The sequence below is a fragment of the Streptomyces sp. NPDC002206 genome, from assembly GCF_053593595.1.
Genome location: NZ_JBSFCW010000026.1, coordinates 1 through 55,213 on the forward strand (window position 1 = coordinate 1; position 55,213 = coordinate 55,213).

The following is a 55,213-nucleotide window of genomic DNA, read 5'->3' on the forward strand; positions in this document are numbered from 1 at the left end:
ACCCGGAAGCTAAGCCTTTCAGCGCCGATGGTACTGCAGGGGGGACCCTGTGGGAGAGTAGGACGCCGCCGAACAATTATTCCGGGAAAGCCCCGTGCCCTTGTGGCACGGGGCTTTTCTGCGTTCTGAGCGTCTAGGCTCGAACCATGCGCTACGAACTGGTCATCTTCGACAACGATGGTGTGCTCGTCGACAGTGAGCCGATCTCCAACACCATCCTCTCCGGCTACCTGACCGAGCTCGGTCACCCCACCTCGTACGAGGAATCGCTCCGTGACTACATGGGGTCTGCCGTGCACCGGATCCACGACCTCGTCGAGGAGAGGACCGGGGAGAAGCTGCCCGCGGACTTCGACGAGACGCTCCACTCCCGGATCTTCGCCGCGTTCCAGCAACAGCTGGAACCGGTCGAAGGGGTCGCCGACGTGCTGGGAAAGCTCGTCGCCGACGGGGTTCCGTACTGCGTAGCCTCGTCCGGGAACCACGAGCGGATCCGGGTCGGGCACCGAAAGACCGGGCTCGACCAGTGGTTCGAGGAGGAGTGGATCTTCAGCGCGGAGGACGTGGGACAGGGCAAGCCGGCGCCCGACCTGTTCCTCCATGCCGCTGAGCGGATGGGCGTTCCGCCCGAGAGGTGTGTCGTCATCGAGGACAGCCCGCTCGGTGTGGAGGCGGCCCGGGCCGCGGGGATGGATGTGTACGGGTTCACGTCGATGATGCCCGCCGACCGGCTCGCCGGGGTGACCGGGCACTTCTCCGACATGGCTCAACTGCGGGAATTGCTCGCCTGATCCATCTACCCACGGGTAGGCCAGGGCCCTACGCTGCGGCCATGAAGGATGCGCGGTTGCGGCACGGTAGGGCCTCCTTGGCGTTGAGCTTCTTCGTGCAGGGGGTCACCTTTGCCCTGCTCGTGACGCGTATTCCTGCCATTCAGGACCGGTACGGGATATCCGACGGCCTGCTGCCCGTGTTCCTCGCCGCCGTGCCCATCCTGGCCGGTGTGGGCAGCGTGGTCACCGAGAAGGTGGTCGCGCGGGCACGGCCCCGGGTCGTGCTCAGGTGGGCGCAGCCCGTCGTACTGCTGGCGCTGGTCGGTGTCGGGGCCGGTAGCGAGCTGTGGGAAGTGGCCGTGGCGCTCGGTGTGTTCGGGCTGTCCGTCGGGGCGCTCGACGCTTCCATGAACATGATGGGGGTCAGCCTCCAGCGGGCCTACGGGCGCAGCATCATGCTCGGGTTCCATGCCGCGTACAGCCTGGGTGGGATCGCCGGGGCGTCGATGGCGTGGGCCGGGGCGCACTGGGATCTGACGCTGCTGATCTCGTATCTGCCGGCGGTCGTCGTGCTGCTGCCGGCCGCGTTCATCGGGAGCCGGTGGTACGTCGAGGGTGCCGAGGGGAAGGCGGAGGGCGACGGGCCGCGGAAAGAGGTCTCCTCGGGGGTCTCGGTCTCGTTCAAGCTGCTGATGCCGCTCTGTCTGGTGATGAGCTTCGCGTACATCGGGGACTCGACGGTCTCCAACTGGAGCGCGAAGTATCTGCAGGACGTGCTGGGGAGCTCGGAGCAGCTGTCGACCGTTCCGTACAACGTCTACATGGTGACGACGCTGCTGGGGCGGGCCGTGGGGGACTTCGGGGTGCGGCGGTTCGGGGCCGTGGCTGTCGTGCGGTTCGGGAGTGTGCTGGCCGCGGCCGGGTTCGGGGTGGTGGCGGTTGCTTCCGGTGCGTGGATCGGGATGCTCGGATTCACCATGCTGGGGCTGGGGCTCTGTGTGATCGTGCCTCAGACGTTCGCGGCGGCGGGGCGGATGTTCCCCGGTGCGAGCGATACGGCGATCGCGCGGCTGAACGTCTTCAACTATGTGGGGTTCCTGGTGGGGTCGCCGTTGGTCGGGGCGCTGGGGGACGCGTGGAGCTACCGGGGCGCGATGCTCGTCCCGATGGTGCTGGTGCTCGCGACGCTCGTGTACGCCAAGTCGTTCGGTCCGGAGCCTGCCCGATACGGTGGCGGGCATGAGCGGCCGCGCACAGTTGATGTGGGATGACGCAGTAACGGGATACGACTTCGGGAACAGTCATCCGATGGACCCCGTCAGGCTGGCCCTGACGATGGGTCTGGTGCGGGCGTACGGGCTCGACAGTGCCGTGGATGTGGTGGCTGCCAAGCCGGCCGGGGACTCCACGCTGCGGCTCGTGCACCGCGAGGACTATGTGGCGGCCGTGCGCGCGGCCTCGGCGGACCCCAAGGCAGCCGATCAGAACTACGGGCTCGGGACGATGGACGATCCGGCGTTCGCGGGGATGCACGAAGTGTCGGCGCTGATCGCCGGGCAGTCGGTGGCGGCGGCCGAGGCGGTGTGGCGCGGGTCCACGGCGCATGCGGTGAACTTCGCGGGCGGGCTGCACCATGCGATGCCGGGTGGTGCGTCGGGGTTCTGTATCTACAACGACCCGGCGCTGGCCATTGCCCGGCTGCTGGAGCTGGGTGTGGAGCGGGTCGCGTACATCGATGTGGATGTGCACCACGGTGACGGGGTGCAGGCTGCGTTCTGGGAGGACCCGCGGGTTCTGACGGTGTCGCTGCACGAGCATCCGCGGACGCTCTTTCCGCAGACCGGCTGGCCGGAGGAGACCGGTGCCGGTGCGGGGGAGGGTGCCGCGGTGAATGTGGCGCTGCCTGCCGGTACGGGGGACGCGGGATGGCTGCGGGCGTTCCATGCGGTGGTGCCGGAGCTGCTGGCGGACTTCCGGCCGCAGGTGCTGGTGACCCAGCACGGTGCCGATACGCACTTCGAGGACCCGCTCGCGCATCTGGCGGTGTCGCTGGACGCGCAGCGGTCGGTGATGGAGTCGTGTCACGAGCTCGCCCATGAGTACGTGGAGGGCGGGCGGTGGGTGGCGCTCGGCGGCGGGGGGTATGCGGTCGTCGACGTGGTGCCGCGGTCCTGGACGCATCTGGTGGGAATCGCCGCGCATACGCCGGTGGACCCGGAATCGGTGATTCCTGCTTCGTGGCGGGACGAGGTCTACGCCCGGACGCGGCAGTTGGGGCCGGGTCGGATGACGGACGGGCGTACGCCGTCGTGGCAGCCGTGGGAGAGCGGGTACGACCCGGCGGACCGGCTCGACCAGGCGGTGCTCGCGACCAGGCGGGCGGCGTTCCCGTTGCGGGGGCTGCTGGCCTGAAACGGGCGGGGACGGTCCCGGTGCGACCGATTCCGTGCTGATGTGAGGAGTGGTTGCGCCAACTGAGGAATGGTTACGCCAACTGTGGGGCGTAGTCGGGCTTCTGTCCCCCCGTCCGGGTGGTTGGAGGAGCATCGGCAGGGTGTTGAGCACCGGAGCGCTGCGTGCGCATCTGCTGGCGGCCCGGCTGGCCGGGGCCGTGGCCACCTCGCGGGAGGTGAGCCTGCGGAGCTATCGGCTGTTCGCGGCGAGGGATCCGCGGGTGCTGCTCGGGCTCAACCCCGAATGGGGGTGGGAGGAGTGCGATCTGCTTCGGTTGATGGCCGACAAGTGCGGAGTCTCGGACGATCCTGCTCATGTTTCGGGTCCTGATGTGATCGATCCGGAGCGCACCTTGGCTGGTCTGGACGCGTTTGCCGAGCGGTTGTCGAATGTGGCGGCCCGGCGGGCACCGGTGCTGCTCGGGACCGGCCATCCGCACCGGCTGCTCGGCTTCTACGCCGCGTTGGCAGACGCTTTGTCGGCGGCCGGCTGCGCTGTACTCACCCCGGCGCAGGGGCGATGTATCGACATAACGACCCGGTTCGGCCTACGCACCTACAACCTTGATTACGTACGGGGAGTCGCCCTGGTGCGCGAACCCGGCGTGCGGGACCGCGGTAGTGAGCCGGGCGCACATACCCACTCGCCGCTGCCGGTTCGGGTGGCGCTGGAGGCCGCGGTGGCTGACCATGGGCGGCTGCCCGAGCTGGTCGTCGGGGACCACGGATGGGTCTGCGGGGCAGGTCAGCTGGGCATTGAGGCGATCGGCCTGGCGGACACGGACGATCCTGCGCTGTTCGTCGGCGAGGCCGAGGGGCAGGTGTCGGTCGCCGTTCCGCTTGATGACGCCGTTCGGTCCGCTTACTACCGGCCACTCACTCGCTATGTACTCAATCGGGCGTGTCTGTCACAGTAGGCGGCCGATGGTCCCTCCTCTTCCCCACTCGCATCACCCGCCCCTAATCTGGGGAGTGAGCGCACAACGACGAAGAGTCACCGGAGGGGAAGCCGGTGCGCGTCTCGTGCGGAAGGTACAGGTGGGTCATGGCTGCTGGCAGCGAGAGGCCTCTCAACGAGGTCAAGTTTCTGACCGTGGCGGAAGTCGCCTCGGTCATGCGGGTGTCGAAGATGACCGTGTACCGCTTGGTGCACAGTGGTCATCTGCCGGCGATCCGGGTGGGCAGGTCCTTCCGGGTCCCGGAGCAAGCGGTTCACGAGTATCTCCGCGAGTCCTTTGTGGGGGTGGAGTCGGCCTGAGGTTGGCCTCGGATTACGTCCCTCACCCGGTGGCGGGTAGGCTAGGCCGACGTAGGTCGTGTGGGCCCAGACGCCCCGCACCAGTGAAGAGAAGTGAGCGAGGGTAGTCGTGGGCTCTGTTATCAAGAAGCGGCGCAAGCGGATGGCCAAGAAGAAGCACCGCAAGCTGCTCAAGCGCACGCGCGTTCAGCGCCGCAACAAGAAGTAGGCGAACGCAGTTCGTGAATCCGCAGCCCTCCCACCGACATGGTGGGAGGGCTGCGGTGCGTTGTGCGGGCGGCTGTGCACATATTTGGGCCAAAGACTCGGCAGAACGCCGCCGCGCAGTCATCACAGGGCAACATCCACCCGCTACGGTGACGGCCAGGGGAAACCTCTTCGACGGAAGGCGCTGATCTTGGGGAAGGTCGTGCTCGTCACGGGAGCGGCCCGGCAGCTGGGCGGCCGATTCGTGCGGCGCATCCAGCGTGACCCGGAGGTGGACCGGGTGATCGCCGTCGACGCGATCGCGCCGGGGCACCAATTGGGTGATGCCGACTTCGTCCGCGCGGACATCCGCCGGCCCGCGATCGCCAGAGTCCTCGCCGAGCACACCGTCGACACGGTCGTGCATCTGGACGTCAGCGGCAAGGCGCTCGGGGCCGGTGGCCGCACCACGGTCAAGGAAACCAATGTCATCGGCACCATGCAGCTGCTCGGTGCCTGTCAGAAGTCGCCGACGGTGCGGCGGCTGGTGATCAAGTCGAGTACGGGTGTGTACGGCTCCGCACCGCGCGATCCGGCGGTCTTCACCGAGACCACCCCGCCCAAGTCCCTGCCGAGCGGGGGCTTCGCGAAGGACGCGGTGGAGGTCGAGGGGTACGTACGGGGCTTCGCGCGCCGCAGGCCGGACGTCGCCGTGTGCGTGCTGAGGTTCGCGAACATCCTGGGGCCGGACGCGGACTCGCCGCTCGCCGACTATCTGTCGCTGCCCGTCCTGCCGACCGTATTCGGGTACGACCCCCGGCTCCAGTTCGTCCATGAGGACGACGTCATCGACGTACTGAGGATCGCCTCGCATGAACCGCGGCGCGGGACGCTGAACAGTGGCACGTTCAATATCGCGGGCGACGGGGTGCTGCTGCTGTCGCAGTGTTCGCGGCGGCTCGGGCGGCCGACGATGCCGGTGCCCCTGCCCGCCGTCACCTGGGTGGGCCAAGCGCTCCGCACTGTTGGCATGACGGACTTCTCACCGGAGCAGATCCGGCTGTTGACGCACGGCAGGGTGGTCTCCACCGTGCAGATGCGCGAGACGCTGGGCTTCCATCCGGGATTCACCACCGCGGAGACCTTCGCGGACTTCGCGCGGAACCAGGCACCCGGACTGCTGCCGCCCGAGATGGTCGGCAGGGCCGTCGACCGGCTGGCGGCGATGCCGTTCGCCGGTGGGACCGGCGAGGTCCCGGGAATCACCGGGACCGACGACACACAACCGACCCACAGCGCGAGATAGAGGAGCGCACCGACGATGGCGGATGCCAAGGTCATTCCGTTCGACGACGACCGTTCGCGGTCGGGTGGCGTGCCGCGGTCGGCGCGGCGGCGGTCCGGGGCGGGTCCCGCGGTGGGCACTGCGGCCCTGAGCGCCCTGCCCGGGCAGTTGGACGCCGCGCCGGTCCATGAGGCGGTGCAGGGGGGCGGGGAGCCCGTGGAGGGCGTGCAGGACGAGGTGCGGCGCGGCAACTGGGACCGGCGGATCGCGGGTGGGCTCGCGTTTCTTCGTCGGCGGGTCACCGGCGAGTACGAGGTCGACGAGTTCGGGTACGACAAGGAACTCACCGATCAGGTTCTGATGTCGATGCTGCGGCCGATGTACGAGAAGTACTTCCGGGTCGAGGTGCGGGGCATCGAGAACATCCCGTCGGACGGCGGCGCGCTGATCGTGGCCAACCACTCGGGGACGTTGCCGCTGGACGGGCTGATGCTCCAGGTTGCCGTGCACGACAACCATCCGGCGGGCCGGCATCTGCGGCTGCTCGCCGCGGATCTGGTCTTCGTGCTGCCGGTGGTGAACGAGCTGGCCAGGAAGGCCGGGCACACACTGGCCTGCGCGGAGGACGCGGAGCGGCTGCTCAGACAGGGCGAGGTCGTCGGTGTGATGCCGGAGGGCTTCAAGGGCATCGGGAAGCCGTTCGGCGAGCGGTACAAGCTGCAGCGGTTCGGGCGGGGCGGCTTCGTGTCGACGGCGTTGCGGGCCGGAGTGCCGATTGTGCCGTGCTCGATCGTGGGTGCGGAGGAGATCTATCCGATGATCGGCAACGCGAAAACTCTGGCGCGGGTGCTGGGGGTTCCGTACTTCCCGATCACACCCACGTTTCCTTGGCTGGGGCCGTTGGGGGCGGTGCCGTTGCCGACGAAGTGGACGATTCAATTCGGGGAGCCGATTCCCACGGACGGGTATCCGGTGGAGGCGGCGGAGGATCCGATGCTGATGTTCAACCTGACGGATCAGGTGCGGGAGCAGATTCAGCACACGCTGTACAAGCTGTTGGTGCAGCGGAGGTCGGTGTTCTTCTGACGGCGAGTGTCCTCAACCGCCGGAAGGGGTGAGCGACCGGCGGACGGGCTTGGGGGAATCCGTCCGCCGGACAGTCACTTGTTTTCGTCCTCGCTGTTGAATCCCAGGCCCGGGAGCAGGCCGGGGAGAAGGGGCGGCAGCGTCACGTCCGGGGCGGGCGGGGTGCTGTCCCTGCCCGTTGTGGGCAGGATGGCGCCCGGGGACGGTGTGTCCAGGAAGCCGTCCGTGCCGCCTGCGATCAGGTTGTCCTCCGGGGTGGAGGCGGAGCCGGACGGGTCCGGGGTACCGCCGCTGCCCGTCTGGCCCTGTGAGACCTCGGGGGAGGAGGGGGCCGGGTCGTCCGTGCCGGGTGACCCGTCGGTCTGCTGCGAGGAGCCGGACTCCTGGGAGTCGGTGCTCCGGTCCGGGTTGCGGGGGAGCAGGGACTGCAGCGGCGCGACCTCTTCGTCTATGGCCTCGAAGACCGAGCTCACCTCGTCCCCGACGTCCGTCAGCTGGACCGGCAGACGGTCGCGCAGGGTGCTCCAACTGCCGCGGTGGGAGCGGGAGAAGGAGTCCAGGGTCTGGATGGGTCCGAGTGCTCCGTCACGCTGGTACGCGGCGTGGAGCAGGCGGTGGCCCTCGGTGGCGTCGTGCGTCATGCCGTTGAGGGTGCGTCTGATCTCGCCGAGTGATTCGTGGTCCAGATCGCCCGCGCGGTCACGCTCCATCAGTCTGCGGGCCTCGCTCAGCCTGGTCGACGCCTGGTCGAGGTAGACCTCGCCGCGGTCGGCGTCGCCGTCGGCCATGCCGAGGTGGATGTCCTCCATGCCGCGCTTCAGCCCGTACAGCGAATCACCCGGCAGGGCGTCGGAACTGGCCGCGGCCACTCCGCCGAAGGCTCCCGCGGCCACACCGACGGTGAGCCCGCCGGCCGCGATGCCCTTCGTCCAGCGGGAGCGGGGGCGCAACTTCCTGAGCGGGGAGGCCCGGTGGGCCCCCCTGCTCCGTTGTTCGGGCACCGTAGGGCCTGTGGACGCGCCGCCCTCGGCAAACAGGGCCTCCATGGCGGCGACGAGCTGGGCTCGTTGCACCATTTTGACCTCGGGATCCAAATTCGGCCTCGGCAGCTCACCGAGGCCGTTCGCCAGGGCCAACAGCGTTCCGTGGTCGGCCGGTTCGGCCGGGTCCTCGGGCTGTACGGCCGCCGCACCCTGGAGCTCCTGCTCCTCCAGGGCCTGGGCGAAGGCGTTCGCCCGCCGGTGTGCCGAAACGTTTGCGATCACTGGCGGCACCTCCTCTCGTCATGACGGTCGACCCCCCTGGGGGTCCGGAAGGTTGCACACCTTGAGCGCTTCCACACGAAAGAGTGAGTGTCGGCGGACATGGAGTGACGACAGGGGGCCTGCAACCGGCATAACGAGTGGCGCGGCACATGGGTTACGCACGAAAGATGATCGGACCAGTGCGTGAGGGATGTGTTGCAGAGCGTGTTCAGCGGGCATCGTCCGGCAGGAGCCGGGCCAGTGTGCGGACGGCGCGGTACTGCAAGGTTTTGATCGCGCCTTCGTTCTTTCCCATCACGCGGGCCGTCTCGGCGACCGAGAGGCCCTGCAGGAAGCGCAGCGTCACGCACTCCTGCTGCTGGGGGTTGAGTCGGCGCACGGCTTGCAGCAGTGCGGCGTTGGAGAGGGACTCCAGGACGGAGTCCTCCGGGCTGCGCTCGACCTCGTTGGCGTCGAGCATTTCGCCGGTGGTCACTTCCAGTCGGAAACGACTGGACTTGAAGTGGTCGGCGACCAGGTTGCGGGCGATCGTGACCAGCCAGGCGCCGAAGTCGCGGCCCTGCCAGGTGAACGTGGAGATGCGGCGCAGGGCGCGCAGGAAGGTCTCACTGGTGAGGTCCTCCGCCGTCGCCTTGCCGCCCACGCGGTAGTAGATGTACCGGTACACGGTGTCGCTGTACTGGTCGTAGAGACGGCCGAAGGCGTCAGCCTCACCGGCCTGTGCGCGCTCGACGAGATCCATCATGCGCGCGCTGTCGCTGTCGGCGGTCGGCCGACGAACGGTGGACGTGGTCGTTGCGCCGCGGTTGCTGCGTCTTCCGACCGCTGCACCGCGTTCGGCCAGGGCATAGCAAGGGCCGACAGGTGCAGGGGCGGCAAAAGCGGGTACGGCGTACGCGGTGGGGACGAAGCCGCGCAAGCGGTCGGCGACCGTTGCGCGCAGCGTAGCCAGGCCCGAGGCGTCAACCCCGACGTGTGGGTACACGGGACTCCCAGAGGCAGAGCTTCCATCACGTGCAGTGCGAAACCGTCACTCGTCGTAGTGAGTGGTGGGTTCCGGAATGCGTCTGAGGAGAATAACGCTTCGTACAGGCAGTGCTACACCCAGTTGCTCAAATCATCGGTTCCGTCGCTTCTGTAGCGACTATGAGGCGCATCAAGTAGCACATCGTGACCGGTTATTGATCGGATTACTTCGTGATCTGCCTGCGGCCGCAACGGGTTGTGGTCGGGTGCACGCAATCCGACTGGCGGGAGCGGTCAGCGGGCAGGGGGTCCCGATTGGCGGCAGGGAGCCGGGCGTGGCTCGGCCCCCTGCGCGGGGGAGCCTCCGCGTGCGGTCAGCGGCGGCGGCGGTGCAGGGCGACGGCGGCCGCGGTGCCGCCCGCGAGGGCGCCGACACCGGCCGCGGCCGGAATGCCGACCTTGGCCGCCTTGCGACCCGTGCGGTAGTCGCGCAGCCGCCAGTCGAGGGCCCGGGCGTGCTTGCGGAGCTTTGTGTCCGGGTTGATCGCGTAGGGGTGGCCGACCAGGGACAGCATCGGGATGTCGTTGTGCGAATCGCTGTACGCCGCGCAGCGGGCGAGGTCGAGGCCCTCGGCGGCGGCCAGGGCGCGGACCGCCTCGGCCTTCGCGGGCCCGTGCAGCGGCTCGCCGACCAGGCGGCCTGTGTAGACGCCGTCGACGGACTCGGCGACCGTGCCGAGCGCGCCGGTCAGCCCGAGGCGGCGGGCGATGATCGTGGCGGTCTCCACCGGGGCGGCGGTGACCAGCCAGACCTTCTGCCCGGCGTCGAGGTGGGCCTGGGCGAGGGCGCGGGTGCCCGGCCAGATGCGGTCGGCCATGTACTCGTCGTAGATCTCCTCGCCGATGGACATCAGCTCGGAGACGCGGTGGCCCTTGACGATGGACAGGGCGCTGTCGCGGGCGTCCTGCATGTGTTCCGGGTCCTCCACGCCGGCCAGCCTGAACCAGGCCTGCTGCCAGGCGAACCGGGTCAGTTCGCGGCGCTGGAAGAACTTCCGTTTGTACAGCCCGCGGCCGAAGTGGAAGATCGCCGCGCCCTGCATGACGGTGTTGTCCAGGTCGAAGAAGGCGGCAGCCCGGTCGTCGCCGACGACCGGGAAGGCCGGTTCCGGCTCCGCGGTCGTGGCGGGGGTCTCGTCGGTGGATCGTTCGGCGGGCTGTTCGGCGTGGAGTGACGACTTCCGCGCTGCCTCGGCTGCTGCCTCGCCTGCCAGCACGCTCCGTGCTGTCGCGGAACGCCTACGTGGTGTGAGCCATCCAAGAGCGGCCATGTCGTGAGCATAGCCAGTCCGTTGACCCCTTCCCGACCTGCCGGGATGCGGTGACGTGAACTCTCGGCGGCCGAATTGTTAAACGGGCGATTCGGGGCGTACCGGATCAGTGGCGGATGAATTCCGGAAAGGGCGGGCGGTCGGCGCAGAATGAAGGCATGAGTGCCTTGCTGCGTCGTGTGAAGAAGAAGCCCGCGGACCGGGTGGTGACCCTGGTCGGGAAGCCGGGGTGTCACCTCTGTGACGACGCGAGGCTGGTGGTGCGGGAGGTCTGTGAGGAGACCGGCGCGTCCTGGGAGGAGAAGGACATCACTCAGGACGAGGCGCTGCACCGGGAGTACTGGGAGCAGATTCCGGTCGTCCTCATTGATAACGAACAGCACACGTTCTGGCGGGTGGACCCGGCGAGGCTGCGCAGCGCGCTGCTTTCCTGAGTGAAACCCGGTTACCATCGTGGGCGTTTTGAGTGATCTCGGGGGCGTGGTCGTGAGGAGTGTGTACTGCTTTGCCCCCTTCGAGCCTGCAACGGGCTGATGCGATCCAAGGTTCCGGGATCGCGCGACGGATGTGCGTGACCCCGGTCACTTTGACCGGACAAAACGGACACCATCTTTGTGCACGCGTTCACAAAGACATAGCCTGCATTCGACGGGGCGGTCTTGGAACGTATGGCCGCCTGCAGCCCCGCTCATCCCGCAGGAGCACCGTGGCAACTGGCCGAACTCACCGACCGGCGACCCGTAGCCGAGGAATTCCCGAGGCCACCGTCGCCCGGCTTCCGCTGTATCTCCGCGCACTGACCGCGCTCTCCGAGCGCTCGGTCCCCACGGTTTCGTCCGAGGAACTCGCCGCGGCGGCGGGAGTCAACTCTGCCAAGCTGCGCAAGGACTTCAGCTACCTCGGCTCCTACGGGACGCGTGGTGTCGGGTACGACGTCGAGTACCTCGTCTACCAGATCTCCCGCGAGCTCGGGCTCACCCAGGACTGGCCTGTCGTCATCGTCGGTATCGGTAATCTCGGTGCCGCGCTCGCCAACTACGGCGGCTTCGCCTCCCGCGGTTTCCGGGTCGCCGCGCTGATCGACGCGGACCCCGCGATGACCGGTACGCCCGTCGCCGGGATCCCCGTCCAGCACGCCGACGAGCTGGAGAAGATCGTCAGCGACAACGGCGTGTCGATCGGTGTCATCTCCACCCCGGCCGGTGCCGCCCAGCAGGTCTGCGACCGCCTCGTCGCCGCGGGCGTCACCTCCATCCTGAACTTCGCGCCGACGGTGCTCTCCGTGCCCGACGGCGTCGACGTCCGCAAGGTCGACCTCTCGATCGAACTCCAGATCCTCGCCTTCCACGAACAGCGCAAGGCCGGCGAGGAAGCCGCTGCCGGGGGCGACGTCGACCAGGCCGCGCCGCCCGTGCGCGCCGCCGCGAGCAGCAGCCGGAAGGGACCCGACGGGGACATGCCCGCCGTGATGCCGGCATGAGTCTTCTTGTCGTAGGGCTGAGCCACCGCAGCGCACCGGTCTCCGTACTGGAGCGGGCGTCGCTGGCTGCCGAGACGCAGGCCAAGCTGCTGCAGGACACCCTGGCAGCGGAGCCCGCGGCCGAGGCCACCGTCCTGGCCACCTGTAACCGCATCGAGCTGTACGCCGACGTGGACAAGTTCCACGCGGGCGTCGCCGAGCTGTCCACGCTCCTCGCGCAGCACAGCGGGGTCGGGCTGGACGAGCTCACTCCGTATCTCTATGTGCACTACGAGGACCGGGCCGTCCACCACCTCTTCTCGGTGGCGTGCGGGCTGGACTCGATGGTCGTCGGCGAGGGCCAGATCCTGGGCCAGATCAAGGACGCGCTGGCGCTGGGGCAGGAGAGCCACACCGCGGGCCGGCTGCTGAACGACCTCTTCCAGCAGTCCCTGCGGGTCGGCAAGCGCGCGCACAGCGAGACCGGGATCGACCGGGCCGGGCAGTCGCTCGTCACTTTCGGCCTGCAGCAGCTCGCGGGCGGCGCCGACACCGCCGACTGGGCCAGCGGCAAGCGTGCTCTGGTGATCGGCGCCGGTTCGATGTCGTCGCTGGCCGCCGCCACACTGGCCCGTACCGGTGTCGCCGAGATCGTCGTCGCCAACCGGACCCGGGCCCGCGCCGACCGGCTCGTCGAGATCCTGGGCCAGGCCGGTGGCACGGGAGTGACCGCCCGGGCCGTCGAGATGGCCGCGGTCTCCGACGAACTGACACGTGCCGATGTCGTCGTGTCCTGCACCGGTGCGACGGGACTCGTCCTGACCGGTGAGACCGTCGCCGGTGCGCTCGGCCTGCCGTTCGACGCGGCCGCCACCGCCGTGGAGGCGCCCGCCGTGCTCGCCGCCGACCTGGACCAGCACGCCGCGTGGGTGGAGAAGGGTTCCGCCGCCACGACCGCGCAGGCACAGGCCGTGCGCCAGGCCACCGTGCCCGCGCAGTCCACCGGCCCCGTCCGGCTCGCCCTGCTCGACCTCGCCATGCCGCGCGACATCGACGGCGCGGCGGCCCGCCTCGCCGGTGTGCGCCTCGTCGACATCGAGTCGCTCGCCGAGGCGTCCGCGGACGCTCCGATGGCTGCCGATGTGGACCAGGTGCGCACCATCGTCGCCGACGAGGTCGCCGCGTTCGGCGCCGCCCAGCGCGCCGCCCACATCACCCCGACCGTGGTCGCCCTGCGCACCATGGCCGCCGATGTGGTGGCCGGCGAGATCGCGCGGCTCGACGGACGCCTCCCCGACCTGGACGAGAAGCAGCGCGCCGAGATCACGCAGACCGTGCGCCGCGTCGTCGACAAGCTCCTGCACGCGCCCACCGTGCGGGTCAAGCAGCTCGCCAGTGAGCCCGGCGGCGCCGGGTACGCCGACGCGCTGCGGGAACTCTTCGACCTCGACCCGCAGACGGTCGCCGCCGTCTCCCGGGCAGACCTGAACGACCCGAATCGAGGGCGGTCATGACCGACAACTCACCCCGCGCGCAGACCGGCGCGCCGCTCCGGCTGGGCACCCGGCGCAGCAAGCTCGCCATGGCGCAGTCCGGCCTTGTCGCCGACGCGGTCAGCGAGGTGACCGGGCGCGCCGTCGAGCTCGTCGAGGTCACCACGTACGGAGACATCTCCAAGGAGCATCTCGCGCAGATCGGCGGCACCGGCGTGTTCGTCGCGGCGCTGCGTGAGGCGCTGCTGCGGGGCGAGGTGGACTTCGCCGTCCACTCGCTCAAGGACCTGCCGACCGCACAGCCCGAGGGTCTCGTGCTCGCTGCCGTTCCGCGGCGCGAGGACCCGCGCGACGTGCTGGTGGCGCGGGACGGGCTGACCTTCGAGCAGCTGCCGTCCGGCGCCCGCATAGGCACCGGCTCGCTGCGCCGTATGGCGCAGCTCAACGCGTACGCCCGCAGCCACGGCCTCGACATCGAGACCGTGCCGATCCGTGGCAACGTCGATACGCGTATCGGATTTGTACGAAGCGGTGAACTGGACGCGGTGGTTCTCGCCGCGGCCGGGCTCAGCCGCCTCGGCCGGACCGGTGAGGTGACCGACTTCCTGCCGGTCGACACCGTTCTGCCCGCTCCCGGTCAGGGAGCACTGGCGATCGAATGCGCTGCAACCAGCGCGGACCTCGCCGCCGCGCTCGCCGAGCTCGACGACCCGTACACCCGGGTCGCCGTGACCGCCGAGCGGTCCCTGCTCGCCGCCCTGGAGGCCGGCTGCTCCGCACCTGTGGGTGCGCTGGCCGACCTCCTGGTCGACGGACAGGCTGTCAACGAACTGCGCCTGCGCGGTGTCGTCGGTTCCACCGACGGCGCCTCGCTGGTACAGATGTCCATCACCGGTCCCGTCCCCACGTCGCACGACGACGCGGCGGCCCTCGGTCGCGAGCTCGCGACCGAGATGCTTGCCAAGGGTGCGGCCGGTCTTATGGGGGAGCGAGCACTTTGAGCCCCACCGGCCCCGCCGTATCCGACTTTCCGGTCCTGTCCGCAGGGCACGTCACCTTCCTCGGCGCCGGTCCCGGCGATCCGGGACTGCTGACTCTGCGCGCTGTCGAGGCGCTCGCGAGCGCGGACGTTCTTGTCGCCGAGCCGGACGTGCTCTGCGTTGTTCGCGGCCATGCGCGGGCAGGCGTAAGCACGCCTGAGCTGGCGGTTGTTGACGTGTCGTCAACAGCCGCCGGTGTGCCCGTTCTCAGGGACGCGGCCAATCTTGTCATGGAGGCCGCGAAGGGCGGCAGGCGGGTCGTCCGTGCTGTCTCCGGCGACCCCGGCCTGGACGGCTCCGCGGGCGCGGAGATGCTCGCCTGCGCCGCCGCCGGTATTCCCTTCGAGGTCGTTCCGGGTGTCGCGAACGCCGTGGGCGTGCCCGCGTACGCCGGTGTGCCGCTGCGTGACGCGCAGGGCGCCGACGTCCGCTTCGTCGACGCCCGCACCGCCTCGGACCGCTGCTGGACCGAGATCGGCGCGAGCGACGCCACGGCTGTCGTCTCGACGACGCTGGACTCGGTCGCGGCCACCGCGGGCGAGCTGGTCTCGGCGGGCCGCAAGCCCGACACCCCGCTCACCGTCACGGTCGCGGGTACGACGACCCGGCAGCGCACCTGGACGGCGACCCTCGGGACGATCGCCCAGGTTCTCAAGCAGGCGAAGGTGCTGCCGTCGCCGGACGGGCACCAGCCGGTCATAGCCGTGGTCGGTGAGCGCAGCTCCGCCGCCCAGCGCGACCAGCTCTCGTGGTTCGAGTCCAAGCCGCTCTTCGGCTGGAAGGTGCTCGTGCCGCGTACGAAGGAGCAGGCGGCGTCGCTCTCCGACCAGCTGCGTTCGTACGGCGCCGTGCCGCACGAGGTCCCGACGATCGCCGTCGAGCCGCCGCGTACGCCCCAGCAGATGGAGCGCGCGGTCAAGGGCCTCGTCACGGGCCGCTACGAGTGGATCGCCTTCACCAGCGTCAATGCGGTCAAGGCCGTCCGGGAGAAGTTCGAGGAGTACGGGCTCGACGCCCGTGCCTTCGCCGGGATCAAGGTCGCGGCGGTCGGCGAGCAGACCGCCGCCGCGCTGATCGACTTCGGTGTGAAGCCGGACCTGGTGCCGTCCGGTGAGCAGTCCGCCGCCGGTCTGCTGGAGGACTGGCCGCCCTACGACCCGGTCTTCGACCCGATCGACCGTGTCTTCCTGCCGCGCGCCGACATCGCCACGGAGACACTGGTCGCCGGGCTCATCGAGTTGGGCTGGGAGGTCGACGACGTCACCGCCTACCGCACGGTCCGCGCCTCGCCGCCGCCGTCCGACACCCGTGAGGCCATCAAGGGCGGCGGTTTCGACGCGGTGCTCTTCACCTCGTCGTCGACCGTCCGGAACCTGGTCGGCATCGCGGGCAAGCCGCACAACGTGACTGTCATCGCGTGTATCGGCCCCGCCACGGCGAAGACCGCCGAGGAGCACGGTCTGCGGGTGGACGTGCTGTCGCCGGAGCCGTCGGTGCACAAGCTGGCCGCGGCGCTCGCCGAGTTCGGCGCGCAGCGCCGGGACGCGGCGAAGGAGGCCGGTGACCCGGTGACGCGGCCGAGCGAGCGGCGTCCTGGGGCGCGGAGGCGTCGTACGACGACCTGACCGGCCCGTTCGGGGGTGTTCCGGAGCCTCAGGGGCCCGGCTGTTTCGGCAGCCGGGCCCCTGCCCGTTCTCCCGTTCGTTTTTCCGGCGCAGGTGTCGGTAAGACGGTGGTGTGTACGGGTCTATCGTCGAAGGATGACTGTGTACGGAAACTTCCCCGGCTCCCGCCCCCGGCGGCTGCGGACGACCCCGACGATGCGGCGGATGGTCGCCGAGACACGGCTCGACCCGGCGAACCTGATCCTGCCCGCGTTCGTACGCGAGGGCATCACGGCGCCCGTCGCCATCTCGGCCATGCCCGGTGTCCAGCAGCACACCCTGGACACCCTCCGGAAGGCCGCCGTCGACGCGGTCTCGGCCGGGGTCTCCGGGATCATGCTCTTCGGCGTCCCGGCGGACGAGAAGAAGGACGCCCGGGGAACCGCGGGCACCGATCCGGACGGCATCCTCCAGGTCGGTCTGCGCGCGGTGCGCGAAGAGGTCGGTGACGATCTCGTCGTCATGTCGGACCTGTGCCTCGACGAGTACACGGACCACGGTCATTGCGGTGTGCTGACCGCCGACGGCCGCGTCGACAACGACGCCACCCTCGAGCGGTACGCCGAGATGGCCCAGGTCCAGGCGGATGCGGGTGCCCATGTGGTCGGCCCCAGCGGCATGATGGACGGTCAGGTCGGCGTGATCCGCGACGCGCTCGACCGGACCGGGCACGAGGACGTGTCGATCCTCGCCTACACGGTGAAGTACTCGTCGGCGTTCTACGGACCGTTCCGTGAGGCGGTCGGCTCCTCGCTGAAGGGCGACCGCAAGACGTATCAGCAGGACCCGGCGAACAGCCGCGAGTCCCTGCGCGAGCTGGCGCTCGACCTCGACGAGGGCGCCGACATGGTCATGGTCAAGCCGGCCGGACCGTACCTGGACATCCTGGCGAAGGTCGCCGACTCGGTGGACGTGCCGGTCGCCGCGTACCAGATCAGCGGCGAGTACGCGATGATCGAGGCCGCCGCCGAGAAGGGCTGGATCGACCGCGACGCGGCGATCATGGAAAGCCTGACCGGGATCCGGCGCGCGGGTGCGCAGATGATTCTGACGTACTGGGCGACGGAGGTCGGCGAGCGGCTGCGCCGCTCGTAGCGGCCGGCACCTGGAGCCCGCGTCGCCTCAGGCCGCGGGTTCCCGGCCCCAGGACGAGAGGATGCGGACCGCTTCATGGCCGAGCGTGGCGTCCGCGGACAGCTGGTGCAGCAGCTCGATCCGCTTGTCGCTGGGGCCCGCCTCGTCGAGCGCCGCCAGGGCGTTGTCCCGTACGAGCCGGTCGAAGTCGTCCATGATGGCGGCGGCCAGGACTTCGTGGACCTCCGGGTCGTCGGCGTAGGGTCCGAGCGCCATGGCCGCGTACTGGCGGACCAGATCGTCGTCGGGGCCACGCACCACGGCCAGCAGCGCCCGGCCCGCGTGGAGCCGTGACTCGGCCTCGGCCGGCGGCCGCAGGCGCAGGACCGTGGTGGCTTCGACCCGTGCGAGGTCGTACTCCTCCTGGTCGGCGGTCACCGAGGTGAGGAAGGGCCAGGCGGCCGGATGGTCCGGGCGGTCGGCGAGTGCGTCGCCCATTGCGGCGATGAGTTGGCGCTTTTCATCGCTTTCGGCGGGCAGTGCACGGAACTGCTCGATGAGGCTGTCTGTCCGGTCCATGAAGTGTGCGCTGCCCGGTGCGCGGTGAAGTATTCCTTCGGCGGACGTGTCCGGCCCCGGCGGGAGCCGGCCGGGGAACGGACGAGGTGCGTCCTCAGTCCCACCAGAACGACCAGGAATCCTCGCCCAGCACGTACTGGTCCGCGTAGGCGCGGAGGGTGTCCGGGGTGTTGTGGGCGATGTTGTCCGGGCAGAACGCGAAGTGCTCGGCGGCGACCGCTACCGCTTCGTCGACCGTGGTCGGCGGGGTGGCCACCGAGACGATCAGATGGTCGAAGCCGAGCGCCACGACGCGTATGCCGAAGCGGTCCTCCCAGGACCGGAGCACCGCGCAGAGCCGTGCCACGTCGTTCTCGTAATTGAGCGGTCCCGTCCAGCCGATCGCCGCCGGTATGTCCGCGCTGCGCCGCGCGGGGACCAGCGCCGCCCGGGCTCCCGGCGTGCGGCCGTCCGCGTCGGTTAGCCGAGCGGCGATCTCGGCGGCCCGTTCCTCCGCGTCGGCGGGGTCGCTCACGGACGGGGTGGGCGCCAGGCCCGGCCACTCCGGGCCGAACGGCTCGATCGCCGCCCCTTCCAGCTCGTCCTCCGCGTACTCCTCCCAGAGCTCGCCCAGTACGTCCTCCGCGTGGTGGTCACCCGGGTACGACGTCCTGCCGGGGCTGAGCTCCCACTTCTCGGGCCACTCGCCGCGTGTCCCGCCGTCGAGGAGGACAGGGAGGAGCCCGACCGACCTGCCTTCGTCGAGCAGCCGGGGCCAGGTGTCCGGGGTCGCGGATCCGTCCGCGTACCAGAGCAGGGGTTCGTGCCACGGTCCGTCGTGCGTCGCGTCGACCAGCGTGCCGGGCGGGAGCTGGAGCCCGGAAGTGGCCAGTGTCGGAAGGGGGTTCGGGAGTGTCGCCATGCCGGTGACCTTAGAGGCCGCCACTGACAATCGACGGTCGGGCCCCCGGCGTCGGCGCGCTCGACGTGACCGGTGAAAGCGGCCCGGGCGGCGGGGCGACGGTGAAGGTGCGGGCGTCGGGGTCGTGTGGTGCGCGTTCGGTCAGGGCGGCTCGGGTGCGGTGAACTCGACCGGCCTCCCGGAACATCGGATGCGGGCGGCATTCGCCGTGGGTGTCAGGTGCACGAACATCGCCATGCGGCCGATGCCAGTGCTGTGGCCGCACGGCTCGACCGGGTCCGTCCGGTTGCCGTTGTGTCCTCAATCGCCGGACGGGCTCGAAATTCAAGGCCGTCCGGCGGATCGAGGACACGGCGTGGCCGCAGGTCCTTACGAGGCTGCCTGTACCGCCTGCCGGGCAGGGTCCCGCGTCAGCTCGCCGGCCGGCGGTGTGCCGAGTCGGCGCAGGCGTGCCGTGCAGACGATGCCGATCGCCGAGATCACCATCAGCATGACGGCCGGTGGCCAGTAGTGGCCGCCCGCGGCTGCCGCGAGGGAGACCGCGGCGAGCGGTGCGAGGCCGCCGAAGACCATGTTGCAGAGCTGGTAGGAGAGGGAGATGCCGGTGTAGCGGACGTGCGTGGCGAAGCCTTCGACGAGGATCGACGCGATGGGTCCGTACAGCGCGGACATCACCAGGCGCATGGCCAGCATCATCAGCCAGATGAGGAAGACGCTGCCGGTGCCCAGCACCATGAACTGCGGCAGGGCGAGGACGATGACGCCCACGAGGCCGGCGATCACGACCTTGTGCGGTCCGACCCGGTCGGCGAGCCAGGACAGCCAGGGCGTGACGAGGAGTTCCAGGAAGGCTGCCAGGGTGAGGCCGTTGAGCAGCATGGACTCCGACAGGTGGAGGTCCCCGGTGCCGTAGGAGAGCAGGAAGCTGGTGACGACGTAGTAGCCGCCGGTCGCGGTGGCCAGCGCGAAGACGCCGATGAGGACCGTTCGCCAGGCCTTCTGGAAGACCTCCACGACAGGCAGCTTGGCCGCCTCTTCCGCCTTCGCCCCCTGTTCCTTGCGCACCTCCTCCATGACCGGGGACTCCTCCAGCTTGACCCGGACGATCAGCCCCACGATCACCAGCACGGCGGAGGCCAGGAAGGGCACGCGCCAGCCCCAGCTCATGAACGCGTCGTCGCCGAAGAGGTTCATCAGACTGAAGGCGCCGGTCGACAGCAACGCGCCGACCGAGGAGCCGAGTTGGGCGAACGATCCGAAGAAGGCGGCCCTGCCGCGCGGGGCGTTCTCCACGGCGATGAGTACCGCGCCGCCCCATTCCCCGCCGATCGCGATGCCCTGGACCAGGCGCAGCACGATGAGCAGGATCGGGGCGAGCGCGCCGACCTGGGCGTACGTGGGCAGCAGGCCGATGGCGAAGGACGCGACGCCCATCATCACCAGCGTGATGACCAGGGTCTTCTTGCGTCCGACGCGGTCACCGATGTGTCCGAAGACGATGCCGCCGAGCGGGCGCAGCAGGAAGCCGATGGCGAAGGTCGCGAAGGCGGACAGGGTCCTGAGATACGGCGACATGTCCGGCGGGAAGAACACGTCGTTGAAGACGATCGCCGCTGCGGTGGCGAACGCGTAGAAGTCGTACCACTCGATGGAGGTCCCGGCCAGCGCCGCGAAGGCGGCTCTGTACGGGCTCTTTCTGGTGCTGGACTGCGGGGACATGGGGCCTCCGGGGGCGGGAGGGGTGGCGGGGAAGGGGATGGTGCGAGCGGGAGGGAGTGGGTCAGCGGCCGGGGGCGGACCAGGCGCGGGTGCCCCCGATCCAGGTCTCGCGTACGCCGATGGAGGTGAGTCCGGCCGGGTCCGCGGTGAGCGGGTCGCTTTCCAGGACGACGAAGTCGGCGAGCATGCCCGGGGCCAGCGCGCCCACGGCGTGTTCGCGGTGCAGGGCGCGGGCGGCCGACTCGGTGTGCGCGCGCAGACCGTCCGCCACGGGCATCCGCAGCGAGGCGTCGCCGAGGACGGTGCCGAGGACGGTGCGCCGGGTCGCGGCGGCGGAGACGGCCTCCAGCGGGGCGGGCGGGGCGACGGGGGCGTCCGAGCTGATGGCGACGGGGACACCCGCGGTGAGGCAGGCGCCTGCCGGGTTGTAGCGGTGGCCGAGGTCGCCGACTGCGGTCAGTGTGCCGTCGCCGGTGCGCAGGTGGTGCTGGGGCTGCATCACCGGGATGACGCCCAGCCGGCCCATGCGGGCGATCTGTTCGTCGGTGGGCAGGCCCGCGTGCTCGATCCGGTGGCGCATGTCGGGGCGCTCCCGGTCGGTCTGTGCTTTCTCGACGGCGTCGAGGACCATACCGATGGCGTACGGGGACTGGGCGTGCGTGGCGGTCTGGAGCCCGGCGCGGTGGGCGCGGGTGACGAGCTCGGCGTACTCCTCCGCCGAGTGGTACAGCTGCCCGTGGTGGCAGCAGTCGGCGGCGTACCCGTCGGGGAAGTAGGCGGTCCAGCCGCCGAGCGTCCCGTCGGCGTAGAACTTGACGCCCTGGATGCGGAACAGGTCGTCTCCGAAGCCGTTCACCACGCCCAGGTCGAGCGCGGTGTCGAGGAGCGCGGAGGTGAGGTACGCGGAGACCCGCATGCGCAGGGAGCCGTCGGCGCGGGCGCGCAGATACGTCTCCATCTCGCGGCGGGACGCCTGGGCGTCGCCGACGGTGGTGACTCCGGCGGCGAGGAAGACCTCCTGGGCGCGCTGGAGGTGGTCGGCCATGATGGCGTCCGGCTCGGAGAGGTGGAAGTTCGGACCGTGGTTGCCGATCTTCACTCCGCCGGGGCCGGTGAGCAGGTCGCAGGCGGCGTCCCAGAGTTGGCCGTCGGGCTCGCCGGAGGTGAAGCGGCCGATGCTGCCACCCTCGGGGTCGGGGGTGCCTGCGGTGACGCCGCAGGTGCGCAGGGTGTGGGAGTTGACGACACCGCCATGACCGGAGGCGTTCATCACGTACACCTCGCGGTCGGTGGCGACGCGGTCGAGGTCGTGACAGGTGGGGTGGCGTTGTTCGGCGAGCCTGCGGTGCTCGTAGCCGAAGCCGCGCACCGGGACTCCGGCGGGCAGTTCGCGGGCGGCGTCGGTGAGAACGGTGACGAGCGTCTCGATGTCGGGTACGCGTTCGGGCCGGCAGTCGACCCAGGCGAGCGCCTGCCCGTACATCACCGGGTGGCAGTGGGCATCGACGAATCCGGGATGGACGAGGCCTCCGTCCAGGTCGAGGGCCTCGTCGGGCCGGCCGCCGAGCGCGGCGCGGGCGTCTTCGGCGGTGCCGACGTGGACGACCCGGCCGCCACGGACGGCCAGGGCCTCGGCGCGTACGGAGGTGCCGGGTGCGGCGACGACCGCGCCGGTCACCAGGAGCGTGCGGTCGGTGTCGTCGAGGGGGTGGTGCATGAGGGGGCCTGCTTTCGACCGGGGGACGTCCATGAGAAGCCGTACGCGCCGAGAGGTCGCGACGGCTGATTCGTTCGCATGGACGATATTCAGCAGACGATGCCTTGCCTAGACCCCTTGCTCACAAAGTTTTCGGAATGTGATGGCGTTTTTGACTTACGTATCGTCCGGCATGGCCGCAGTGGGGTGAAGCTTCTCGTCAGGGCGTGTGGTTGGTCAGGTCGTAGCGCTCCTTGATCAGTTCCAGATGGATCCAGCTCTCCACTGCGCGCACACCCGCGCAGGCCCGCATCTCCTCCAGCGTGTCGCGCACCGCCGTGAGGGACTCCGCGCTGATCGTTCCGACGAGCTCCGCGCGCCCCATGCAGGCGGAGAGGAACGAGACCCGGTCCCAGGCGGCCATGCGTCGCGCAACCGCATCCCGGTCGCCGTCCAGCCGTACGGCGAAACCGCACAGAAGGCCCAGCCCCAGCAGCTCCGGCCGCACCAGTGCGAGCACCTTGGCGACACCGCCGTCGAGGAGGCGCAGCGTGCGGGCGCGGGCGGCGCCGGGGGAGAGGCCCACGCGTTCGGCGAGTTCCGCGAAGGGCAGCCGCCCGTCGCGTTCCAGCTCGTCCAGGATCAGCCGGTCCGTCTCGTCCAGCTCCGGCACCTCGGGCCGGCCTGCCAGCAGATACGGGTCCTTGAGGTGCTCCAGGGAGATCAGTGGATCCACCACGTCCACGCCCTTCAGGGAGCGGATGGACTCCACGGCCCGGTCCAGCTCGGCCAGTCCCTTGGTGCGCAGCTCCGCCATCACCGCGCGGCTGCCCGCGGTGAGCGTGACGAACGGCGCCTGTGGCATGGCGGCGATCGCACGGGCCACCGGCTCGGCCGGGCCGCTCACGCCGATCGACAGGTGGGCCGATGCGGTCAGCTCCCGTACGGCCGGATGCACGACGGCGACCACGCGCACGCCGCCGCCCGCGAGCAGCCGCTGCACCCGGGCGCGGGTGGCGGGCCGGGAGAGGCCGACGCGCTGCGCCAGCGTCTCGTACGTCAGGCGGCCGTCCGTCTGCAGTTCGCGGACGACGGCCAGATCGGTGTGGTCCAGATCCACCTGGGCGCTTCCCCTCGGCTCGACTGCCCGGGCGGGAGCGCCCGGGGTGGGGTCCATTGTCGACCACGGGGGTGCGGGGGGCCGGACCTGGATGGTGTGCGTCAACAACGATCGCATCACCATCCCTGGACAATTTCGCCGGATGAAACGTAGGTTCTGCGCGAGTGTTGCGAACGAATCATCATTACGCGGTGCTCTGAGGAACTTGAGGAGGATGGGATGAGCCGGCCCCTGGTGGTGTTCACGGACCCCGAGGAACTCGACGTCGGTCCGGGCGCACGGCTGCTGGCCGACGCGGGATTCGACACGCGCGTCGTCGGCAGTCGCGACCCGGACGCGATTGCCGCCGTCGCGCGTGACGCCGTCGCGCTGATCGTCGGCTACGCACCCGTGGAGGCCGGGCTGCTCGACCGCCTCCCCGGTGTGGGGATGCTGGCCACCATGTCCGCCGGGTACGACATGATCGACACGGCGCAGGCGCGGCGACGCGGACTGTGGGTGAGCAACCTTCCGCATGCCGCGACCGAGGACGTCGCCGTGCATGCGCTCGCCGGCGCGCTCAGCCTGGTGCGCGCGCTGCCCCAGGCCGACGCCACCGTGCGCGGCGGCGGATGGAACACCGAATTCGCCGAAGTCCCGCGCAGGGCCGGTGAGCTGACGCTCGGACTGCTGGGCTTCGGGCGTATCGCGAGGGCCCTGGCCCGGATCGCGGCCCCCGTCTTCGGCCGCGTCGCCGCGTACGACCCGCACGCCGACGACGCAGGGTGGCCCGACGGTGTCGAACGGCTCGGCCTGGACGAGCTGGTCGCCGCCTCCGACGTGCTCTCCCTGCACACACCGCTGACTCCGCAGACCCGCGGCATGGTCGACGCGGCGCTGCTCGCCCGGATGCGACCCGGCGCCTTCCTCGTGAACGTCGCCCGCGGCGAACTCGTCGACACCGCGGCCCTGCTGGCCGCCCTGGACGGCGGTCGGCTCGGGGCGGCGGCACTGGACGTGTTCCCGGTCGAACCCCCACCACTCGACGACCCGGTGCGCAGCCACCCGCGCATCCAGCTGTCGCCGCACAGCGCCTATCTCTCCGACGCATCGCAGCGGGCTTACGTGTGCGCACCCGCCGAGAACGTCATCGCCTGGCACCGCACCGGACGGCCCCTCACCCCGGTGGTCGACCCGACCCTCGAAGGAGCCCCCTCATGACCGACGTGCAGACCGCTGACGCAACTGTCGACGAGGAGACGCGACTGCGGCGCGAACTCGCCGCCGTGTACCGGCTCGTGGCGCACTTCCGGATGACCGACCTGATCTTCACGCACATCTCGCTGAGGATTCCGGGGCCCGATCACCACTTCCTCATCAACCCCTACGGCCTCCTCTTCGAGGAGATCACCGCCTCCAACCTGGTCAAGATCGATCTGACGGGCAACCCGGTCGAGCCCACCCCGTATCCGGTCAACCCCGCGGGCTTCGTCATCCACAGCGCGATCCACGCCGCGCGCGAGGACGCCCACTGCGTGCTGCACACCCACACCAGGGCCGGCTGCGCCGTCGCGGCGCAGAGCGACGGACTGCTGCCGCTGAATCAGATGTCGATGGAGTTCTACAACCGCGTCGGCTACCACGACTACGAGGGAGTCGCCCTCAACCTCGACGAGCAGAAGCGCTTGGTGGACGACATCGGCAACCACCCGGCGCTGATCCTGCGCAACCACGGTCTGCTGACGGTCGGTGAGAGCGCGGCCCAGGCCTTCCTGCGCATGTACTACCTGGAGAAGGCCTGCGAGATCCAGGTCACCGCGCAGGCGGGCGGCGGACGGCTGACCGTCCCCTCCCCCGAGACCTGCGAGTACACCGCCCGTCAGCTCGCGGGCGAGGCGGACGCGGACTTCCAGGACGACGGGGCCTACGAGTTGGCGTGGGCGGCCATGCTGCGCCTGCTGGACCGGATGGCTCCGGACTACCGGGACTGAGCGGCGTCCGGGGGGTGGCTCGGATGCGACGGCCGTGATGGCGGAGAGACACAGCCGTCACACAGCTCCGGGCGAGGGGACTGCCAGGTTGACGTCCTACGGTCGGGAACCATGACAGCGAAACACGCGGACAAGACGGTGACCAGGCGCAAGGCGCTCGCCATCGGTGGTGGAGCGGTAGCCGGAGTGGGAGTGGTCACCGCGGTCGGCGTCAACGCCTTCGGCTCGGACGCCACCGCGGCGACGGCGACCACCGCCGGCTCCTCGTCCGCCTCCAGCGGTCAGTGCGTGCTGATGTCCGGCATCACCGAGGGGCCGTACTACCTGGACGGTGCGCTCGTACGGAAGGACATCACCGAGGGCAAGGACGGGGTCCCGCTCCACCTGGACATCACCGTTCAGGACACCACCGACTCCTGCAACCCGGTCAAGGGTGCCGCTGTCGAGATCTGGCACTGCGACGCCTGGGGCTACTACTCCGGCTACACCACGGCCAACCCCGGCGGCAGCGCGCCCGCGGAGAGCGAGGACGGCTCCTCCGCGAACGACCAGACGTATCTGCGTGGCTACCGGATAGCCAACGGGAACGGTGTCGTGAAGTTCGAGACGATCATGCCCGGCTGGTACACCCCGCGCACCTGCCACATCCACGTCAAGGTGCACACCGGTGGCGAGAAGGAGGACGGCACCTACGAGGGCGGCAAGGTGAACTACACCGGCCAGCTCTTCTTCGACGACGAGACCGCCAAGTCCGTCTTCGCCCTGGAGCCTTACTCCCAGCACTCCGGTTCGTACACCGCCCTGGACGACGACATGGTGTACGAGGGCAGCGGCGCCGCCGGCGGGCTGCTGACCCTGGAGCCGATCAACAAGAACAAGATCGAGAAGGGCTTCACCGGCACCGTCGTCCTCGGTATCGACCCGGATGCCGAGAATGACGGCGCGGGCGGCGCCGATGGCGGTACGCCCCTGAGCGGCGCGCCCACCGGTACGCCCCCGAGCGGCGCCCCGAGCGGTTCGTCCGAGCCGACCGCGTCCTCGTAACCGATGGGTCGCGAGGAGGAGAGACTTGCACGGACGGCGGTGGACGCACTGTTGGCCGAGGCCGAGCTGACCCCTGAGCCCGGCCTCCCGGACGCCCGCGATTCGGACATCAGCGCCCTGCGCTGGTCGGCCCGCTCGCTGGCGCCCGGCCTAGCGGCGATGGCCGCCGCCGCCCGCCGCACCGGTGAGCCCACCCGTACGCTGCGCGAGGAACTCGGCGCGATCGGCCGGTGCACGGAACGGTCCATGACCGTGGCGAACGGCGGCACCCCCCTTCACCATGGGGTCGTCTGGCCGCTCGGCCTGCTCGTCGCCTCCGCCGCCCTGGTCCGCGGAACGGGCGTGAACGACATCACCGCCATGGCCCGGCAGCTCGCCATGTTCCCCGACCGCCGAGCGCCGCGCCGCCCGACGACCGGATCGGCGGTCGCCACCCGTAACGGCGCGGCGGGCGCCCGGGGCGAAGCACGAGCCGGCTTTCCGCACGTCCGCAGGGCAACGGCTGCCCTGGGCAAGGCCCGCGGTGCCGGGCTGCGCGAGCCGCAGGCGCGGCTCGACGCGCTGCTCACCGTGATGAGCACCCTTCAGGACACCGGACTCCTCCACACCGGGGGCCCGCACGGCCTGCGCGAGGTGCAGAACGGTGCCCGTGCCGTCCTGGACGCGGGCGGTACGGGCACCGAGGCGGGGCGGCAGGCCCTGCAGGACTTCGACCGGCACCTGCGTACCCGGAACCTGAGCCCCCGAGGCAGCGCCCAGCTCCTGGCGGCCGCCCTCTTCGTCGACTTCCTCACGTGACCGATGCGCCCGATTGCCGGGGTCGGAGTCTTGGCCTCGGCCTTGGACACGGCCCGGAGTGGGCGGACGCCGGCCACTGACCGGCCGAGGAGTACAAGGAGGAGGCCCGGCACGCATGCGCGCCGGGCCTCCTCCTTCGTCGTCCGGCTGTGCTCAGAGACGCTCGGGGGTGCGGATGCCGAGCAGCGCCATGCCCCGGTGCAGGGTGCGGGCGGTCAGGTCGCAGAGGAAGAGCCGGTTCTCGACCACCTCGGCGGGGTTGTCGTCGCTCAGCACGTGGCACTGGTCGTAGAACGTCGTGTAGTGCGAGGCCAGCTGGTAGAGGTACGCGGCCAGCTTGTGCGGCTCGTACGTGGACGCCACCTCGGCGAGGTTCTCGCCGAACTGGTCCAGGTGCAGGCCCAGCGCCCGCTCGGCCGGGGCCAGCTCCAGCTCCGGGTGCGCGACCGGCCGGATCTCGCCCGCCTTGCGCAGGATGGACTTGATACGGGCGTACGCGTACTGGAGGTACACGGACGTGTCGCCGTTCAGCGACACCATCTGGTCCAGGTCGAACTTGTAGTCCCGCACGGCGGACGTGGAGAGGTCGGCGTACTTCACCGCGCCGATACCGACGTACTCGCCGTTCTCGACGATCTCCTGCTCGGTCAGGCCGACCTTCTCGGCCTTCTCGCGCACGACGGCCGTCGCCCGCTCGATCGCCTCGTCCAGCAGGTCGACCAGCCGGACCGTCTCGCCCTCACGGGTCTTGAACGGCTTGCCGTCCTTGCCGAGCACCGTGCCGAACGCCAGCTGGTGTGCCTTCACGTCCTCGTTCAGCCAGCCTGCCCGGCGGGCCGTCTCGAAGACCATCTTGAAGTGGAGCGACTGCCGCGCGTCCACGACGTACAGCAGGGTGCTCGCCTTGAGGTTCTGGACCCGGTCGCGGATCGCGGAGAGGTCGGTCGCCGCGTAGCCGTACCCGCCGTTCGTCTTCTTGACGATCAGCGGGACCGGGTTGCCGTCCGGGCCCTTCACGTCGTCGAAGAACACGCACAGCGCGCCCTCGGAGCGGACGGCGACGCCTGTCTCCTCCAGGATCCGGCAGGTCTCCTCGAGCATGTCGTTGTAACCGGACTCGCCGACGATGTCGGGGTCGCGGATCTCCATGTCGAGCTTGTTGAAGACCGAGTAGAAGTAGATCTTCGACTCGTCGACGAACCGCTGCCAGAGCGCGACCGTCTCCTCGTCGCCGGCCTGGAGCGCGACGACCCGGTCCCGGGAGCGGGCCTTGAACTCCTCGTCGGAGTCGAAGAGCGCCCGCGACGCCTTGTAGAGCCGGTTCAGCGAGGACATGGCGGCCTCGCCGTCCTGCTCCTCGCCGCCCCGGTGGTCGAGCTCCTGCGGGTGCTCGATCAGGTACTGGATGAGCATGCCGAACTGGGTGCCCCAGTCGCCGATGTGGTGGCGCCGGACCACGGTCTCGCCGGTGAACTCCAGGACCTCCACCATGGCGGCACCGATCACCGCGGACCGGAGGTGGCCGACGTGCATTTCCTTGGCCACGTTCGGCTGCGCGTAGTCGACGACCGTCGTGCCCGCGTTCTGCCCGTACGGCACACCGAGCCGGCCCTGGTCGTCCGCGGCGCGCGCAGCCAGGGTCTCGATGATCGCCTTGTCGCTGAGCGTGATGTTCAGGAAGCCGGGGCCGGAGACCTCGATCTCCTTGATCAGGTCGCCTGCCGGGATCGCGGCCGTGACCTGGGACGCGAGCTCGCGCGGGTTGCCCTTCAGCTTCTTGGCGAGGGCCAGGATCCCGTTGGCCTGGAAGTCGGCCCGGTCGCTTCGGCGCAGCAGCGGGTCCGCGGTGCCGGCATCCGGCAGAGCTGCCGTCAGGGCGTCCGCCAGCTGCTGCTGGAGCGTGGAAGCGAGGGAATTGACCGAGGCCATGGGGCGGCTGCCGTTTCCGTAGGGGTACAAGGGATCACGCCCAGTATCCCACGCACTGTAAAGCCGTTTTCGCGCTGCCGGTGGGACCTGGGAGAATGGACGGTGCCCCTACGAGCCCTACCAGAGAGAAGGACGTGCCGACCGTGGCTCAGAGTCAGAGCAGCACCGAGGCCGACTGGGTCTCCCGCTTCGCGGACGAGGTCATCGCCGAATCGGAGCGTCGTGCGCCTGGCAAACCGGTCGTCGTCGCGTCCGGTCTTTCGCCGTCGGGCCCGATCCACCTGGGCAACCTCCGTGAGGTCATGACCCCGCACCTGGTCGCGGACGAGATCCGCCGCCGGGGGCACCAGGTCCGGCACCTCATCTCGTGGGACGACTACGACCGCTACCGGAAGGTCCCGGCAGGCGTCCCCGGTGTCGACGAGTCGTGGGCCGAACACATCGGCAAGCCGCTGACGTCCGTGCCCGCCCCGGCCGGGTCCGCGTACCCGAACTGGGCGGAGCACTTCAAGGCCGCCATGACGGCTGCGCTGGACGAACTGGGTGTCGAGTACGACGGCATCAGCCAGACGGAGCAGTACACGGCGGGGGCCTATCGCGAGCAGATCCTGCACGCGATGAGGCATCGCGCCGACATCGACGCCGTCCTCGACCGGTACCGCACGAAGAAGGACCCGGCGGCCGCGGGCAAGGGCAACAAGCCGCAGCAGCAGAAGAAGGTCGACGACGCCGAGCTCGAGGCCGAGGCGGGCTCCGGCGCGGCGAGCGAGGACGACGGCAGCGGTGGCTCCGCCGGCTACTTCCCGTACAAGCCCTACTGCGGCAACTGCGAGAAGGACCTCACGACCGTCACGTCGTACGACGACGAGACGACCGAGCTGAACTACACGTGCGTCGCCTGCGGCTTCGCCGAGACTGTCCGGCTCAGTGAGTTCAACCGCGGCAAGCTGGTCTGGAAGGTCGACTGGCCGATGCGCTGGGCGTACGAGGGCGTGATCTTCGAGCCCAGCGGTGTGGACCACTCGTCGCCCGGCTCGTCGTTCGTCGTCGGCGGCCAGATCGTCCGCGAGGTCTTCGACGGTGTGCAGCCGATCGGCCCGATGTATGCCTTCGTCGGTATCTCCGGCATGGCGAAGATGTCCTCCAGCAAGGGCGGCGTGCCGACCCCGGCCGACGCGCTGAAGATCATGGAGGCGCCGCTGCTGCGCTGGCTGTACGCGCGCCGCAAGCCCAACCAGTCCTTCAAGATCGCCTTCGATCAGGAGATCCAGCGGCTGTACGACGAGTGGGACTCGCTGGCCCGCAAGGTCGCCGAGGGCTCCGTGCTGCCCGCCGACGCCGCTGCGTACGCCCGGGCCATCGGCACGGCCGCCGGTGAGCTGCCGCGTACGCCGCGCCCGCTGCCGTACCGCACGCTCGCGTCCGTCGTCGACATCACGGCCGGGCACGATGAGCAGACGCTGCGCATCCTGAGCGACCTGGACCCGGGGAACCCGCTGACATCGCTCGACGAGGCGCGGCCGCGGCTCGACCGCGCGGAGAACTGGATCACCAGCCAGGTTCCGGCCGAGGCCCGCACCGTCGTCCGCGACGAGCCGGACAAGGAGCTGCTCGGCTCGCTGGACGAGCAGGGGCGCCGGTCGCTGCAGCTGCTCCTGGACGGGCTGGAGTCGCACTGGTCGCTGGACGGGCTGACGACGCTCGTCTACGGCGTGCCGAAGATCCTGGCGGGGCTGGAGCCGGACGCCAAGCCGACGCCCGAGCTGAAGACCGCGCAGCGGTCGTTCTTCGCCCTGCTGTACCGGCTGCTCGTCAGCCGGGACACCGGGCCGCGGCTGCCCACGCTGCTGCTGGCCGTGGGTGCGGAGCGGGTTCGGAAGCTGCTGGGCGCGTAGCCGCCTGCTGCTGTTGCACGGAGGGCCGTCACCCGGTGATGCGGGTGACGGCCCTCCGTGCTGCGCGTTCCGTCCTGGGCGTTCCGTCCTCGAGCGCCGGGCGGTCCGGGTGGTGCCGGTCTAAGCGATGTGATCCGCTTCCAGCTCCGAGTGGTACCGGTTCTTGAACTCCGGCATCAGACGGCGGATCAGGGCGGCGCTGCGCGGGTGCCTGACGTTGTGGCCGTCCGAGACATGTATGTCCAGGGCCTCGACGCTCGGGTAGTCGTTGTGGTTGTTCACGTACGCCGCGAACACCTCGTACGCGATCTCGCCGAACTCCGCGTCCTCCTGCGCCCACTCGGCCGGGTCCGCCTCGGGCTGCTGCTGCTGCGGCTGCTGGGGCTGTTCCGGCAGGGGTTCCTCGCTGCGGGGATGCGGAACCGCGCCGATCGTGCCCACGTTGCCCAGGGGGCGGGTGCGGCCGCCCGGACCCGACGGGATCATGACGGGGGTGGGCTCCAGGCCCTCGACGTACGTCGGGTTGTACGTGCCCTCGTACGCACCCTCCGAGACCTGCTGAGCCGCGAACCACGGGCTGTCGTGCGAGCCGGGGCCCTCCTGCGGCCACGCCTCGGCGGCCGGGTCGGAGGGGTGGGTGTGCTGCTGCTGGTGCGGTGGCTGGGGCTGCTGGGGGTCGGCGTACTGCGCCTGCCGCTGTTGCTGCGGGGCGTACGGCAGCTCGGCCTGGGGTTGTGCCGTCTCGACGGCCGGGGCGGGAGCCGGGGGCAGCAGAGCGGGTTCGATGCCCGCTGCGGCCAGCCCGGCCGGGCCGGTGTCGGCCAGCGGAACGCCGAACTTCGCCAGCCGCAGCGGCATCAGCGACTCGACGGGTGCCTTGCGGCGCCAGTTCCGCCCGAAACGCGCCTGGAGCCGGGCCTGGTAGATCAGCCGGTCCTGTTCGAGCTTGATGACCTGCTCGTAGGAACGCAGCTCCCACAGCTTCATCCGGCGCCACAGCTTGAACGTGGGGATGGGGGAGAGCAGCCAGCGGGTGAGCCGGACGCCCTCCATGTGCTTGTCGGCCGTCAGGTCGGCTATCCGGCCGACCGCGTGCCGGGCGGCCTCGACGGCGACCACGAACAGCACCGGGATCACCGCGTGCATGCCGACGCCGAGCGGGTCGGGCCAGGCCGCGGCGCCGTTGAAGGCGATCGTCGCGGCGGTCAGCAACCAGGCCGTCTGGCGCAGCAGCGGGAACGGTATCCGCATCCAGGTCAGGAGCAGGTCCAGCGCCAGCAGTACGCAGATGCCCGCGTCGATGCCGATCGGGAAGACCAGGGAGAAGTTCCCGAAGCCTTTCTGTTCTGCGAGCGCGCGCACGGCGGCGTACGAGCCCGCGAAACCGATCGCGGCGATGATTGCCGCGCCGGCGACGACGACCCCGATGAGTATCCGGTGCGTGCGTGTCAGCTGCATCGCGGCCACCCGCGATCCCCTTCCTGTGTCCCCTTCTTCGACTTCTGGCGGGCACAGCCTGGCACATGTGTGTGGAGTGCGTTGCGCGGGGAGGGGCGAAGCCCGGTCCTCGGGGCAGGACCGGGCTTCGTAAAACTGCTTCTGGGCAGGAGGGTTGGGGATCGGGGCGGCTGCCGGGCGAGCCGGCGCCGGGCCCGTTTCCGGTCCCCTGTGAGGCCTAGTTCGACGACGACTTGGCCGACTTCGACGGGCTCGCCGACGGGCTCGACTGCTTGTCGTCGGCGACGGCGTTGGCGTCGGCGACCGCGGCGACGGCTTCCTTGGCGGCCTTCTCGGCATCCTTGAGGATGTCGGCGCCGGACGGCGTCTCCGCACCCGCGTAACCCGCGCCGTTGTAGGTCAGAGTGACGACGACGTTCCCCGTACGGGCCACGATCGTCGCGTACTTGAAGTCCTCACCGGTCTTGGAGAGGTCGTACGTGACCTTGGTGGCCTGCTCGCCGATACCGCTGACGGGGGCCTCCACGATCTTCTTCGCGCCCTCGGCCGTCCTGGTCTTGGCGAGCTGCTTCGTGAGGTCGTCCCCGGCACGCTTCGCGCCGCTGCCGAGAGCCTGGTCCGAGTCGAAACGGGTGAAGCCGACGTCGAGCCAGCGGTACTGCGAGCCCTTGACGCCGTTGTCGTCGAGGCCGTTCCAGGAGCAGCCGGCGCGCGCCGAGGTGTCGCTGGACGTGGCCGGCGAACCGGCCTTGCTCTTGGCCTTGGGGACCAGCGAAGTGATCGTCTTCGTGGAGATCGCCTTGCACGGGTCGGGCAGCCCGGCGAACTTCGCCGGCGCGACCGTCGGCACCGACTTCTTCGCGCTCGGAGCGGAGGAGGAGCTGTCCGACCCCTTCTTGCTGCCGGAGTCCGACGAACAGCCGGCGACGACGAGCATCACCGGGACGGCGGCGCAGGCGAGTATGCGGGTGAGTCGCGAGGCTGATCGGTGCATGGTTCCTTCACTCGGGCGGCGCGGGTGGGCGGTCGGGCGGGTGTTCCGGAGGGCCACGGTACGACGGACGGCGGCCGGATGCCGCCTCGGCCGGGTGGGCCGCCGAGGGGCGCCGCCGCCGGTCCGGGGCGATCGGCGCAGGACTATTCGCTGAACTTGTCGACCAGCTTCCGGGCCAGCGCCTGGGCTTTCTCCTGCAGTTCCTTGCTGTCGGGGATCTCCGTCGAGGGGGCGGGCTGCTCGGTGTACTGGACGGTCACGATGACGTTCGATGTGCGGAATACCACGCTCACCGTCCGGTGCTGTGCGGTGGAACCTGCCTGGATGAGTAGATCGTCCAGAAATGCGGCATCTCCGAGGTTGTCGAGGACGCGCGGTTGAAGGTCTTCGGTGGCCCCGTCGCCGCTCTTTCCGTCGGTCTCCCCGTCACTCGGTGCCGAGCCCGACGGGGAGACCGAGTCCGAAGGGGAGTCCGAGGGGGAGTCCGATGCGGAGTACGGCAGATGGGCGGCGGCCTCCTTCTTCCCGTACACCTCGTCGGCACGGTCGTCGTCGCTCACAGAGGTGTCGTACGAGACGACCCGCTCGAAGTCGAGGGAGAGGCCGCGGGACGAATCTGGGGCCTCGGCCTTCCATGTGCAGCCGACGCGGCGGTCCGTGTCGTAGGTGACGGCGGCCGTTCCCGCATACGCCTTCTCCTGCTGGTCCTCCGGCAGTTCGGCGACACCCGGAAGCAGGTCCTTCAGGGTGGAGTGCGTGACGGAGCGGCAAGGGTCGGGAAGTGTGCGGTACTTGCCCGCTGGTGCGGCGGGGGAGGCTGTCGGGCCGCCGGGCCTGCTGTCGGCGGCGGAGCCGTCGGTTCCGGTGTCGGCGCTACAGCCGACGACAAGCGCTGCAAGGAGCGCGGCGCCGGGTACGTACGCCATTCGTCGCACGATCCTGGGCTCCCTTCGTGCGAAAAACGGTTGCCGCTCGATGGCGGCCGGTGGACACAATGTGTATCGCACGCGCCGCTGTGAATGCCGGTCGACCGACTCATTTGCCGACCTTGGCACCGGTTTTGCGCTTTCAGACTTTTCGGGGGAATCGAGGAACTATGTCGTATGTAGAGGTACCGGGGGCCAAGGTCCCCATCCGTATGTGGGCCGACCCGGCTTCGGTCGAGGGCGGCGCGATGCAGCAGCTGCAGAATGTGGCCACTCTGCCCTGGATCAAGGGGCTCGCCGTCATGCCCGACGTGCACTACGGCAAGGGTGCGACCGTCGGCTCGGTGATCGCGATGCACGGTGCGGTCTGCCCGGCCGCGGTGGGGGTGGACATCGGCTGCGGAATGTCCGCAGTGAAGACCTCCCTGACCGCCAACGACCTGCCGGGAGATCTGTCGCGGCTGCGATCGAAGATCGAGCAGGCCATTCCGGTGGGGCGTGGGATGCACGACGACGTCGTGGACCCCGGGCGGCTGCACGGCTTCCCGACGGCGGGCTGGGACGACTTCTGGGGACGGTTCGAGGGGGTGGCCGATGCGGTCAAGTTCCGTCGGGAGCGTGCCACGAAGCAGATGGGAACGCTTGGGTCGGGCAACCACTTCGTCGAGTTCTGCCTCGACGAGTCGGGTTCGGTCTGGCTGATGCTGCACTCCGGATCCCGGAACATCGGCAAGGAGCTCGCCGAGCACCACATCGGGGTGGCCCAGAAGCTGACGCACAACCAGGGACTGGTCGACCGCGACCTGGCCGTCTTCATCGCGGACACACCACAGATGGCGGCCTACCGCAACGACCTGTTCTGGGCCCAGGAGTACGCGAAGCGCAACCGCGCGATCATGATGGGGCTCTTCCAGGACGTGGTCCGCAAGGAGTTCAAGAAGGCCCGGGTGACCTTCGACCCGGTCATCTCCTGCCACCACAACTATGTGGCGGAGGAGCGGTACGACGGCATGGACCTGCTGGTCACTCGTAAGGGTGCGATCCGGGCCGGGTCGGGGGACCTCGGCATCATTCCCGGATCGATGGGCACCGGCTCGTACATCGTGAAGGGCCTCGGGAACGCGAAGTCGTTCAACTCGGCCTCGCATGGCGCCGGCCGGAAGATGAGCCGGAACGCCGCCAAGCGGCGCTTCTCGACGCGGGATCTGGAGGAGCAGACGCGGGGTGTGGAGTGCCGTAAGGACTCCGGCGTCGTGGACGAGATTCCGGGGGCGTACAAGCCGATCGAGCAGGTCATCGAGCAGCAGCGGGACCTCGTGGAGGTCGTCGCGAAGCTGAAGCAGGTGGTGTGCGTGAAGGGCTGAGTGCCTCTCGCGCCGATGAACGGAAGAGCCCCGGACCCTGTGGTGGTGGTCCGGGGCTCTTCTGCGTGTGCGTGTGCGTGTGCGCGTCGCTGCCGGCTGTCAGCGGTCAGAGGGCGCGGTGGACCTTGGCGTTGGAGGCCTGGGCGCGGGGGCGGACCACCAGCAGGTCGATGTTGACGTGGCTGGGACGGGTGACGGCCCAGGTGATCGTGTCGGCCACGTCGTCGGCGGTGAGGGGGGCGTCGACACCCGCGTAGACCTTGGCGGCCTTCTCGGTGTCGCCACGGAAGCGGGTGGTGGCGAACTCCTCCGTCTTGACCATGCCGGGAGCGACCTCGATGACGCGGACCGGGGTGCCGACGATCTCCAGGCGGAGGGTCTCGGCCAGGACATGCTCACCGTGCTTGGCGGCCACGTAGCCACCGCCGCCCTCGTACGCGGCGAGGGCCGCCGTCGAGGAGAGGACCACGATCGTGCCGTCCCCGCTTGCGGTGAGGGCGGGGAGCAGGGCCTGGGTGACGTTGAGGGTGCCGATGACGTTCGTCTCGTACATCTGGCGCCAGTCGGCCGGGTCGCCGGTGGCGACGGGATCGGCGCCGAGGGCGCCGCCCGCGTTGTTGACGAGGACGGCGAGGGTGTGGAAGGCGGTGGCGAACGTGTCGACCGCCTCGCGGTCCGTGACGTCCAGGGCGTACGCCGTGGCCTCGTGGCCCGCTTCGTTGATCTCGGCGGCGAGTGCCTCGATCCGGTCCTTGCGGCGGGCGGTCAGGACGACGCGGTAGCCGGCGGTGGCCAGTTGGCGGGCAGTCGCGGCGCCGATGCCGCTGCTCGCTCCGGTGATCACGGCGATGGGGGTGGCGGCCATGCGGACTCGACTCCTCGGACAGCTGATCGGTACGGGATCAGGATAGGCAGGCGGGACGATCGGCCGCTGGTCGGCCGACAGCGGGGGCGGCGCAGTCAGCGGTGCGGTCGGTGCGACCAGGTGTGGTCATCGGGGTGATCGGTGGCGCGGTCAGTTGTTGCGGGGGGCGTACATGATCACGGCCATGCCGGCCAGGCAGATCAGTGCGCCGATCACGTCCCAGCGGCCGGGGCGGTAGCCGTCGGCGATCACGCCCCAGGCGATCGACCCCGCGACGAAGACACCGCCGTACGCGGCGAGGACGCGGCCGAACTCGGCGTCCGGCTGAAGCGTGGCCACGAAGCCGTACGCGCCGAGGGCGATGACTCCGGCGCCGATCCAGATCCAGCCCCGGTGCTCGCGCACGCCCTGCCAGACGAGCCAGGCTCCGCCGATCTCGAAGAGCGCGGCGACGACGAACAGTGCGACTGAGCGGGCGACGACCATGGGAGCAGCGTTTCACGCGGGCGGGGCGGAGCGGGATGAGGCGGGTGGGGAGGCCGGGCGGGGGAGGTGATTCGGACGGTGGGGCAGGCGGGTGGAGTTGGCGTGTCGAGCCGGTGTGTAAATAAGGACAATTCGGCGCGATCAGTATCTTCGGGGCATGGTGCTGACGCGTAGGGCTCGACTGATGGTCTTCGTCGCGATGGCGACTGCGGCGACGGTGTCGACTGTGATGTGGGGGGCCGGAAAGGCGACCGGGGCGGTCCCGGTACCCGTGCCGGCGGCCGCAGTTGCGGCCATGCCGGTTCCGGCGTACCGGTCGGTTGCGCCGGAGGCGGACATCTCCCACCACGGACATGTCTCGCTGTGGGGCGAGGGGCTCGGAGTCTGGCTGCTCAGCGAGAATCATGGGCCGTCGGATGTGATGCGTTCGACCGTGCGGCTGCGCTTCTCGGTGGCCCTCACGGGCCGGCAGGAGATGCCGGGCGCCTGCCTGCAGGCCAACGCCCGCACCGTGCTGTGCCGGACAGGACCGTTGCGTGCGGGCGGGGCGGCGGGACGGCAGTTGGCGCTCGAACTGCAGCTCGCGGGGCGGCCGAACGAGGTGGTCGTACGGATCGACACCGCGTGGGACGGCGGCGTGACCGATCGGAACCCGCAGAACGACCGGCATGAGGTGCTGGCGCCCGCCACCGGGGACGAATACGTCTTCTGACCGCCGGTAGCGCGTGTCCGGCGTGGCCGGACACGCGGCTGCTGCTGTGGCGGTGGGTGCGCCGGTCATCGCGAGAGGGCGACCCTCAGTGCCGCAGGGTCGGGCCGGTCGCTCGCCCAGGCGACGTAACCGTCGGGGCGGACGAGCAGCACGGTCGAGCGGTCGTCCGTCCAGTGCGTGTGCACCAGCGGGGTCGGCGACACCGGCGTGGGTGTGCCGGCGGGAGTCACGAGGACGAATTCGCCGTCGCGCAGCACCTCCTGGAGGCGGCCCTCCACCAGCCCCAGGTCGGGAGCGCGCTTTCCGGTGAGGGGGTGCGAGCCGCGCGGCGCCGCGTACGCGATGCCGATGCCGGAGATCATGCCCATCGCCTTGTCGCCGGCCGGCCGCGCCATCGACAGGAGGCGGGTGACGGCCGCGCGGACCGCTCGCTGCCGCAGGGTGCGGGCCATGGCGAGGCGGACCAGCGCACCGCTGCTGCGCAGCACCTTGGTGCCGACCGGGTGCCTCTCGGCGTGGTAGCTGTCGAGGAGCGCCTCCGGGTCCGCCGCGTATCCCCGGAGCACGGTTGCGAGCTTCCAGGAGAGGTTGGCGGCGTCATGGAGGCCGGTGTTCATGCCCTGGCCGCCCGCAGGGGAGTGGACATGGGCGGCGTCCCCGGCGAGGAAGACCCGGCCCGTGCGGTAGGCGGGCACCTGGCGCTCGTCGCTGTGGAAGCGGGAGATCCAGCGGGCGTCGTGCATGCCGTGGTCGCTGCCCAGGGCGAGGCGGGCGATCTCACGCAGCTCGTCGAGCTCGACGGGGTCGCTGTCGTCGGCCTGGTGGTTGCGGTTCCACCCCATGACCCGGTACCAGCCGTCGCCGAACGGGGCGATGAAGGCGAAGGCGTCCCCCACGCCGTCGGCCGTGAGGAGGGCGGCGGGTTCCTCCGCCAGCCGGACGTCGGCCAGGATGATGGACCGGATCACCGACCTGCCCGGGAACGGGAGCCCGAGCGCCTCGCGGACGGCGCTGCGCACCCCGTCGGTGCCAACGGCATAGCGGGCGGAGAGGGTGGTCCGCGTCCCGTCGGCGTCCTGCACCTCGGCGGTGACCTCGTCGGCGGACTGGCGCAGGCCGGTCAGCTTCGTGCCGTGACGGAAGTGCACCCCCGCGGACAGTGCGCGGCGCTCCAGCAGGTGCTCGATCTCGTACTGCGGGGTGATCAGCACGAACGGGAAGCGGGACCGGAGCCGGGAGAGGTCGAGCGAAAGGTTGCCGAAGAGCCGCAGCCTGGTGAGGCGGGAGCCCGTCTTGAGCAGCTCGTCGGCGAGGCCGCGGGCATCGAGCACTTCGAGGGTGCGGGCGTGAACGGCGAAGGCACGCGTCATGTTGCTCGCGCTGCGCCGGCGGCGCTCGATGACGGTGACCGTCAGGCCGCGCGCGGCGAGGTCGCCGGCGAGCAGTAGCCCGGTGGGCCCTGCACCCACCACGAGGACATCGGCGGTGGTGGCGTTGCGCGGTACGTCGGGGGAGTCGGCGTTCGTGCGGGTGCTGGGCTTGCCGGTCATGGCGGCCTCCTGAAGCCGGTTGCCAACGGGCGTGGGTCAACGCTTGTTGGCAAATGTAGATCCGGCGGATATGGCATGTCAACACTTGTTGGCCTACGATTGTTGGCATGACGACGAAAGCCCCCGGCACGCCCCGCCGCTCGGATGCCACGAAGGCCGCGATCCTCGAAGCCGCCCGCGAGCGGTTCGCGGCCGACGGCTATGAGCGCGCGACCATCCGGGCCATCGCCCGCGACGCGAACATCGATCCGTCGATGGTGATGCGCTACTACGGCAACAAGGAAGGACTGTTCGCCGCCGCGTCCGTGATCGATCTGCGCCTGCCCGCGCTCGGGGCGCTGCCCGGCAAGCACATCGGGGCCGTACTCGTCGCACACTTCCTGGACCGCTGGGAGGAGGACGATGTGCTGACGGGACTGCTCAGGGTCGGTGTCACCAATGAGGCGGGGGCCGAGCGCATGCGGGCGGTCTTCGCCGAGCAGCTCGGTCCGATAGCTGCCGGGGTCTGCCCCGACCCCGCCGACGCCCCACGCCGTGCCGCGCTCGCCTCGTCCCAGATCCTGGGGATGGCGCTCGCGCGATACGTCCTGCGCATCGCGCCTGCCGCCGCCATGTCCCGCGACGAGGTGATCGCCTGGCTCGCGCCGACCGTCCAGCGCTACTTGACCGCCGAGCGGCCGTAACGGCCCCGCTCGCCTCGGCGGGGGCTCGGCCGGACACCGTCTACACGAGTGGGCCGGCCTGATCGGAGGCCTCACCGAACTCGTGGACCGCGCTGGCGACGATCTTCTCCAGGTGTGCGTGGTGGGCGCCGCGCCAGTACACCCGGCCGCACTCCACGCACTGCGCGAAGACGTCGTACGACCGCTGCGTACCGTGCTCCAGCTGCCCGCTGACGGAGTCCTTGTCGGCCTCGGTGAGCTGCCCGTTGCATGCGGTGCACCGGCTCCACGGGGCCAGCACCGGTGCGAACCGTTCGAGTACGTCCCGTAGCTGGTCGTCCGGCCGGTCGCTGTAGATGTACGCACCCGCCCAGATCTCCCGCCGCCGCAGCAGCCCCCGGTCGCGCGAGAGCAGCACCCGTTGCTCCCTCGCCGACAGCGCGGCCAGCGCCGGATCGCCGATGTCGGCGCTCTCGTACGCGGCGTCGACGCCCAGCAGTCGCAGCCGCCGGGCGAGCGTGCCGAGGTGGACGTCGAGGAGGAAGCGCAGCGGCGCGCCTTCGATGCGCTGGGGGCGTGCCACCGCGCGCACCTCCACGAGTTCGCCCGCGCCCGGGATGTGCGAGACCGGAACGGGGCGGCCGTCGACGAGCAGTTGGCCCGCCTCGGTGAGCGGGACTCCGAGCGACTCCACGACATGGCCGAGCGTCGAGGCGCCGTCGGTGATCACGACCGTGCGCCCGTTGCGGCGCTCGTGCGCGACGAAGAGCCGCAGTTCGGGGTCGATCTCGAGGTGGATCTCCGGTCCGTTCACGTCGCCAGGATGCCATTGAGCGGTCCGCGGCAGCCAGGAGATCCGTGGCGGAGGTGGTGGCTCGGACGCGGAACACGGCAGTGCGTCCGGGCAGGTCTGCGCAATATTTAGTTGCATGACACAGAAGCTGCGCATTGCAGATGAATTGCCTGGGCAGGGCCCGCCCGGCAGAGCGTTTTCGGGCCCCCGGGCGACCCACCTACAGTTCCCCCATGAAAATTCTCGATCTCGAACCCGGCGATGCCCGACTGGCCGACGACCTGCTTCCCGTCCTGCGTGAACTGCGTCCGCATCTGACGGAGGACCTCTTCCGCGAGGTGTACGGGAAGGGATACGCGCAGGGGCTCCGCTTCACTGCCTGCTACGACGACGGCGTATGCGTGGGCGCGGCCGGATGGCGCATCGTCGACAACACCAGCCAGATCCGCAAGCTGTACGTCGACGATCTGGTCACCGCCGAGCACGCCCGTTCCACCGGCGTCGGCCGCCGGCTTCTGGGGTATCTGGAACAGCGCGCCCAGGAGTCGGGATGCCTGGAGTTCAGTCTGGACTCGGGGACCCACCGCACGGATGCCCACCGCTTCTATCTGCGGGAGCGGCTGGCCATCGTCGCCTTCAGCTTCACCAAGCGGCTGGCCCGGGACCGGGACTGAGCTCCGGGCCGAGCTACAGGGCGGACTCCGGGGCCAGTTCCAGCCGCCAGTTGTTCGTCAGCAGCACATGGCCGGGCGGGTACTCGAAGTCGCACATGCCGAGCAGAGTGAAGCCCGCCTTGCGGCACACCGCGTTCGACGCGGCGTTGTCCACGGACGGGTAGGCGTGCAGATGGGGGTGCTTGTGCTCGGCCCGGGCCTGCTCGGCGACGGCCACGGCCGCGGTCGCCGCGATGCCCCGCCCCTGGTATCCCGGGAGGACGGCCCACCCCGTCTCGTACACCTCCTGCCCTCGCCAGGTCCGCTCCCAGAACCCGATGGTCCCCACAGCCTTGTCCCCGTCGCCGTCGGTCAGGGCGATCCGGTACATCCTGCCGCGGCCCGTCCGGTCCTCGCTCAGCGCGACATAGCGGTCGTGGCGCGCCATGAGCTGCTCCTCGGACTCGGGGCCGCCCAGGTGGTCCATCAGCTCCGGCGCATTGGAACGGCGGAGCAGCTCCAGGTCGCCGTCCGACCAGGGCACGATCCGTACGACGGGCGCCGGCGATGACGAGGTGCGTTCCATACCGAAGACAGTAGGCCGCACTGCTGACAACCACCGGCACCGACCGTCAACGGGTGACGAGTGCCGTCGGTGGAGCGCCGATCGTCGACGTGAAGTCCCTGGTCAGGTGGGCCTGGTCGCTGTAGCCGAGGTCCGCGGCCAGCTCCGCCCAGTCCACTTCGGGGTCCGACTCGGCGCGTTCCAGCGCCTCGTGGATGCGGTAGCGGAGGATCACCCACTTGGGGCCGACGCCCACGTACGTGGCGAAGAGCCGCTGCAGCGAGCGTGCCGACAGCCCTTCGGTGCGGGCGAGCTCGTCGACCCGGCGCATCGTGCGGTCGGTGCGGACGCGCTCGACCAGGGCCATCGCGCGCTCGGCCTGCGGGTCCGGTTCCGGGGCGAGTGCCAGCAGGTACGCGTCCAGCGCGGCGACCCGCGCGTCCTCCTGGGCCGGGTCCAGCACGGCCGTCACAGGAGCGGGTACGGCGAGGACCTCGTGCGCCAGGAGCCGTCGGCCCGTCCACTCCGACACGGGGCGGCCCGGTGCGAACGGCCGGAAGCCACCCGGCCGGAACTTCACCGCGCACACCCGTCCCCGGCCCTCCAGCTTCTGGGTGAAGAGTCCGAGTCCGATGCCCGCGACCTCTGCGAAGGCGGCCTCGCCGCTGCTCTCGTGGTGCTGGAAGACCAGGTTCACCGACGGGTGCGGCACCACGTGCGAGGTGTACGGCTCCGGCAGATCCCAGTCGATCAGCCAGTAGAACGCCACCTGCGTCCGCAGACCGGGCGCGGGCTCGCGCCGGCGGAAGTGCACATGCGAGAAGAGTTCGCGGGCGTCGACGATGCCCCGGGTGTCGCGTCGATGAGCAGACATGGCAGCCATCCTATGGCGAACGTATGTTCGTATCGATGCTGTCGCATTTATTCAAGACACGGGCCGCCGCCGGGCGGACGGTCGCAGCATGAAGAAAATCAGTGAACTGCTGGCTACGGCCGCCGACGGCGCCGCTCCCGTCGTGCGTGGGATCGACGACGGGCGACTGGGCGACCCCACGCCGTGTACGGATTACGACGTGCGGGCCCTGATCGACCATCTCTTCCAAGTGGTCGTCAACTTCCAGGCCCTGGCGGCCAGAGAGGAGCCGGACTTCGGTGCGAAGCCGACCGCGGTCACCGGGGACTGGCGGGGCCGCTTCGGCGAGGAGACGGCCAAGCTGGTGGCGGCGTGGGACGCGCCGGGTGCGGACGAGGGGACCGCGGGTTCCATGGGGTTCCCCGCCAGAACCGTCGCGCGGATGGTGCTCGGCGACCTGGCCGTGCATGCGTGGGATTTGGCACGGGCCACGGGTCAGGAGTACGTCCCGGACGAGGCGGTGGTGAGCGAACTCGGTCCCGGGCTCGCCGAGATGGCCCCGAATGCGCGGAAGGCGAAGATGTTCGGTGAGCCCTTCCCCGTACCGGACGGTGCTAGCCCCTTCGAGCGGATGCTGGCTGTGACCGGCCGCGACCCGGACTGGCAACCGCCTCGGGCGTGAGCCCCCGGGCGCCGGTGGCTCCCGAGGCACCCGTGACTCCAATGGCTCCGGTGGCCGGAATCGCCCCTCCTGAGGTGCCGTAGAGCCCCTCCAGCCTCGTGTGCGCCCCGTCGACGATCTCCTCGGCGGCCGCGACCATCTCGCGCTCGGAGAGGCGCGCCGCCTGATGGGTGTACGGGGACGGCGGCGCCGGATGCCGGCGCCGCCACCACGTCTCGGACCCTGCGTAGATCCCCACGGCGAAGACCAGTACGGGGATGGACAGGGCCAGCAGAATGTCGCCCATGGGCAGGCCTCCTCGATGTCGATGCCTCGTACACCGACCGCACCGGCGGTATCGGCTGTATGGGGTACATCGGCAGGGCCGGCAGGCCTGCTGAAGATCATTCTTCGGCCAATGAATGGCCGAATACGGGCGTATACCAGCCTACGCGTCCAAGGCCCACAGGTGCACGGCGTCACCGCTCCCGGAGACCGTGTACCAAGTGCCGTCGCCGAGAGCCGTGGGAGTACCGGAGACCGGGAACGGGTACGCGACCTGACCGGCCGGACGCATCCCCGCCGCGTCCAGCAGCCAGTGGCGCACCGGCCCGTACTCCTCCTCCTGATCCGTACTGGAGATGGCTGTCTCCTTGTCCACGAACCCGCACTCGTAGTCCCACATCACATCGTCGGCGTCGAAGTCGTCCGGATCCGCGTCGGGGTGACGGGGGACGGCATCCGCGGCCTCCAGCTCGGCCACCACCGCACCGTCCGAGACCCGGTGCAGAGCCAGCGAGTCCAGATCGTGAGCCACTGTCAGGAAGTGCTCGCCCGTGGGGCTCACGGAGGTCAGGATCCGCTCCTCCTCGCCGAAGCGCTCCACGGACAGCTCCGCCCCGTCCCACCGCCCCCACAGCAGCGGCGCCCCGTCCTGGCCCTCGCCGACGCTCAGCCCCATCTGCGCCGGATCGGGATGCGGTACGTGCTCCGAGCCCGCCGCCACGGTCTCCGCGTCCGCCCGCCCCAGCACCCGTCCGTCGCCGGCATCGATGACCAGCCACTCGTCGAGCGCCTCCGGATCCGGACCGGCCGTCGCCACGGGGCCGCGGATGTGGGCCCACACGAGCGACCCGTCCGCCGAGAACACCGCCGAGCCGCTGTCCGCGTACAGATGTGACCGGCTGTCCGCGTACTCCTCGAACGACTCGTGCAGGATGCGGCAACCGCCCTCCCAGCAACCGTGCCGAACCTCCCAGCGCACCGCCCCCGCCGGATCCACCGCGCGTACCGAGTGCACCCCGGCGAAAACCGCGAGATCCCCGCCCGGCGCCACCGTGAACGTACCGAAGCGACGCGGCCAGGGGGCCGGGAAGCGGGTCTGCGGGGCGGACGGGTCGTCCAGGTCGACGGCGGCCGCCTCGAAGTCGCCGCGCTGAATCAGCAGACGGCGATCCGGCCACCGCAGGACGGACGGCGCGTACGCGGCGTCACGATCCCGATCCAGGGGTGCGGTGAGCGTGGCGACAAGGCGAGCGGATGCGGCACTGGTGGTCATGGGTCCCCTCCCGAACGTGCAGCGTGCAGCGTGCACGAGAACAGGGGAGAACCGTAGAGCCCCGGGGTGACAGCCGCGCTACGGGGTGGCGTCGGGACCGGCTCAGCACCAGGTCAGGACGGGACCGGGACGAGGACAGGGCACGTTCGGGGCCGGATCGGGACCGGCCCGGGGCCGGGTCCGGATCGGCTCAGGGCCACACCAGGCAGTACGCCTGATGCCCCGCGTCATGCAGACGATGGCTGAAATCCTGCCACTCGTGGAGCAGCTGGTAGACGTTGAACGCGTCGCGCGGGCCGCCGCGGTCCGGGACCGTGGACCAGATGAAGGCCGCGGCGCCGACCGACTCCTCGCCGACGTCGCGCAGCGGGTCGACGACCGTCATCGGGAGCTTGACCACCGCGTAGTCGGGGTGCAGGACGACCAGTTCCAGCGGAGGGACCTTGTGCAGGGGTATGCCTTGTATACCGGTGAGCACCATGGCCGCGACCGTCTCCGGCTTGATCTTGCTGAACATGCCGCCCATGCCCAGCTCGTCACCGCCGAGCTCCTCGGGGCGCATCGAAATGGGCACGCGTGCGGCAGTGGCCCCGTCGGGGGCCCCGAAATATTTGTAGGTCACCCCCACTCGACCACCACTCCTGCTTCCGGCCTGTGCACTGCCGGCCTGATGTATGCCCTGCTTACGCTCAGCCTCACGCCGGTGCCGACCTCGCCGGGCAGGCTCGGGCCCCAGGTCGTCGGTCCCTTCGCCCACTCCGCCACCGCGATGCATATTTCATCCACCCGACTACTACTTAGGAGACACAGCCCCCGCCGCGCAACCCGATCATCGTGTCAGTGACCTCCCCCGCGGGCGTGGTGTGAAACACCCGTCCGCAAGACCGCCGGTGGCTCTGACACCATGGCTTGTGTGAGCTTTCCCTATGACGCCCCAGTTTCGCAGACGCTTTTCGACCGCGCGTCCCTCGTGACGCCCGGCGGCGTGAACTCTCCCGTACGTGCCTTCCGGGCCGTGGGCGGTACGCCCCGCTTCATGGTGTCCGGTACCGGTCCCTACCTCACCGACGCCGACGGTCGTGAGTATGTCGACCTCGTGTGCTCGTGGGGGCCGATGATCCTCGGCCATTCCCACCCCGAGGTCATCGCCGCAGTCCAGGAGGCTGTCGCCCGCGGCACCTCGTTCGGTACGCCCGGTGAGGGCGAGGTCGCGCTCGCCGAGGAGATCGTGGCCCGGATCGAGCCGGTGGAGCAGGTGCGGCTGGTGTCGTCCGGCACCGAGGCGACCATGTCCGCGATCCGGCTGGCGCGCGGGTTCACCGGCCGCGCGAAGATCGTGAAGTTCGCCGGCTGCTACCACGGGCACGTCGATGCGCTGCTCGCCGCCGCCGGGTCCGGGGTCGCGACCTTCGGTCTTCCGGACACCCCCGGGGTCACGGGCGCGCAGGCCGGCGACACGATCGTGCTGCCGTACAACGACCTGGATGCCGTGCGGACCGCGTTCGCCGCGCACCCCGGTGAGATCGCCTGCGTGATCACCGAGGCGTCGCCGGGCAACATGGGCGTCGTGCCGCCGCTGGACGGCTTCAACGCCGGGCTCAAGGAGATCTGCGCCGCCAACGGTGCGCTGTACATCTCCGACGAGGTCATGACCGGATTCCGTACCTCGAAGGCCGGCTGGTTCGGCGTCGACGGGGTGCGGCCCGACCTGATGACCTTCGGCAAGGTCATGGGCGGCGGCTTCCCGGCCGCGGCCTTCGGCGGGCGCGCCGATGTGATGGCGCACCTCGCCCCGGTCGGCCCCGTCTACCAGGCGGGCACCCTCTCCGGTAACCCGGTCGCCACCGCCGCCGGGCTCGCCCAGCTGCGGCTGCTCGACGACGCTGCGTACACGAAGGTCGACGCGGTCTCCGCGGGGATCCAGGCCCTGGTGAGCGAGGCGTTCACCAAGGAGGGCGTCGCGCACACGGTGTCCGCGGCCAGCAACATGTTCTCCGTGTTCTTCACGGACCAGCCGGTGCGGAACTACGAGGACGCCAAGAAGCAGGAAGCTTTCCGCTTCACCGCCTTCTTCCACTCGATGCTGGCGCAGGGCGTCTATCTGCCGCCGTCCGCGTTCGAGTCCTGGTTCGTCTCCACCGCCCACGACACGCAGGCCGTCGAGCGGATCGCCGCCGCGCTGCCCGCCGCCGCCCGCGCCGCATCGGAGGCCACCGCATGAGCCCGGCCGACAAGGACATCACCGTTGTCCATCTGATGCGTCACGGGGAGGTGCACAACCCCGAGGGTGTGCTCTACGGGCGTCGCCCCGGCTACCACCTCTCCGAGCTCGGCCGGCAGATGGCCGACCGGGTGGCCGAACACCTGGAGAAGCGCGACATCACCCATGTCGTCGCCTCCCCGCTGGAGCGCGCCCAGGAGACGGCGACACCGATCGCCAAGACGCACGGCGTCGACCTGGCCACGGACGAGCGGCTGATCGAGGCGGCCAACGTCTTCGAGGGCAAGACCTTCGGGGTCGGCGACGGCGCGCTGCGCAAGCCGGACAACTGGAAGCACCTCACCAACCCGTTCCGCCCGTCCTGGGGCGAGCCGTACATCGAGCAGGTCGTACGGATGATGGGCGCCCTCGATGCCGCGCGCGACGCGGCCCGCGGGCACGAGGCGGTCTGCGTCAGCCACCAGCTGCCGATCTGGATCGTCCGGAGCTTCGTCGAGCGGCGGCGGCTCTGGCACGACCCGCGCAAGCGGCAGTGCACGCTCGCCTCGCTGACCACCTTCACGTACCAGGGCGACAAGATCGTCTCCGTCGGCTACAGCGAGCCGGCCCGCGATCTGGTGCCTGCGCATCTGCTGGCCGGTGCCAAGCCGGTGAAGGGGAAGTCCAAGGCGTTCGGAGCCTAGATCCTTCTCTCCGCCAACTCTGCGGGCCCCGCCGATCCGTCGGCCGGGGCCCGCGCCGCGTCCGGCCGACGTCGGGTCAGGTCGCGCCAGGAGTCATGTGCCGATCGGCGGAACCCCCGTGCTGTTTCACCCATCTAAGCCTTCGCCAGTTTGTATGGAGTTGGGCCAAAACGACCGCAGATGGGGACGCCGTGCGCGATATCAGCCGAAGGAGTCTGCTCACAGCCGGACTGGGAGCCGCGGCTGCCATCGGGATGGCGGGCTGCGGTTCCCCGAACTCTGCCGAAACGAGCGGGTCGGGCTCCGGCACCGGGGAGCGGGCGGGTGGCAAGGCCGAGGGGAGCGGGGCCGGGGACAACGACGTGCGGGAGATCGGGGACGGTTCCACCGCTGACTCCGGAGAGCAGCCGAACCAGCCCTCCGCGCCGGTCCCGCTGGAACCCGGGCAGACCCCGCCGCAGTTCGTGATCTTTTCCTGGGACGGGGCGGGCGAGGTCGGCACCGGGCTCTTCGCGCGTTTTCTCGAACTCGCCAAGGACCACGACGCGTCGATGACCTTCTTCCTCTCCGGGCTCTATCTGCTGCCCGAGTCGAAGAAATCCCTCTACCGACCGCCGAACAACGCCATCGGCGCCTCCGACATCGGGTATCTCACCGATGACCACATCAAGGCGACGCTGGACCAGGTGCGCCGGGCCTGGCTCGACGGTCATGAGATAGGCACGCACTTCAACGGGCATTTCTGTGCCGGCTCCGGATCGGTCGCCCACTGGACGCCCGCCCAGTGGGAGAACGAAGTCGATCAGGCGGTCTCCTTCGTCACCGAATGGCGCACCAATACCGGCTGGACCGATCTCGACCCGCTGCCTTTCGACTACCGCAAGGAACTCATCGGCGCCCGCACGCCCTGTCTGCTCGGCCAGGACAATCTGCTGCCCACCGCGCGCAAACTGGGCTGGCGCTACGACGCGAGTTCGCCCGGTGGCACCCAGATCTGGCCGGAGAAGCGCCAGGGCCTGTGGGATCTTCCGCTCCAGGGCATACCGTTCCCCTGGCACTCGTTCGAAGTGCTGTCGATGGACTACAACATCCTTGCCAACCAGTCGAAAAACTCCACCCAGGGAATGCCGTCGCGCTTTCCGGCCTGGCGTGAGCAGGCCATCCAGTCGTATCTCGCCGGTTTCGAGCGGGCGTACGGAACGAATCGTGCGCCCTTCTACATCGGCAACCACTTCGAGGTGTGGAACGGCGGCATCTATATGGATGCGGTCGAGGAGACCCTCAAAAGGATCGCGGGGAAGCCGGATGTACGGCTCGTCTCGTTCCGGCAGTTCGTCGACTGGCTCGATGTCCAGGACCCGGCCGTGCTTGCGAAGCTCCGTACCCTCGAGGTCGGCGAGTCGCCCGGCGGTGGCTGGAACACCTTCTTTAAACAGGCCTGACAACGGTCTTTACGGGCACCGAGGGGGGTGCGCAAGATCTCCGAAACCGCCATGCGAAACTTTTCACATGAGCTCTGGCCGCGCACCCCGACGCCGCTTCACCCTGCTCGCCGCCCCCGCAGCGGCCGCCGCACTGGCGCTGACCCTGACCGCCTGCGGCGGTGACGGCAACAAGGCCGGCGGTGGCGGCAACTCCCACTTCGTCACCGGCAGTGGCGGGATCTCCACCGTGGCCAGGGCGGACCGCCAGGACGCGCCGAAGCTCGACGGGGCGACGCTGGACGGCAAGCCCCTCGACGTCGCCGACTACAAGGGCAAGGTCGTCGTGCTGAACGTATGGGGCTCGTGGTGCGGCCCCTGCCGGCTGGAGGCCAAGCACTTCGCGAAGGTGTCGAAGGAGACCGCGAGCCAGGGTGTCCAGTTCATCGGGATCAACACCCGGGACGCCGAGAAGGGCCCGGCGGTGAACTTCGAGAAGGACAACAGCATCACCTACCCGAGCTTCTTCGACCCGATCGGCAAGCTCATCCTGCGCTTCCCCAAGGGCACGCTGAACCCGCAGGCCATTCCGTCGACCGTGGTCATCGACCGGGACGGGAAGATCGCGGCCCGCACCCTCGTCGCCCTCGACGACGTCAAGCTCCACAAGATGATCGACCCGCTGATCGCGGAGAAGTGATCACGTGCTCACGCTCGCCGCGACCACGGGCATGAACACGACCGTGTTCAACGGGGCCCTTCTGGTGGCCCTGCCCATCGCCGTGCTCGGCGGACTGGTCTCGTTCTTCTCGCCGTGCGTGCTGCCGCTGGTGCCCGGCTACCTCTCCTACGTCACCGGGGTCAGCGGCACGGATCTGGCCCAGGCCAGACGGGGGCGCATGGTCGTCGGCGCCTCGCTCTTCGTGCTCGGTTTCTCCGCCGTGTTCGTCTCCGGCGGCGCGCTCTTCGGCTATTTCGGGCAGCGGCTGCAGGATCACAGCGAGGTCATCTCCAAGATTCTCGGCGTCCTGATGATCCTGATGGGCGTCTTCTTCATGGGGCTGATGCCCTGGATGACCCAGCGCGAATTCCGCATCCACAAGCGGCCGGTGTCCGGCCTCGCCGGAGCGCCGCTGCTCGGGGTGCTGTTCGGGGTCGGCTGGACACCGTGCCTCGGCCCGACGCTCACTTCTGTGCAGACACTCGCCCTCGAACAGGGGACCGCCGGGCGCGGGGCCGTACTGACCCTGGCGTACTGTCTCGGACTCGGCCTGCCGTTCGTGCTGGCCGCAGTCGCCTTCCGCAAGGCGCTCGGTGCCTTCGGATGGGTCAAGCGCCACTACGTATGGGTCATGCGGATCGGCGGCGCAATGATGATCGTGACCGGACTGCTCCTGCTGACCGGTGTGTGGAGCAGCATGATGCAGGAACTGCAGGGCTGGTCCAACGGCTTCACGGTGGGGATCTGAGTTCCATGAGCAACACCAAGACCAACGCGGCCGAAGAGCGCGCGAACGAGCGCGAGCGCCAGAGCCGGCAGGAGCGGGAGAACGCGGCCGAGCTCGGCGCGGCCGGCTCGCAGCTCTCCACGGCACCCCGCGAGGAAGCCCTGGTCACACTGCCCGCCATGGGCGTCATCGGCTGGGCGCGCTGGTTCTGGCGCCAGCTCACCTCGATGCGGGTCGCGCTGATCCTGCTCTTCCTGCTCTCGCTCGGGGCCATCCCCGGCTCGCTGATCCCGCAGAACAGCGTGGACGAGCTGAAGGTGCAGACCTTCAAGGAAGCCCACACCACCGTCACGCCGATCTACGAGAAGCTCCAGTTCTTCGACGTCTACAGCTCGGTGTGGTTCTCCGCGATCTACATCCTGCTGTTCGTCTCCCTCATCGGCTGCATCGTGCCGCGCACCGGCCAGTTCATCGGCCAGCTGCGCAGCCGGCCGCCGGGCGCCCCCAAGAGGCTGACCCGGCTGCCCGCGTACACGACGTGGCGCACCGACGCCGAGCCCGAGCAGGTCCGCGAGGCCGCGCTCGCGATCATGCGCAAGCGGCGCTTCCGGGCGCACGCGGACGGCGATGCGGTCGCCGCCGAGAAGGGCTATCTGCGCGAGGCCGGGAATCTGATGTTCCACGTCGCGCTGATCGTCATGCTGGTGGCCTTCGCCACCGGCCAGCTCTTCAAGTCCGAGGGCGGCAAGCTGATCGTCGACGGCGACGGCTTCTCCAACACGCTGACCCAGTACGACGACTTCAAGTCCGGATCGCTGTACGACACGGACTCGCTCGCCCCGTTCAGCTTCACCCTCGACAAGTTCGTCGGCACGTACGAGCGCAACGGCCCGCAGATCGGCACCCCACGCAAGTACGAGGCCCACGTCACGTACTCCGAGGGCGCGTACGGCAAGCCGAAGAGGGCCGTCATCAAGGTCAACGAGCCGCTGGTGGTCGACGGCTCCAAGGTCTATCTGATCGGGCACGGCTACGCCCCGGTCGTCTCCGTCAAGGACGGCAAGGGCAAGGAGGTCTACAAGGCCGCCGTTCCGCTGCTGCCGATCGACAGCAATGTCACCTCGACCGGTGCGATCAAGGTGATGGACGGCTACCGCGACAAGAACGGCAAGAAGGACCAGCTGGGCTTCCAGGCGTTCTTCGTGCCGACGTTCGCGGGCAACGGCAAGGGGACGATGTTCTCCCAGTTCCCGGCCGCGGACTTCCCGGTACTGGCCCTTAACGGGTACCACGGCAGCCTCGGTGTCGACTCCGGTCTGCCGCAGAACGTGTACCAGCTGAACACCTCGAAGATGGAGGCGTTCAAGGACAGCAAGGGCGACAAGCTGAAGCAGCGGCTGCTGCCCGGCGAGACGATGAAGCTGCCGGACGGCGCCGGATCGATCACCTTCGAAGGCATCGAGCAGTGGGCCAGCTTCCAGATCTCGCAACAGCCCGCCAGCGGCTGGGCGCTCACCGGAGCCATCGGGGCCATCGCCGGTCTGGCCGGTTCGCTGTTCATACAGCGGCGCCGGGTCTGGGTCCGGGCCGTACGCGGAGCGGACGGCGTCACCGTCGTCGAGATGGCGGGCCTGGGCCGCAGCGAGTCCGCGAAGCTTCCCGAGGAGCTGGCCGATCTCGCGGTCACACTCCATGACATGGCGCCCACCGCGCCCGACGACGCATCTGCCGAAGCACTTTCCGAAGAACCTGCCGAAGGGGCTGAGAAGTGAATCTCGCCGCCGCAACCAACGAGAATCTGGCGCACACCAGCAATGTGCTGATCTATTCGTCGATGGCCGTCTACACCATTGCCTTCTTCGCGCACATCGCGGAGTGGGTGTTCGGCAGCCGCAGCAAGGTCGGCCGCACCGCCGCCGCGCTGACCGGGGCCGCCGACGCCTCCTCGGCGAAGATCCAGGTCCAGGTCGCGCAGAAGGGCGGCGCCACCGCCGTACTGGACCGACCGAAGATCATTACGCGTTCCGCCGCCGGTTCGCGTGACGTCCCGGACGGGCCCGGCGCCGCCGGCGGCACGTTCAAGGGCGATCTGTGGGGGCGGATCGCGGTCTCCATGACCGTGCTCGCCTTCCTCGTCCAGGCCGCCGGCGTCGTCGCCCGCGCGCTGTCCGTGCAGCGTGCCCCCTGGGGCAACATGTACGAGTTCTCGATCACCTTCTCCACGGTGGCCGTCGCCGCGTACCTGATCCTTCTCGCGCTGAAGAAGAACGTCCGCTGGATGGGCCTGCTGCTGGTCACGACCGTCCTGCTGGACCTCGGCATCGCGACCACCGTGCTTTACACCTCCAGCGACCAGCTGGTGCCCGCACTGCACTCGTACTGGCTGTGGATCCACGTCTCCACCGCCATCATCTGCGGCGCCGTCTTCTACATCGGTGCGGTCGGCACACTGCTGTACCTGTTCCGCGACAGCTACGAGAGCAAGCTCGCGAACGGCGTCGAGCCCGGCTCGTTCGCCCAGTCCGTGCTGTCCCGGCTGCCCGCCGCGGCGACCCTCGACAAGTTCTCGTACCGCGTCAACGCCGCCGTCTTCCCGCTGTGGACGTTCACGATCATCGCGGGCGCGATCTGGGCGGGCGACGCCTGGGGCCGCTACTGGGGCTGGGACCCCAAGGAGGTCTGGTCCTTCATCACCTGGGTCGCGTACGCCTGCTACCTGCACGCCCGCGCCACCGCAGGCTGGAAGGGCCGCAAGGCCGCCTACCTGGCGCTGATCGCCTTCGGTTGCTGGCTCTTCAACTACTACGGCGTGAACATCTTCGTCACCGGCAAGCACTCCTACGCCGGCGTCTGAGCCTCCCGCCCTCATCCGTACGGGTGCGGAACCCGCCCCATCGGGCCACGCTGGAACCATGAGCGACACGCACCCCGTGATCGAACGTGGTGCCGCAGAAACCGACGGCGACCGCCACATCCTGCGGTTCACGCTGCGGCTGCCCCACTCCGTGTCACGGGTGTGGGCAGCCGTTGCCAGTTCCGACGGGCTGCGGGACTGGCTCGCCGCCGCCGAACCGTTCGAACCGCGCATCGGCGGTGCGATCACGCTGCGCTGGCTCAACACGGACCAGGACGGGAACGCCACGGTCGCCTCCGGCACCGTCACCGCCTGGGACATCGAGCGGGTCGCCGAATACACCCTCGAAGGGGTGCACGGCCGGATCCGCTTCCACCTGGAGCCGCCGCGCGGCGACCATGTGGTGCTGCGCTTCACCAATGAGTTCCGCGGCGACGACGCGCTGCGGCTGGACTGCCTGGCGGGCTGGCACAACCACTTCGAGTACCTGGTGGAGGCGCTGGACGGGCGTCCCGCCGACTGGTCCGCGTGGACGCTCACGCGATGGCAGGAGCTGCGGGACGGGTACGCGGCGGACGGCGGTCGGGGCGGGGACTGACGGTCCGGGCGGCGGTGGCGGTCAGGGTGCGGACGGCGGGGGCAGGCAGTTCCGCGCCGGGGGCTTCCCCTCGGGCCAGGCGATCGCCACAAACCGCTGCGAGGCGTCCTCCGGCGCCTTCCGGCGCAGCGTCGGCAACGAATCGGCCGACTCCTGCCCCAGGGCGATCGCCCGCCGCGGATCGGGGCCGGAGCTGCCGGGTGCGCGCGGATACGGCGCCGCGGCGATGAACCGCAGCGCGCCCAGCCAGCGCATCACGTCGGTGAGCGCGAACGGCACCCGCAGATGGGTCACACACGCCCCGGCCCCGCCCAGCACCAGCTCCTGGTGCAGGCGGTGCGGGACGCTCGGGAAGCTGCCCCCAGGCACATAGGCGGCGCGGAGCGACTCGTGCACCGCACGCCACATCGCGTAGTGCGGATGGTCACCGTCCTGGAACCGCAGCCGGTGCAGCAGCGACCGCAGCAGCGGATCGGCGACGAAGTAGTCGGGACCGACCTGCCAGTCCTCCGCCAGCAGCACATCCCGTACGAGCAGGGCCACATCGCCGTCCATCGAGACCCCGCGCAGCCGCGTCCTCGCCAGCAGCCGGGCGGACTCCTCGCCGTGCGCGGCGGTCAGCACACTCAGGACGTCCGGACGTTGCCCCGGCAACAGCTGCTTCAGCAGCTCGTCCGCCGTCGTTGCCGAAGATCGCCTCGCGCCCGTACAGCTCTCTGCCCACAGCACCCCCGGTGCCGACACCACTTCTGAACTGTCACACCGTCAACAGCAGGATATCGATGGCGTGTTGGAGGGGGGTGAAGATTTTCGAACGATACGTGCGGTGCCGTCGACCGGCCGCGGACCCTCGTCAGCCGGCCGAGATCGCGTCCAGTTTCGCGCGCAGATACGTGTGGGAGTC

Annotated in this window: 55 protein-coding genes and 1 rRNA gene (1 of these 56 cut by a window edge); 33 read left to right on the forward strand and 23 right to left on the reverse strand. The window is 69.8% G+C overall.

Annotation, left to right across the window (positions count from 1 at the left end; all coding sequences use genetic code 11):
- The 9 genes from rrf to ACWCP8_RS31320 form a co-directional block, all read left to right on the forward strand.
- Nucleotides 1-74, forward strand: a 5S ribosomal RNA gene (gene rrf, locus ACWCP8_RS31280); the annotation flags it as partial.
- A 72-nt stretch (nt 75-146) separates the two neighbouring features.
- Complete coding sequence (locus ACWCP8_RS31285; RefSeq protein WP_352265184.1) at nt 147-791, forward strand: HAD family hydrolase; 645 nt, start codon at nt 147-149, stop codon at nt 789-791.
- 41 nt (nt 792-832) lie between these two features.
- Entirely contained in the window at nt 833-2,044 is a 1,212-nt protein-coding gene (locus tag ACWCP8_RS31290; protein WP_352265185.1) for an MFS transporter, read from the forward strand.
- On the forward strand, nt 2,013-3,185 hold the full coding sequence (locus tag ACWCP8_RS31295) for an acetoin utilization protein AcuC (protein ID WP_352265187.1): 1,173 nt from the start codon (nt 2,013-2,015) through the stop codon (nt 3,183-3,185). Before ACWCP8_RS31290 ends, ACWCP8_RS31295 begins: the two co-directional genes overlap by 32 nt.
- Before the next feature lie 142 nt (nt 3,186-3,327).
- Entirely contained in the window at nt 3,328-4,143 is an 816-nt protein-coding gene (locus tag ACWCP8_RS31300; RefSeq protein ID WP_451119521.1) for a phosphatase, read from the forward strand.
- A 128-nt stretch (nt 4,144-4,271) separates the two neighbouring features.
- A complete protein-coding gene (locus tag ACWCP8_RS31305) occupies nt 4,272-4,484 on the forward strand; it encodes a helix-turn-helix domain-containing protein (RefSeq protein WP_014046653.1) in 213 nt (70 codons plus the stop codon).
- A 109-nt stretch (nt 4,485-4,593) separates the two neighbouring features.
- Nucleotides 4,594-4,692, forward strand: coding sequence for a 30S ribosomal protein bS22 (locus tag ACWCP8_RS31310; RefSeq protein ID WP_003948845.1), 99 nt, complete (start codon nt 4,594-4,596; stop codon nt 4,690-4,692).
- 189 nt (nt 4,693-4,881) lie between these two features.
- A complete protein-coding gene (locus tag ACWCP8_RS31315; protein WP_382838522.1) occupies nt 4,882-5,976 on the forward strand; it encodes an NAD-dependent epimerase/dehydratase family protein in 1,095 nt (364 codons plus the stop codon).
- 15 nt (nt 5,977-5,991) lie between these two features.
- Nucleotides 5,992-7,041, forward strand: coding sequence for a lysophospholipid acyltransferase family protein (locus ACWCP8_RS31320; RefSeq protein WP_352265192.1), 1,050 nt, complete (start codon nt 5,992-5,994; stop codon nt 7,039-7,041).
- A 74-nt stretch (nt 7,042-7,115) separates the two neighbouring features.
- Here the strand turns inward: ACWCP8_RS31320 and ACWCP8_RS31325 are convergent, their stop codons facing one another.
- From ACWCP8_RS31325 to ACWCP8_RS31335, 3 genes are all read right to left on the reverse strand, one after another.
- On the reverse strand, nt 7,116-8,306 hold the full coding sequence (locus tag ACWCP8_RS31325) for a DUF5667 domain-containing protein (protein WP_451119524.1): 1,191 nt from the start codon (nt 8,304-8,306) through the stop codon (nt 7,116-7,118).
- 208 nt (nt 8,307-8,514) lie between these two features.
- Entirely contained in the window at nt 8,515-9,291 is a 777-nt protein-coding gene (locus ACWCP8_RS31330; RefSeq protein ID WP_030974218.1) for an ECF subfamily RNA polymerase sigma factor, BldN family, read from the reverse strand.
- Nucleotides 9,292-9,646: 355 nt separating this feature from the next.
- Nucleotides 9,647-10,603, reverse strand: a complete 957-nt coding sequence (locus tag ACWCP8_RS31335; RefSeq protein ID WP_451119526.1) for an HAD family hydrolase — start codon at nt 10,601-10,603, stop codon at nt 9,647-9,649.
- A gap of 158 nt (nt 10,604-10,761) precedes the next feature.
- On the opposite strand from ACWCP8_RS31335, the gene ACWCP8_RS31340 reads away from it, so the two are divergent.
- From ACWCP8_RS31340 to hemB, 6 genes are all read left to right on the forward strand, one after another.
- Nucleotides 10,762-11,037, forward strand: coding sequence for a glutaredoxin family protein (locus ACWCP8_RS31340; RefSeq protein WP_352265195.1), 276 nt, complete (start codon nt 10,762-10,764; stop codon nt 11,035-11,037).
- A gap of 272 nt (nt 11,038-11,309) precedes the next feature.
- A complete protein-coding gene (locus tag ACWCP8_RS31345) occupies nt 11,310-12,083 on the forward strand; it encodes a redox-sensing transcriptional repressor Rex (RefSeq protein ID WP_352265196.1) in 774 nt (257 codons plus the stop codon).
- Nucleotides 12,080-13,576 carry a glutamyl-tRNA reductase gene (locus ACWCP8_RS31350; RefSeq protein ID WP_451119528.1) on the forward strand — a complete coding sequence of 499 codons (1,497 nt, stop codon included), beginning with the start codon at nt 12,080-12,082 and terminating at the stop codon, nt 13,574-13,576. The genes ACWCP8_RS31345 and ACWCP8_RS31350 overlap by 4 nt, the downstream gene beginning before the upstream one ends.
- The gene (gene hemC, locus ACWCP8_RS31355; RefSeq protein ID WP_352265198.1) at nt 13,573-14,556 is read left to right on the forward strand and encodes a hydroxymethylbilane synthase; all 984 of its coding nucleotides are present in this window, start codon (nt 13,573-13,575) and stop codon (nt 14,554-14,556) included. The genes ACWCP8_RS31350 and hemC overlap by 4 nt, the downstream gene beginning before the upstream one ends.
- Nucleotides 14,553-16,220, forward strand: a complete 1,668-nt coding sequence (locus ACWCP8_RS31360; protein WP_352265199.1) for a bifunctional uroporphyrinogen-III C-methyltransferase/uroporphyrinogen-III synthase — start codon at nt 14,553-14,555, stop codon at nt 16,218-16,220. Before hemC ends, ACWCP8_RS31360 begins: the two co-directional genes overlap by 4 nt.
- Before the next feature lie 135 nt (nt 16,221-16,355).
- Nucleotides 16,356-17,354 carry a porphobilinogen synthase gene (hemB, locus tag ACWCP8_RS31365; RefSeq protein WP_356000005.1) on the forward strand — a complete coding sequence of 333 codons (999 nt, stop codon included), beginning with the start codon at nt 16,356-16,358 and terminating at the stop codon, nt 17,352-17,354.
- A 27-nt stretch (nt 17,355-17,381) separates the two neighbouring features.
- On the opposite strand, the gene ACWCP8_RS31370 is transcribed toward hemB, so the two are convergent.
- The 5 genes from ACWCP8_RS31370 to ACWCP8_RS31390 form a co-directional block, all read right to left on the reverse strand.
- On the reverse strand, nt 17,382-17,912 hold the full coding sequence (locus ACWCP8_RS31370; RefSeq protein WP_352265203.1) for a HEAT repeat domain-containing protein: 531 nt from the start codon (nt 17,910-17,912) through the stop codon (nt 17,382-17,384).
- A gap of 94 nt (nt 17,913-18,006) precedes the next feature.
- Nucleotides 18,007-18,813: a DUF4253 domain-containing protein gene (locus ACWCP8_RS31375; protein ID WP_451119532.1), complete on the reverse strand. Its 807-nt coding sequence runs from the start codon at nt 18,811-18,813 to the stop codon at nt 18,007-18,009.
- A 369-nt stretch (nt 18,814-19,182) separates the two neighbouring features.
- Nucleotides 19,183-20,532, reverse strand: coding sequence for an MFS transporter (locus tag ACWCP8_RS31380; protein WP_451119534.1), 1,350 nt, complete (start codon nt 20,530-20,532; stop codon nt 19,183-19,185).
- 61 nt (nt 20,533-20,593) lie between these two features.
- Nucleotides 20,594-22,249 carry an amidohydrolase gene (locus tag ACWCP8_RS31385; protein ID WP_451119536.1) on the reverse strand — a complete coding sequence of 552 codons (1,656 nt, stop codon included), beginning with the start codon at nt 22,247-22,249 and terminating at the stop codon, nt 20,594-20,596.
- A 199-nt stretch (nt 22,250-22,448) separates the two neighbouring features.
- Complete coding sequence (locus ACWCP8_RS31390; RefSeq protein WP_352265209.1) at nt 22,449-23,348, reverse strand: Lrp/AsnC family transcriptional regulator; 900 nt, start codon at nt 23,346-23,348, stop codon at nt 22,449-22,451.
- A gap of 219 nt (nt 23,349-23,567) precedes the next feature.
- On the opposite strand from ACWCP8_RS31390, the gene ACWCP8_RS31395 reads away from it, so the two are divergent.
- From ACWCP8_RS31395 to ACWCP8_RS31410, 4 genes are all read left to right on the forward strand, one after another.
- The gene (locus ACWCP8_RS31395) at nt 23,568-24,548 is read left to right on the forward strand and encodes a C-terminal binding protein (RefSeq protein WP_352265211.1); all 981 of its coding nucleotides are present in this window, start codon (nt 23,568-23,570) and stop codon (nt 24,546-24,548) included.
- Nucleotides 24,545-25,318, forward strand: a complete 774-nt coding sequence (locus ACWCP8_RS31400) for a class II aldolase/adducin family protein (protein ID WP_451119539.1) — start codon at nt 24,545-24,547, stop codon at nt 25,316-25,318. The genes ACWCP8_RS31395 and ACWCP8_RS31400 overlap by 4 nt, the downstream gene beginning before the upstream one ends.
- A gap of 111 nt (nt 25,319-25,429) precedes the next feature.
- Entirely contained in the window at nt 25,430-26,362 is a 933-nt protein-coding gene (locus ACWCP8_RS31405; RefSeq protein WP_451119541.1) for an intradiol ring-cleavage dioxygenase, read from the forward strand.
- Nucleotides 26,363-26,365: 3 nt separating this feature from the next.
- Nucleotides 26,366-27,160, forward strand: a complete 795-nt coding sequence (locus tag ACWCP8_RS31410) for a triphosphoribosyl-dephospho-CoA synthase (protein ID WP_451119543.1) — start codon at nt 26,366-26,368, stop codon at nt 27,158-27,160.
- A 153-nt stretch (nt 27,161-27,313) separates the two neighbouring features.
- Here ACWCP8_RS31410 and argS read toward each other — a convergent pair whose 3' ends face one another.
- Nucleotides 27,314-29,089, reverse strand: a complete 1,776-nt coding sequence (gene argS / locus ACWCP8_RS31415) for an arginine--tRNA ligase (RefSeq protein WP_451119545.1) — start codon at nt 29,087-29,089, stop codon at nt 27,314-27,316.
- A 134-nt stretch (nt 29,090-29,223) separates the two neighbouring features.
- Here argS and lysS point away from each other — a divergent pair, with 134 nt between their 5' ends.
- The gene (gene lysS / locus ACWCP8_RS31420) at nt 29,224-30,984 is read left to right on the forward strand and encodes a lysine--tRNA ligase (RefSeq protein WP_451119547.1); all 1,761 of its coding nucleotides are present in this window, start codon (nt 29,224-29,226) and stop codon (nt 30,982-30,984) included.
- Between the two features lie 120 nt (nt 30,985-31,104).
- On the opposite strand, the gene ACWCP8_RS31425 is transcribed toward lysS, so the two are convergent.
- The 3 genes from ACWCP8_RS31425 to ACWCP8_RS31435 all read right to left on the reverse strand — a co-directional run bounded on the left by ACWCP8_RS31425 (nt 31,105) and on the right by ACWCP8_RS31435 (nt 34,362).
- Nucleotides 31,105-32,451 carry a DUF2637 domain-containing protein gene (locus ACWCP8_RS31425; RefSeq protein ID WP_451119549.1) on the reverse strand — a complete coding sequence of 449 codons (1,347 nt, stop codon included), beginning with the start codon at nt 32,449-32,451 and terminating at the stop codon, nt 31,105-31,107.
- 208 nt (nt 32,452-32,659) lie between these two features.
- The gene (locus tag ACWCP8_RS31430) at nt 32,660-33,436 is read right to left on the reverse strand and encodes a DUF3558 family protein (protein WP_451119551.1); all 777 of its coding nucleotides are present in this window, start codon (nt 33,434-33,436) and stop codon (nt 32,660-32,662) included.
- Between the two features lie 143 nt (nt 33,437-33,579).
- Nucleotides 33,580-34,362 (reverse strand): DUF3558 domain-containing protein, encoded by a 783-nt coding sequence (locus ACWCP8_RS31435; protein WP_352265224.1) that lies wholly within the window; start codon nt 34,360-34,362, stop codon nt 33,580-33,582.
- Between the two features lie 170 nt (nt 34,363-34,532).
- Here ACWCP8_RS31435 and ACWCP8_RS31440 point away from each other — a divergent pair, with 170 nt between their 5' ends.
- Nucleotides 34,533-35,726, forward strand: coding sequence for an RtcB family protein (locus tag ACWCP8_RS31440; protein ID WP_352265226.1), 1,194 nt, complete (start codon nt 34,533-34,535; stop codon nt 35,724-35,726).
- A 106-nt stretch (nt 35,727-35,832) separates the two neighbouring features.
- Here the strand turns inward: ACWCP8_RS31440 and ACWCP8_RS31445 are convergent, their stop codons facing one another.
- Complete coding sequence (locus ACWCP8_RS31445; RefSeq protein WP_451119554.1) at nt 35,833-36,591, reverse strand: SDR family NAD(P)-dependent oxidoreductase; 759 nt, start codon at nt 36,589-36,591, stop codon at nt 35,833-35,835.
- Between the two features lie 150 nt (nt 36,592-36,741).
- On the reverse strand, nt 36,742-37,077 hold the full coding sequence (locus ACWCP8_RS31450) for a YnfA family protein (protein WP_352265230.1): 336 nt from the start codon (nt 37,075-37,077) through the stop codon (nt 36,742-36,744).
- Between the two features lie 157 nt (nt 37,078-37,234).
- On the opposite strand from ACWCP8_RS31450, the gene ACWCP8_RS31455 reads away from it, so the two are divergent.
- Nucleotides 37,235-37,789 (forward strand): hypothetical protein, encoded by a 555-nt coding sequence (locus ACWCP8_RS31455; RefSeq protein WP_451119556.1) that lies wholly within the window; start codon nt 37,235-37,237, stop codon nt 37,787-37,789.
- 65 nt (nt 37,790-37,854) lie between these two features.
- Here the strand turns inward: ACWCP8_RS31455 and ACWCP8_RS31460 are convergent, their stop codons facing one another.
- Nucleotides 37,855-39,339: an FAD-dependent oxidoreductase gene (locus ACWCP8_RS31460; protein ID WP_451119558.1), complete on the reverse strand. Its 1,485-nt coding sequence runs from the start codon at nt 39,337-39,339 to the stop codon at nt 37,855-37,857.
- 107 nt (nt 39,340-39,446) lie between these two features.
- On the opposite strand from ACWCP8_RS31460, the gene ACWCP8_RS31465 reads away from it, so the two are divergent.
- Nucleotides 39,447-40,022 (forward strand): TetR/AcrR family transcriptional regulator, encoded by a 576-nt coding sequence (locus tag ACWCP8_RS31465; protein WP_352265235.1) that lies wholly within the window; start codon nt 39,447-39,449, stop codon nt 40,020-40,022.
- Between the two features lie 40 nt (nt 40,023-40,062).
- On the opposite strand, the gene ACWCP8_RS31470 is transcribed toward ACWCP8_RS31465, so the two are convergent.
- Nucleotides 40,063-40,815 (reverse strand): Mut7-C RNAse domain-containing protein, encoded by a 753-nt coding sequence (locus ACWCP8_RS31470; protein ID WP_451119560.1) that lies wholly within the window; start codon nt 40,813-40,815, stop codon nt 40,063-40,065.
- Between the two features lie 212 nt (nt 40,816-41,027).
- On the opposite strand from ACWCP8_RS31470, the gene ACWCP8_RS31475 reads away from it, so the two are divergent.
- Entirely contained in the window at nt 41,028-41,468 is a 441-nt protein-coding gene (locus tag ACWCP8_RS31475) for a GNAT family N-acetyltransferase (protein WP_352265239.1), read from the forward strand.
- Between the two features lie 13 nt (nt 41,469-41,481).
- On the opposite strand, the gene ACWCP8_RS31480 is transcribed toward ACWCP8_RS31475, so the two are convergent.
- The gene (locus tag ACWCP8_RS31480) at nt 41,482-42,033 is read right to left on the reverse strand and encodes a GNAT family N-acetyltransferase (protein WP_352265241.1); all 552 of its coding nucleotides are present in this window, start codon (nt 42,031-42,033) and stop codon (nt 41,482-41,484) included.
- 46 nt (nt 42,034-42,079) lie between these two features.
- Nucleotides 42,080-42,886 carry an AraC family transcriptional regulator gene (locus ACWCP8_RS31485; protein WP_451119563.1) on the reverse strand — a complete coding sequence of 269 codons (807 nt, stop codon included), beginning with the start codon at nt 42,884-42,886 and terminating at the stop codon, nt 42,080-42,082.
- 88 nt (nt 42,887-42,974) lie between these two features.
- On the opposite strand from ACWCP8_RS31485, the gene ACWCP8_RS31490 reads away from it, so the two are divergent.
- Nucleotides 42,975-43,547, forward strand: a complete 573-nt coding sequence (locus tag ACWCP8_RS31490) for a TIGR03086 family metal-binding protein (RefSeq protein WP_352265245.1) — start codon at nt 42,975-42,977, stop codon at nt 43,545-43,547.
- On the opposite strand, the gene ACWCP8_RS31495 is transcribed toward ACWCP8_RS31490, so the two are convergent.
- The 3 genes from ACWCP8_RS31495 to ACWCP8_RS31505 form a co-directional block, all read right to left on the reverse strand.
- A complete protein-coding gene (locus ACWCP8_RS31495; RefSeq protein WP_352265247.1) occupies nt 43,480-43,833 on the reverse strand; it encodes a hypothetical protein in 354 nt (117 codons plus the stop codon). The genes ACWCP8_RS31490 and ACWCP8_RS31495 overlap by 68 nt on opposite strands.
- A 141-nt stretch (nt 43,834-43,974) precedes the next feature.
- Nucleotides 43,975-45,084 carry a hypothetical protein gene (locus tag ACWCP8_RS31500; RefSeq protein WP_451119565.1) on the reverse strand — a complete coding sequence of 370 codons (1,110 nt, stop codon included), beginning with the start codon at nt 45,082-45,084 and terminating at the stop codon, nt 43,975-43,977.
- 190 nt (nt 45,085-45,274) lie between these two features.
- Nucleotides 45,275-45,859 carry a hypothetical protein gene (locus ACWCP8_RS31505; RefSeq protein WP_078852811.1) on the reverse strand — a complete coding sequence of 195 codons (585 nt, stop codon included), beginning with the start codon at nt 45,857-45,859 and terminating at the stop codon, nt 45,275-45,277.
- A gap of 129 nt (nt 45,860-45,988) precedes the next feature.
- Between ACWCP8_RS31505 and hemL the strand changes: the two genes are divergently transcribed.
- The 8 genes from hemL (at nt 45,989) to ACWCP8_RS31545 (ending at nt 54,309) form a co-directional block, all read left to right on the forward strand.
- Nucleotides 45,989-47,305: a glutamate-1-semialdehyde 2,1-aminomutase gene (gene hemL / locus ACWCP8_RS31510; protein ID WP_451119567.1), complete on the forward strand. Its 1,317-nt coding sequence runs from the start codon at nt 45,989-45,991 to the stop codon at nt 47,303-47,305.
- On the forward strand, nt 47,302-47,988 hold the full coding sequence (locus ACWCP8_RS31515) for a histidine phosphatase family protein (RefSeq protein WP_352265254.1): 687 nt from the start codon (nt 47,302-47,304) through the stop codon (nt 47,986-47,988). The genes hemL and ACWCP8_RS31515 overlap by 4 nt, the downstream gene beginning before the upstream one ends.
- 191 nt (nt 47,989-48,179) lie before the next feature.
- A complete protein-coding gene (locus ACWCP8_RS31520; RefSeq protein ID WP_451119569.1) occupies nt 48,180-49,430 on the forward strand; it encodes a hypothetical protein in 1,251 nt (416 codons plus the stop codon).
- A 67-nt stretch (nt 49,431-49,497) separates the two neighbouring features.
- Nucleotides 49,498-50,109 (forward strand): TlpA family protein disulfide reductase, encoded by a 612-nt coding sequence (locus ACWCP8_RS31525; protein WP_352265257.1) that lies wholly within the window; start codon nt 49,498-49,500, stop codon nt 50,107-50,109.
- Between the two features lie 31 nt (nt 50,110-50,140).
- The gene (locus tag ACWCP8_RS31530) at nt 50,141-50,878 is read left to right on the forward strand and encodes a cytochrome c biogenesis CcdA family protein (protein WP_078852814.1); all 738 of its coding nucleotides are present in this window, start codon (nt 50,141-50,143) and stop codon (nt 50,876-50,878) included.
- Between the two features lie 5 nt (nt 50,879-50,883).
- Nucleotides 50,884-52,629, forward strand: a complete 1,746-nt coding sequence (resB, locus tag ACWCP8_RS31535) for a cytochrome c biogenesis protein ResB (RefSeq protein ID WP_451119571.1) — start codon at nt 50,884-50,886, stop codon at nt 52,627-52,629.
- Nucleotides 52,626-53,711 (forward strand): c-type cytochrome biogenesis protein CcsB, encoded by a 1,086-nt coding sequence (gene ccsB, locus ACWCP8_RS31540; RefSeq protein WP_267004594.1) that lies wholly within the window; start codon nt 52,626-52,628, stop codon nt 53,709-53,711. Before resB ends, ccsB begins: the two co-directional genes overlap by 4 nt.
- A gap of 58 nt (nt 53,712-53,769) precedes the next feature.
- On the forward strand, nt 53,770-54,309 hold the full coding sequence (locus ACWCP8_RS31545) for an SRPBCC domain-containing protein (protein WP_352265260.1): 540 nt from the start codon (nt 53,770-53,772) through the stop codon (nt 54,307-54,309).
- 21 nt (nt 54,310-54,330) lie between these two features.
- Here the strand turns inward: ACWCP8_RS31545 and ACWCP8_RS31550 are convergent, their stop codons facing one another.
- Both ACWCP8_RS31550 and ACWCP8_RS31555 read right to left on the reverse strand, forming a co-directional pair.
- The gene (locus ACWCP8_RS31550) at nt 54,331-55,056 is read right to left on the reverse strand and encodes a hypothetical protein (RefSeq protein WP_451119574.1); all 726 of its coding nucleotides are present in this window, start codon (nt 55,054-55,056) and stop codon (nt 54,331-54,333) included.
- Nucleotides 55,057-55,162: 106 nt separating this feature from the next.
- Nucleotides 55,163-55,213, reverse strand: partial view of an isopenicillin N synthase family dioxygenase gene (locus ACWCP8_RS31555; RefSeq protein WP_382838655.1) — the final stretch only. The gene runs 915 nt beyond the window's last position; the window shows 51 of its 966 coding nt (coding positions 916-966); its start codon lies beyond the right edge, outside the window — the gene reads right to left on this strand; it ends in the stop codon at nt 55,163-55,165.

Excerpts from the sequence above, each read along its gene's own strand:
- ACWCP8_RS31495 (WP_352265247.1), bottom strand. The coding sequence starts at position 43,833 with ATGGGCGACATTCTGCTGGCCCTGTCCATCCCCGTACTGGTCTTCGCC.
- ACWCP8_RS31545 (WP_352265260.1), top strand. The coding sequence starts at position 53,770 with ATGAGCGACACGCACCCCGTGATCGAACGTGGTGCCGCAGAAACCGAC.
- ACWCP8_RS31405 (WP_451119541.1), top strand. The coding sequence starts at position 25,430 with ATGACAGCGAAACACGCGGACAAGACGGTGACCAGGCGCAAGGCGCTC.
- ACWCP8_RS31530 (WP_078852814.1), top strand. The coding sequence starts at position 50,141 with ATGAACACGACCGTGTTCAACGGGGCCCTTCTGGTGGCCCTGCCCATC.
- ACWCP8_RS31435 (WP_352265224.1), bottom strand. The coding sequence starts at position 34,362 with ATGGCGTACGTACCCGGCGCCGCGCTCCTTGCAGCGCTTGTCGTCGGC.
- ACWCP8_RS31490 (WP_352265245.1), top strand. The coding sequence starts at position 42,975 with ATGAAGAAAATCAGTGAACTGCTGGCTACGGCCGCCGACGGCGCCGCT.
- ACWCP8_RS31295 (WP_352265187.1), top strand. The coding sequence starts at position 2,013 with ATGAGCGGCCGCGCACAGTTGATGTGGGATGACGCAGTAACGGGATAC.
- ACWCP8_RS31505 (WP_078852811.1), bottom strand. The coding sequence starts at position 45,859 with ATGCATCGCGGTGGCGGAGTGGGCGAAGGGACCGACGACCTGGGGCCC.
- ACWCP8_RS31480 (WP_352265241.1), bottom strand. The coding sequence starts at position 42,033 with ATGGAACGCACCTCGTCATCGCCGGCGCCCGTCGTACGGATCGTGCCC.
- ACWCP8_RS31485 (WP_451119563.1), bottom strand. The coding sequence starts at position 42,886 with ATGTCTGCTCATCGACGCGACACCCGGGGCATCGTCGACGCCCGCGAA.
- ACWCP8_RS31335 (WP_451119526.1), bottom strand. The coding sequence starts at position 10,603 with ATGGCCGCTCTTGGATGGCTCACACCACGTAGGCGTTCCGCGACAGCA.
- ACWCP8_RS31450 (WP_352265230.1), bottom strand. The coding sequence starts at position 37,077 with ATGGTCGTCGCCCGCTCAGTCGCACTGTTCGTCGTCGCCGCGCTCTTC.
- ACWCP8_RS31500 (WP_451119565.1), bottom strand. The coding sequence starts at position 45,084 with ATGACCACCAGTGCCGCATCCGCTCGCCTTGTCGCCACGCTCACCGCA.
- hemB (WP_356000005.1), top strand. The coding sequence starts at position 16,356 with ATGACTGTGTACGGAAACTTCCCCGGCTCCCGCCCCCGGCGGCTGCGG.
- resB (WP_451119571.1), top strand. The coding sequence starts at position 50,884 with ATGAGCAACACCAAGACCAACGCGGCCGAAGAGCGCGCGAACGAGCGC.
- ACWCP8_RS31395 (WP_352265211.1), top strand. The coding sequence starts at position 23,568 with ATGAGCCGGCCCCTGGTGGTGTTCACGGACCCCGAGGAACTCGACGTC.
- ACWCP8_RS31385 (WP_451119536.1), bottom strand. The coding sequence starts at position 22,249 with ATGCACCACCCCCTCGACGACACCGACCGCACGCTCCTGGTGACCGGC.
- ACWCP8_RS31465 (WP_352265235.1), top strand. The coding sequence starts at position 39,447 with ATGACGACGAAAGCCCCCGGCACGCCCCGCCGCTCGGATGCCACGAAG.
- ACWCP8_RS31475 (WP_352265239.1), top strand. The coding sequence starts at position 41,028 with ATGAAAATTCTCGATCTCGAACCCGGCGATGCCCGACTGGCCGACGAC.
- hemL (WP_451119567.1), top strand. The coding sequence starts at position 45,989 with ATGGCTTGTGTGAGCTTTCCCTATGACGCCCCAGTTTCGCAGACGCTT.
- ACWCP8_RS31375 (WP_451119532.1), bottom strand. The coding sequence starts at position 18,813 with ATGGCGACACTCCCGAACCCCCTTCCGACACTGGCCACTTCCGGGCTC.
- ACWCP8_RS31380 (WP_451119534.1), bottom strand. The coding sequence starts at position 20,532 with ATGTCCCCGCAGTCCAGCACCAGAAAGAGCCCGTACAGAGCCGCCTTC.
- ACWCP8_RS31350 (WP_451119528.1), top strand. The coding sequence starts at position 12,080 with ATGAGTCTTCTTGTCGTAGGGCTGAGCCACCGCAGCGCACCGGTCTCC.
- ACWCP8_RS31410 (WP_451119543.1), top strand. The coding sequence starts at position 26,366 with ATGGGTCGCGAGGAGGAGAGACTTGCACGGACGGCGGTGGACGCACTG.
- ACWCP8_RS31455 (WP_451119556.1), top strand. The coding sequence starts at position 37,235 with ATGGTGCTGACGCGTAGGGCTCGACTGATGGTCTTCGTCGCGATGGCG.
- ACWCP8_RS31340 (WP_352265195.1), top strand. The coding sequence starts at position 10,762 with ATGAGTGCCTTGCTGCGTCGTGTGAAGAAGAAGCCCGCGGACCGGGTG.
- argS (WP_451119545.1), bottom strand. The coding sequence starts at position 29,089 with ATGGCCTCGGTCAATTCCCTCGCTTCCACGCTCCAGCAGCAGCTGGCG.
- ACWCP8_RS31285 (WP_352265184.1), top strand. The coding sequence starts at position 147 with ATGCGCTACGAACTGGTCATCTTCGACAACGATGGTGTGCTCGTCGAC.
- ACWCP8_RS31290 (WP_352265185.1), top strand. The coding sequence starts at position 833 with ATGAAGGATGCGCGGTTGCGGCACGGTAGGGCCTCCTTGGCGTTGAGC.
- ACWCP8_RS31445 (WP_451119554.1), bottom strand. The coding sequence starts at position 36,591 with ATGGCCGCCACCCCCATCGCCGTGATCACCGGAGCGAGCAGCGGCATC.
- ACWCP8_RS31305 (WP_014046653.1), top strand. The coding sequence starts at position 4,272 with ATGGCTGCTGGCAGCGAGAGGCCTCTCAACGAGGTCAAGTTTCTGACC.
- ACWCP8_RS31370 (WP_352265203.1), bottom strand. The coding sequence starts at position 17,912 with ATGGACCGGACAGACAGCCTCATCGAGCAGTTCCGTGCACTGCCCGCC.
- ACWCP8_RS31400 (WP_451119539.1), top strand. The coding sequence starts at position 24,545 with ATGACCGACGTGCAGACCGCTGACGCAACTGTCGACGAGGAGACGCGA.
- ACWCP8_RS31460 (WP_451119558.1), bottom strand. The coding sequence starts at position 39,339 with ATGACCGGCAAGCCCAGCACCCGCACGAACGCCGACTCCCCCGACGTA.
- ACWCP8_RS31320 (WP_352265192.1), top strand. The coding sequence starts at position 5,992 with ATGGCGGATGCCAAGGTCATTCCGTTCGACGACGACCGTTCGCGGTCG.
- ACWCP8_RS31515 (WP_352265254.1), top strand. The coding sequence starts at position 47,302 with ATGAGCCCGGCCGACAAGGACATCACCGTTGTCCATCTGATGCGTCAC.
- ACWCP8_RS31525 (WP_352265257.1), top strand. The coding sequence starts at position 49,498 with ATGAGCTCTGGCCGCGCACCCCGACGCCGCTTCACCCTGCTCGCCGCC.
- ACWCP8_RS31430 (WP_451119551.1), bottom strand. The coding sequence starts at position 33,436 with ATGCACCGATCAGCCTCGCGACTCACCCGCATACTCGCCTGCGCCGCC.
- hemC (WP_352265198.1), top strand. The coding sequence starts at position 13,573 with ATGACCGACAACTCACCCCGCGCGCAGACCGGCGCGCCGCTCCGGCTG.
- ACWCP8_RS31440 (WP_352265226.1), top strand. The coding sequence starts at position 34,533 with ATGTCGTATGTAGAGGTACCGGGGGCCAAGGTCCCCATCCGTATGTGG.